Source organism: Chitinophaga sp. H8, from assembly GCF_040567655.1.
In the GTDB taxonomy this organism is placed as follows: domain Bacteria; phylum Bacteroidota; class Bacteroidia; order Chitinophagales; family Chitinophagaceae; genus Chitinophaga; species Chitinophaga defluvii.
This window is the reverse complement of record NZ_JBEXAC010000002.1, coordinates 1-57,671: the sequence shown is the minus strand read 5'-3', so window position 1 is coordinate 57,671 and position 57,671 is coordinate 1. Positions and strand designations below refer to the sequence as shown.

The window sequence follows — 57,671 nt, the reverse complement described above, 5'->3', positions numbered from 1 at the left end:
CCCCGAATTTACCCGATACCGCCACCAGCATAATCATCACAAAAACGACCCATAAGTGCCCTTGTGTAAGTAAGCCAATGTGGGTTCTTAATCCGGTATAGGCAAAAAAGATAGGGAGTAGCAGTAATACACTTACATCTTCCAGTTTATCCGTCAGCAGTTTCCGGATACTGATTTCCTGGGGCATAATTACACCTGCTAAAAAAGCGCCAAACAGGGCGTGAATACCAATAATTTCCGCCAGCCAGGCCGATATCAGCAGGATGAAGAAAACAAGGGATACGGTAGCCTTATGGTGCCCTTTTATAGCCTGGCGCTGTATGGTGCGTTGCAGCCAGGGCCTGATTACATATAACATAGCAGCTACAAATAAAGCCGCCAGTGCGATAGTTACCAGTGCACTTAGTACACTGCCTGCTTTTACAATAGCTACTACCGCCGCCAGCATACACCAGGCGGTAATATCATCGGCTGCTGCACAGGTAATTGCCATAATACCCAATGGCGTACCAGTGAGATGCCTTTCCTGTACAATCCTGGCCAGCACCGGAAAAGCAGTAATGCTCATAGCGATGCCCATGAATAGCGCAAAGGACAGGAAACTGATATTGGCGGGGGCAAATTGTTCGTAGATGAAATAAGCCAGGGATACTCCCAGGAAAAAGGGTACTATAATACTGGCATGGCTGATCATTACTGCATCGTGCGCTTTATGCCTTATTTTGGCGAGGTCCAGTTCCATCCCTACGATAAACATAAAAAAGGCAAGGCCGATCTGGCTAAGGAACTGCAGGCTTTTGGTATCAGCAGGGAAGAGAAAGGCAGAAAAATCAGGGGCTACCCAACCCAAGAGGGAGGGGCCAAGAATAACACCTGCAATGATTTCGCCTACGACTGCCGGTTGTTTTATTTTGCCTGCCAGCATTCCAAAGATGCGTGCCACCAGTACAATTACAATGATTTGTAGGAGCAGCAAACTTAAAGGATGCTGCAGATTGTGTACCAGCTGTGCCCAGGAGCTTTGTTCAGCTCCGGCAATGGCAGCAGGAGAGGAGGCTGTTATGGAGGTACCGGCATCGGTAAGCGGCTTTACAGGTAAATCACTTCCCAGTTTAATGATAAGCCATATTAAACTACCAAATACCCCGATAATAAGTGGATAGAGTAGCAAACGTTTATTCATGACAGCCTGTTTTGTGTCCGAAATATAGGAAGATATTATCGTAAGTGCAGTAAAGGAAAGTGATACAGTGCAGGGGCTTATGTTATATATACCCCACACTGTATCGGGTATCATTAATTTTCTTCTTCAGGCGGGTGTAGTTGTGCACGGAAGTTTTGTGTCAGGTCATACAGTTCCTGGATAGGTACAGGCTTTCTGCTGCTATTGGCGATGTCTTGTCCTTCAGTGGTCCAGAGGAAGGGAACGAAGCTATAAGCAGTGTCGCCATCCAGTGCGGCCACTTCCTTTTCCCATCCCTGCCAGCGCTGATGCTGATAAAATTCGTTCATATCACCGGTGAAGCACCAGTCCAGAAAATCGGAATAGGACACATGCAGGTTTTCCCAATTTAAGGTGTCCGGAGCGAGATAATAAACATGTCCGAGGTCTGTACCCAGATCCCCGCCATTAATAGCAAAGAAGCCACCTAATACATCATCTGCAATCAGTAAAAAACCTGGTGTTTCTCCATCTGCCAAAAAACTTTTTCCTTCATTCCAGTCAGGTATGGATCTTTTCAGCCGGTCATGGCCGGAGCCCAATATTCTGAGCCAGCCATGGTCTACAAGTAAGCCACCTGTTTCAAAGATAATGGCGCCCATAGGAGAGTGGGTGGTCACCTGGGTCTGTAATAATGCGATAGTTGCCTGAGAGGTGGTAACCGGTAGTATTTCTATCTGGTTCATGGAAGCCTGGATCCATTCCTGTACATAAGGCCAGGCAGGGTCGGTTTTGTTGATTAATTCTTCTAATGTGCGCATATGCTGTAAATGTTGAACGGATAATAATTAAAACCGTTGATCAGTTACCGGCAATGCCGCAGTTGCAGGAAGTAGGTAAAGGATCCTGTTTAATGCAAGGGAGTTACCGCTGCATTAAACAGGATATACAAAGTTAAGCGTTTTTAATGGCAGCAATACCTGGTAATATTTTGCCTTCAAAATACTCCAGCATAGCACCACCACCGGTGGATACATAACTTACTTTATCCGCCAGGCCAAATTGGTTGACAGCAGCTACAGAGTCGCCACCGCCTACCAGCGAAAACGCGCCCTGTTCAGTCGCCTTCACGATAGCATCTGCCACCGCTTTGGTACCTCCCTGGAAAGCTTCCATTTCAAAAACTCCCATCGGGCCATTCCACAGGATGGTTTTAGAAGCCATGATCACTTTGCTGAAAAGCACTACGGATTCAGCGCCGATATCCAGTCCCATCCATCCTGCAGGGATATTATCGTTAGATACGAGTTGTGTATTGGCATCCGCTGCAAATTTGTCGGCAGCAATAGAATCTACCGGCAGCAGCAACTGTACGCCTTTGGCCTTGGCTTTACTGAGTAACTCGTTTGCCAGGTCCAGCCGGTCGTTTTCACATAAAGAGCTGCCTATTTCTTTACCCATCGCTTTCAGGAAAGTATAAGCCATACCACCGCCAATGATGATATTATTGGCTTTATCCATCAATGTTTCAATGATGAGGATCTTATCACTCACTTTAGCACCTCCCAGGATGGCAGTAAACGGAGATTGGGAGTTGTGTAATACTTTTTCCGCATTGCTTACTTCTGCTTCCATCAGCAGGCCGAACATACGGTTGGTATCAGAGAAATCCTGCGCAATCACCGCTGTAGAAGCATGGGCACGGTGTGCAGTACCAAAAGCATCATTCACGTATACATCTCCCAGTTTAGCCAGTTGTTTGGCAAAGTCAGCATCCCCTTTTTCTTCTGCTTTATGAAAGCGGAGGTTCTCCAGCAGCAATACTTCTCCCATCTGGAGGTTGGCCGCTGCCTGTTCTGCTGCTGCGCCTACACAATCTTCGGCAAACTTAACAGTAGTGCCGTTCAGGAGGGAAACCAGGTGGGATACAAGGTGTTTTAAGGAATATTTTTCAGTAGGTCCGTCTTTTGGGCGGCCCAGGTGGGACATCAGAATAACAGCGCCACCATCTTTCAGGATCTTTTGGATAGTGGGTACTGCAGCACGCATGCGGGTATCATCCATGATTTCATACTTATCATTCAGGGGAACATTAAAATCTACCCTCACCAATGCTTTAAGACCTTTGAAGTTAAAATCTGAGAACTTGCTCATAATGTGTTGTTTTGTGATAAGAGGAAAGGTTTTTCAACAAAAAAACCGCTGCATCGCCAGCATAAGCATGGCACCGCCAGGATTAACCGGGCATATGGCTGCTTTTGGTGAGCGTTGCTGCGGTAGTACTACCACTGTAATGGTAAAGAAAGGGCTGACTAAAAGGCCTGCATTTGGAAGCAGGAGTCCACGTTACGCCCTGGGGCATAGGTGGTACTTTCCTTTTGGTCAGCCCGGATTATTATTTGCTGATTAAACCGGCAAAATATTTTACCGTGCGAACCAGTTGAGATACATAGCTCATTTCATTATCGTACCAGGCTACTGTTTTAACCAGTTGCTGGTCGCCTACTGTCAATACACGTGTTTGTGTACCATCATACAGGGAGCCATAAGTGATACCGATCACATCTGAGCTTACAATTTCATCTTCGGTATAACCAAAAGATTCGCTGGAAGCAGCTTTCATAGCGGCATTAATTTCTTCTACCGTTACTTTTTTGTTCAGGATGCTGGTCAGTTCAGTTAAGGAACCAGTGATAGTAGGAACGCGTTGTGCGCTACCATCCAGCTTGCCTTTCAGTTCCGGTAATACCAGACCGATTGCTTTAGCAGCACCGGTGCTGTTAGGAACGATGTTGGCAGCAGCTGCACGGGCACGACGCAGGTCACCTTTTGGATGTGGGGCATCCAGGGTATTCTGGTCGTTGGTGTAGGCATGAATAGTAGTCATTAAACCACTGGCAATACCGTAAGTATCCTGTAATACCTTAGCCATTGGAGCCAGACAGTTGGTGGTGCAGGAAGCACAGGAAATAACTGTTTCGCTGCCATCCAGTATTTCATGGTTTACATTGAATACAATTGTTTTCAGGTCGCCGGTGGCAGGAGCAGAAATTACGACTCTTTTTGCACCAGCAGTGAGGTGAGCGGCAGCTTTATCTTTATCGGTAAAGAAACCGGTACATTCAATAACCACATCAATATCATGCTCTTTCCACGGAATTTGTGCCGGATCCCTCTGGGCATATATCTTCACATCTTCACCATTCACATTGATCGCACTGTCCGAATGTTTCACCGCTGCATCAAATCTACCCTGTGCTGAATCATACTTCAGCAAATGCGCCAGCACGGTAGGACTGGTAAGGTCATTAATCGCTACCACGTCAATACCCGGCATGTTGTAAATCTGGCGGTAAACCAAACGGCCGATACGACCAAAACCATTAATACCAATTTTAAGAGTAGTTCCCATTTTACACTGTGATTTGATTATGAAAAAATCGAGTAGCGAATTTACGAGCAATACGGGTATTATGCAATAGAAATTTCTGTTAACGAAATTTTTTTTGCAAATATAAAAAGTCCTATTACCTTTGCAATCCCAAATATGATATCCATTAAGGTTTCATATATGATTTGCCGCGTTGGTCAAGGGGTTAAGACGCCTCCCTTTCACGGAGGATTCACGGGTTCGAATCCCGTACGTGGTACAAGAAATAAATTTGTAAATTTGAGTATTAACTGCAAGATTTACAAAACAAGTTAAGGCAAAGAAGTTTGCCGCGTTGGTCAAGGGGTTAAGACGCCTCCCTTTCACGGAGGAATCACGGGTTCGAATCCCGTACGTGGTACAAAAACGGACCAAGGTTCGAAGAATTAAAGGGTTGCTCATAAAGCGACCCTTTTTTTATTGATTCTCCGCAGGTTATATCTGCTGGTCAACAAAAGCGGTGCTAAGTAACCCCACCCATACCAGCAATATCATATGTCCTCCCTGATTACAGCATGTTTCTGAAAGATGTTACATGTTTCACTTACAAGACAAAATCCATTTCAAAGCTGTAAAAATACTTAGGAGCATGTTTCACCGTTAAGACAACCCCTTGTCTGAACTTGAGCGGAAGCAGGTACTGGGCTGGTAATCGTAGCCATCCGGGCATATTGTAATAGTTAATGTTCAGGAGAGATCCAAGCTGCAGCCCTATGGAAGGAACAAATATCAATGATGTGTTTTCGTTACCATACTGGATACCTCCTTCAGTATATCCATAAACTCCGATGAATTTTTTATCGCTTATCCAGTAATCAAAATTACTCCTGATTCCTACCCTGAACTGCTGGGTTGGCTTTTTGTGAAACTCATCTATGTAAGGCCCCATCTCTCCCCAGCTGTAAACTATTGTGTATCCATTCCAGTTATCCCATACTCCCTTTTTTCCTCCCCTGGAATTAAAAGTATACCGGTTTGAAATTGATCCGGCATTAACCCTTAATTCAAAAGAACGATAATAATTTTCAGTAGAAAAGGAAGGTCCGTTTATCCCTACAACCACTGAATTCCCGACCCTGCTTTTTATAAAATTACGGTAAGGTAAAATCTGAGCTGCTTTTCTCATGGAATCAGTGACCATTGAAGCATTTTCAAATAATGAAGACAGATCAGAATTATAGGGAATGGGAACCAGCTGAAGACATGGAATATGATCTATCAGGTAATTGGCCTGGAGCTTTTTTTCCTCAGGAATGCGTGATAGAAAGCCAGTTGCTGGCTGTGGGGAAGCGCTATTTTCAAAAGCCGTCCACAAATCGGTTAATGACAATCTAACTGCCGCTATTACCCTCACTGATTCCTGAGCGAATCCGGGGTCGCTAAATGTTCCATCTCCGTGAGCTTTCCAGATTTCACCTTTTTTGTTCACGACCACGGTACCATTTGCCGAATAAAAGTCATGTAAGGATTTGTTATTCACTACTGACGACACAACGGTTCTTTTTACTACCAGGTGGCCTGCAGAAAAAGCATCTTCTAAAAAGTGGTCGGCAAAACTGTTAAATAGCAGCGCCAGTTTCAATAAAGCCTTTGCCTGTTCCGGATCGTCTTTAAGTCTTCCGCCTTTAGCAGCCAAATCCATTGCCACCAAATGAAGAGTTACATACATATTGATAGCATTGGTTTTATTCAGTTGGTTAAATGCTGCATTCGCCAATTCTGTGGACTGGCATTGACGGATGAAGTCTTTATCAAAAAAGCGCAACTGATCTTGAAAAGATTTACCATACTGATAAAAATGAGAAAGGTTTTTTACCGCCAGCAGGGCATAACCTAAATCAAGTTTAACCAGCTTACCATCCGGAGCAGCGGTATAGCCCATAGCAATATATTCATTGTGTAGGGCGATGATCTTTTGAAGGAAGGAACTGCTGTCAGAAAGTAATCCGATAAGCGCATAAGGATCACTTACATGATCTCCGCTCAGGCCGTTTAATGCTCCATAAGAAATACGCCGTTGCCGGTCGTTAAGAGACATTGGAAAATCATAAACACCGTTTTCGCTGTTTGCTCTAAAATCCAGTAAAGATTGAAATAGGATGGCATTACCACTTTGTGGAAGTGAAGAGATGAATTTAATAAATGCCTGATCACCTATTGCCTTATGTTCACCATAATTGTACGCTGAAACACTCAGGGGCAAAAAAAAAGCACTGCGTTTAAAAGGTTCATTTTTTTCATTATACACCAGTTAATTTCAACTGCTATTATTATAATCCTAATTACATTTCATCTCCATTAAATGAGGGACTGGCGGTAAAGAGAATATTTCATGTTTTGTGCGCAGCATGGGATACAAGCGATTCTAATTTAATCATCTTTGAATTGTACTTTGCAAAAAAAAACATCATGATTATTTGGGAGGTTGTGTATATTTATAAGTGTTCGTCATTGTACAAGAATACTATGCACAGACAGAATATTCGCAAATAACTTCAATGAACCATGACAAGATTAGATCCCATAATTGCAGTAAAAGATGTTGAAGCCAGTGCAAATTGGTATCAAAGAATATTTGGGTTTACAAACAGTCATGGTGGTGATAATTTTTCAGTTTTAGTTTCTGCCGATAATGAAATTATGCTTTGCCTGCACAAATGGGGAGAGCATAACCATCCAACAATGACAAATCCAACTATAACACCGGGAAATGGGCTATTGCTTTATTTCAGAACAGACAATATGATTAATATCTATCAAAATGCCATTGAAGCAGGCTGTGTAATAGAAGAGGACATTCACTTAAATGAAAACTCTTTGAGAAAAGAATTTTCATTTCGTGACCCTGACGGATATTTTTTGACGGTTACAGAATTTCATAGATATGAAGGGTAACTTTCATGGGCATAAAGGTACTAACGGTACCGCATACTGTATATCGTTCCTGAATCAGGCAATATTAGGAAAGATCCATTTCCGGAATCACGCCTTCTACCACCAGCCGTCCGGCAGTAGCAGCGATGATTGCCTCCACTGAAACACCTGGTGCTCTTTCTATCAGGCGAAACCCGCCTTCGGGCAGCACATCAATCACCGCCATTTCAGTCACAATCTTCCTGACGCAGCGAACTCCGGTAAGCGGCAGTGTGCAGACCGGCAGCAACTTGCTTTCACCATGTTTGTTAGTGTGCTGCATGGCTACAATAATATTCCTGGCGGATGCTACGAGGTCCATTGCGCCTCCCATACCCTTCACCATTTTCCCGGGTATTTTCCAGTTAGCAATATCTCCGTTTTCAGACACTTCCATTGCCCCCAGGATGGTAAGGTCTACCTTTTGTGCCCGTATCATTCCGAAACTCATCGCAGAATCAAATATGGCAGACCCCGGCAATACAGTAACCGTTTGTTTGCCAGCGTTAATAAGGTCAGCATCTTCTGTCCCTTCAAGTGGGAAGGGACCCATACCCAGCAGGCCATTCTCCGATTGGAGCACCACCCGTAAGCCTTCCGGAATATAATTTGCAACGAGCGTTGGTATTCCAATTCCCAGGTTGACATAAGAATTGTCCTTTATTTCTTTTGCTATCCGCCGTGCAATACCATTTTTATCGATCATAAGGCATTATTTATTTCTTGTTGTTCGCTGTTCAATCCTTTTTTCGTACTTCGCTCCCTTAAAAACCCGATGAACATAAATACCTGGAGTATGCACTTCATCCGGATCCAGCTCGCCAGCCTCCACCAGGTGTTCTACTTCCGCGATAGTGATCTTGCCAGCCATCGCCATCAGGGGATTGAAATTTCTGGCTGTTGCACGGAATACAAGATTACCAGCCGTATCACCTTTCCATGCTTTTACGATAGCAAAATCCGCATCAAATGCTTCTTCCAGTAAATACGCTTTTCCTTTGAAAACCCTTACTTCCTTTCCAGCTTCTACCTCTGTACCTACACCAGCGGGTGTGAATACTGCCGGCATCCCATATCCGGCTGCCAGGCAGCGGGTGGCGAGTGTTCCCTGTGGGATCAGTTCTACCTCAAGTTCTCCCGTCAACAGTTGCCTTTCAAACTCCGCGTTCTCACCTACATAGGAAGCGATCATCTTCTTTACCTGCCGGTTGGCCAGTAACATGCCAATGCCAAAACCATCTACCCCAGCGTTATTGGAAATGCAGGTCAACCCCTGCACCTTCTTTTTAATCAGTGCCGCTATGCAATTTTCGGGAATGCCGCAAAGTCCGAAGCCTCCCAGCAGCACCGTGGCACCATCGCAGATGTCTTCAACAGCTGCATCTGCATTCATCACTACTTTATTAATCATCCTGTTTTGATTTAATTCATTACTGGGCAGACCAGCCGCCGTCAAGCGGGAGAGCGGTACCTGTGATTGTTCCTGGTTCGTCTTCCGCCAGCAACATCACCATCGCACATACTGTTTCCATGGGTATAAAGGACTTTACTGCCTGTTTAGCCAGAAAAACTTCGGTCATAACTCGTTCTTCAGACATATTGTGTGCCCTGGCCTGGTCTTGCACCTGTTTTTCCACCAATGGGGTATGCACATATCCAGGACAGATGGCGTTGCAAGTAATGTTGAATGGGGCTCCTTCCAGTGCAAGTGTTTTGGTAAGCCCAACAATTCCGTGTTTGGCGGCCACATAGGCGGACTTAAATGCAGATGCGAATAAACCGTGAATAGATGCAATGTTGATGATACGCCCGAACTGCTGGCTTTTCATCACCGGCCAGACAGCCTTGGCCAGATGAAATGCAGCGGAAAGATTAATAGCGATGATATCATCCCATTTGTCATCAGGAAAGTCTTCCACAGGACTAACATGCTGGATACCTGCGTTATTCACCAGTACATCCACCGAGCCGAAAGTAGCCACACATTGCTGTACCATTTCCCGCAGTGCCTGAGGGGAACGTGCATCGGCACCGGAAAAGAGGTGCCGGATCTGATAGCGTTCTGCAACACCGGCAGCTATTTCCCCGCCGTTTTTCTCTACCCCGTTGAAAAGAATATTATATCCCTTTGCGGCAAAAGCATGGGCAATGCCCAACCCTATTCCGCTGGTGCTGCCTGTGATTAATACTGTTCTTGTACGCATACGCAATAACTGTTAAATGATACCTGTCAGATAGTATAGTAAGATAATGAGGAAAACGGTAGCCGTTTTAATTAATGTCATGACGAAGATATCGATATAAGATTGCTTGTGTGTGAGCCCGGTAATGGCCAGTAAGGTGATCACAGCCCCGTTATGTGGCAGTGTATCCATACCGCCGCTGGCCATAGCAGCCACACGATGCATCACCTCCGGGCTGATACCTGCTTCGGCCGCCTGTTTAATATAGGTATCTCCCATGGTGGCCAGCGCAATGCTCAGGCCTCCAGAAGCAGATCCGGTAATACCCGCCAGGGTTGTAGTGGTAACAGCCTCATTGATCAACGGATCTTTGATTGCCCCTCCCAGGTTGCTATGGACCCTGGCAAATCCTGGCAATGCGGCAATAACGCTGCCAAATCCATATTCGGAGGCCGTGTTCAGGGTAGCCAGCAATGCCCCGCCAACAGACAACTGCACCCCGGATTTAAACTGATGCCGGACCCGATTGAAGCTGGTTGCTAATACAGTAATAATACCTATACCGAGCCCAGCCTCCACTGCCCATACTGCGCTATATTTGGAGATCTCTAATGGTGATACATTAGGAATACCAATGGTGGTAAAGTCGAATGATTCTCCATAGTGTTGTACAATCAGACCAGAGAACACCTTATTGCAGATACCTACGAGTATTAAAGGAAGAATTGCTATGAGCGGATGCGGCATTCCTTCGTCCTGGTGTACAGCAGCATCACTATTGTGTTTTCCATATCCCTCGCCGGCTGCCAGTGCACGTTTTCTCCGGAACTCAAGGTAACACATGCCGGAAACGAATATGAGGATACTTCCGCAAAGGCCGAGCATAGGTGCAGCCCAGGTGTCGGTATGAAAAAAAGTAGTTGGGATGATGTTCTGAATCTGGGGCGTGCCAGGTAGGGCATCCATCGTGAAGGTAAATGCTCCCAGCGCAATAGTGCCGGGAATAAGCCTTTTAGGAATATCAGCCGCCTTGAACAGCTCCACCGCAAAAGGATATAACGCAAAGGCAACTACGAATAGGGAAACGCCTCCATATGTTAGTACTGCACCCACCAGCACAATGGCAAACATTGCCCGCTGTTTGCCGATAATGTTAATAATGGCTATGGCAATAGCCCTGGCCGAACCAGATATTTCGATCAGCTTTCCGAAAATTGCGCCCAGCAGAAATACGGGGAAATACAGTTTGATAAACCCTGCTGTTTTTTCCATAAATATGCCGGAGAAAAAAACGGGTACAAGATCAGGTTCCGTTAACAATACCGCCAGCAATGCCGCTACCGGTGCAAATAATATAACGCTGAACCCCCGATAGGCTACAAACATTAAAAAGAAGAGCGCCAGCAAAATAATCAGAATGTCCATAACGTAGCATTGTAAAGGCTCAACGGTCTTTATCCTGTTTCAGAAAATGTATCAACACGGTTTCCCGTTGTGTATTGATGGCTGTTTGCACGGCATCCGGCCATTCATAATAACCTGCTCCTGATTTGCTGCCCAGCTTTCCTTCCTGCACTAATTGCTCCAGCATGGACGACGTACAACTGGCATTACTCAGTGATGGAAACAGGTAATTACTGATAGCGGCAAAAACATCCAGCCCGCCCATATCGGCCGAAAGCAGCGGCCCGGTTACGGGAAGGCGTCTGCCCAGGCCAAAAGTTACTGCAGCGTCAATATCTTCCTTGCTTGCCACACCTGCTTCCAGTAAGTGCTGTGCTTCCCGGAGTAGGGCGTATTGCAGCCGGTTACCCACAAATCCTGGTATTTCTTTTTTTATGTGGATGGTTTTTTTACCCATTTGTGCCAACAAGGTATTGGTCCTTTTCAGCACTTCCGGGGTGGTTGCCGGCAGGCAGCATAGCTCCACTAAAGGCACCAGATGCGCAGGATTCCAGAAATGGGTAATAATAAAGCGGTCCTGGTGTTGTAAGTGTTCAGCGATCTGTGAAGCACTGAGCCCGGAGGTATTGCTGGCCAGTATGGTATCAGCTGCGCAAAGGTTTTCCAGCTGGCAGAACAACGATTGCTTCAGGGCAAGTGATTCAGGGACTGCTTCAATAACAAATGTGCTGTCTTTCACTACTTCAGTCAATTGCGTACTGAAAAAAATCCTTTCCTGTATTTCCGGCAATGCTGTTGCCGTCAGTACCCCATGTTGTACCAATACATCCAGTTTGGCCGCTATTCCTGCTTTTGCACGGCCAATCTCTGCCTCATCCATCCCCGCCACCTTTACGGAAATACCGGCACAGGCAGCATTGAGCGCAATAGAATGGCCCATAGTGCCGCATCCTATGATCGTCAGTTTTTCCATAATGGGTAGTTTATTCATTTTCCGGTGTTAGTTGCAGCTCCCGTAGGTCAAGGAGCGCACCTTTGGAGAAATCAGCATCCGGCCTGAATACGATTTCCTGCCGGCCTGCTTTCAGTTCAATACGGCCAATAGGTTTTAAGACATATGTTTCCCAGGAACCGGACTTTCCTACCACACCTTTCAAAGACGCCCCACCAGCTGTCAGTACATATGATTTACCAGCTTCCGCATCATCAACAGACCATTCCATCTGTACTGTATAGTTCCCGGCTTTCAATACGTTTACATCCCATACTATCGTGTCTTTGGCAGTAAACCACCCAAACGCCTTCCATTCAGGCATATATTTGATGGCTGGTCCTTTGGCTTTACCCTTTTCTGCCAACAGGCGAATAACATTTTTTTCATCAGGTGATACCGTCTGGTCTGTAATTGCAGTGTCTTCCTGAACCGTTGTGCCGGTATCTTTACTTTTTTCATCTGCCCCCGGAGCTGGCTGCTGACACGAAAAGATCAGGGCGGCAGCAACTGTGGCTAAAAGCGGGCGTAAAAATGTTTTCTTCATCAGCATAAAATTATTGTAAGGGTGTGATATAAATCAGGCGCCATGTTTCATAATAACCGTTACCTAACCATGCACTGCGCTGTTATGAATTTCAAATGGGAATTTTGTTATGGTAAAGAAAAGCAATCCTTTTGGGTTAAAGTATCCTGCTGTTAACCAAGTATGCCTTGCGGTTAACCTTTTTAAGGGATGCCGGAGGCATCCATGACCAGTAAAATCCATTATGCAAAATGGGCAAAAACCTATATCTTCACTGGAAACGTGTATACATCCTGCGAAAGGCATGCTAAAACGGGGGGTAACCTATCAACCAAAGTTTAAGATCTGGTCAACCGCTGTATTTTATGTGAAGTTATAACGGGTAACAAAATACATATCACCATGAGGTTATTGCAAACTGAAATTACGCCGCTAATCAATGACCTGTTTTATATCGATGTGAGAAAGCAGCCTTTTCTTTCTTCCCCCTTTCATGCACAACCTTCCTTTCATGCACATCCGGAACTGGAGCTGGTATTCATTGTAGAAGGATGTGGCAAACGTATTATCAACAATAAAGTAGAGCCATTTGAAGCCGGTGATATGGTATTTGTCGGCTCCTATGTACCACATATATGGCTAAGTGCCCCGGCTTTTTATGAAGCGCATTCGCCGCTGGAATCAAAGGCGATTGTTACTTACCTGAATCCGAAATTATTCGGGGATGCATTCAAATATATCCGGGAGTATGACAGTATCCGGGAAATGATCAATCAGGCATCAAGAGGCATCCGTATTTTGGGAGAAACCAGGAAGGTAATTGCGGAGCAACTCATCAGGCTCTCGACCCAGACCGGGTTTGAAAAAGTAGAGGGATTACTGCGGATACTGCACCTGATCTCTGTTTCCAGTGAAACGTCGTACATCGTGGACAACCATGTGGATCAATTGGAAACCGCAGATTCGGACCGGTTAATTACCGTCATCAAGTATATCAAGGAGCATCTGCACCAGCACATTTCCCTGAAAGAAATTGCGGCGGTGGCTTGCATGAAAAAACAATCTTTTTGCCGGTATTTTAAAAGCCGCACTAAAAAGAGTTTCTCCCATTATCTGGAAGAGCTGCGGATGGAATATGCAAAGAAACTGCTTCTGGAAGATCGCGGAGGGATCACAGACGTTGCGCATGCCTGCGGCTATATCTCTACTTCGCATTTTTGCAAAGTGTTTAAAGATTATAACGGCAAAACCCCTTATCAATACAAGATCAGTATCAATAAAGGGCTTGTCTTAAAACCAGGTACGCTGTATCCGTCCTGGTAGTTTTAATATAGCAGGAAATTACCTGCTTATATCATTGAATAGTTTTACTGCTGCTTTTATCTCCGGCACATTGTTATGCCAGTTGCCTTCTCTTTCGATAATATAGTAACCACTGAATTGCTGTTGTTTCATTTCGTGGCAGATGGCGCGGAAGTCTATCACGCCGGTGCCTAAAGGAACATCCGCAGCATCGGTTTTATCGAAGGTGTCAATGTCTTTGATGTGCAGCGCAATGATGTGCCCTTTTAATTGCCGGAGTGCCGTTACGATGTTAATGCCACTTCGGGCCCAATGTCCCACATCTGCACATACACCCAGTTGTGGCCTGCCTTTCAGTGCTGCCAGTACCGAATCAGGATGCCAGAAACGGCTGCTGCCTCTGGGGTGATTATGCAGCGCAATTTTTATCTGATACTGTGTACCAAGCTTGTTTAATAAGTCAAAATGTTCCGGCTGCGGTTCGGTGGTAATATAGGAGAGACCCAATGCGTGGGCAAACCGGAACGCCTGTTCCCATGCTTCTTTGGTAGTGGGAGCGGGAAGGTATGCCGAACGCATCTGCAACTTTCGCTGCAACAGTTGGTTTTTGAGCCATTGAATACTGTCGTCCGGCATAGCAGGAGAGAAGGTACTTCCCCCCTTTTCCAATAGCTGGCCTCCAAACGCTTCTATATATTTTACACCGGTGCTGTCTGCTTTCAATAACGCTACTTCCAGCGGGAAGAGCCGGAAAGACCAGGCCGCTACACCTGTATGTGCGGATCTTTGCGCATATAATGCGGGACTAAAGCATGCCTGCATCACGAACAGGATAGCGGCAAAAAAAAGACCTCTTTTCATATGAGTAATTAAAAAGGAGATGGACTAACAGTGGCCCACCTGTTGTTCATGATAATAGCCTGACCAGTGATGTGTTTCATCGACCAGCCTCCGGCAGCACTTCTTTGCCTGATACCAGTTGAATAACTGGTCTGGCGGAATAAAGTTAGCGTGGAGGCAGGAGAAAAAATACCTGGCCGTTAACATAATATACAACAACGTTACCCGGGGCTTTTCAAATGCATTAGTTCACCTTTTCTCCCGCCTTTTTTACAATAGGCTTGTCATAGTAAATATATCCACCGAAATGACTTTTGCGGATATATTTATTAAATATTCTTGCCCGGACTATGAAATCTGTTAGAAATATTATATATATTGTCAGAATGAGTTTTTTCAACTGATCTTATTTACAGCACTATTTGTAATCATTTCTAAATTTCACGTTTATGACTACTGATGTTAACAAGAGCGCACTATTTAACGGTAGTTGTTTTGCCCTTATTACTACAGCTTTTACATTTGCCATCAGGGCCGGGATATTGACCCAGCTGGGATCGCAGTTTAATCTGACAGCAGAACAACTCGGATTTATCAATTCCATGTGGTTTTTAGGATTCCCCATCTCTATGATCATAGGTGGATTGGTTTACCACAGTTTTGGTCCTAAGAACATTATGCGGGTGGCTTTTATTGCCCATACATTGGGAATAATACTCACCATCTACGCTGGTGGCTATACGCTGCTGCTTATTTCTACGTTGTTTATAGGTTTCGGAAACGGATGTACGGAAGCAGCCTGTAATCCTATGATTGCAGATACTTATTCCGGTGTGAAAATGAACAAAATGCTCAACCGTTTCCACATGTGGTTCCCCGGTGGAATTGTTATCGGCAGCCTACTCTCCAAATTTATGACGGATGCAGGATTAAGCTGGCAAGTTCAGATGTGGGTGATTATGATTCCCACCATTATTTATGCCGTATTGTTTTACGGTAAAACCTTCCCCACACCTCAGGTAGCGGGAGCTACTTCTATTGTTGAAAATCTGAAGGCGATGGTATCACTGCCGTACATATTCCTGTTCTTCTGTATGGCACTTACTGCGATCAGTGAATTTGGCCCTCAGCAATGGGTAGGACTTGTGATGAGTAACAGTGGCGCCAGCCCGATGCTGATCCTGGCACTGGTTACAGGATTAATGGCGGTAGGTCGGTATTTTGCAGGTCCTGTAGTACAGCAGTTCGGACAAACAGGTGTATTGCTGATCTCTGCTGTTTTTGCCACGATAGGTATTTATCTGTTCAGTGTAGTTACCGGACCACTTGCTTATGTAGCGGCAGTATGTTTTGCTATCGGTGTTTGTTATTTCTGGCCTACCATGGTAGGTGCGGTAGCGCAAAGAGTACCGCTTAGCGGAGCTTTGGGGATGTCGATCATTGGTGGGGTAGGTATGTTTTCCAGTTCCATTTTCCAACCAATTATTGGCAGATGGATTGATCTGGCCAGGGTGGAAAGTGCGCAGAGCGGGCTTACCGGTGCAGAGCTGGAGCTTGTAGCAGGACAGGAAACATTGGCTAAAATGGCTTCCTTCCCGGCAATACTGATTATACTGTTTATCATATTTTTCTTCTGGCAAAAAAAATCAAAAACTGAAACAGCGCTGGCGGCACATTAAGCCGGTAATGAATTGATATAAAAGTAAAGCTCCTGTTTTATTAAAACAGGAGCTTTACTTTTATATAGCGGGTAAGCAATTTTTCAATTATACCAATCCATGCTTTTTACACATTTCCCGGATCAGTTTTAGCCCGTTCTCTGCCATATCCCAGGGTTGCGAAAACTCCCGCCATACACCAATTGCATTGGCGAAATCCGGATCATTACGCGTAAAGCCTTCAATAGTGAGCCAGCCCTGGTAATTAATGCTGGCCAGGGTGGAAAACGTTTCATCCCATGGTACATGCCCGCTTCCGGGAGTACCCCGGTCGTTTTCGCTGATATGTACATGTCCCAGTACCGGTGCTATCCTGGTGATAGCTGCCCCCAGTTTTTTTTCTTCTATGTTGGCATGATGGGTATCAAACATAGCCTTTACATTGGGATGCGCTGTTTTATCTATCAGGTAGGCCAGTTGGTCCATAGTATTACATAAATAACACTCAAATCTGTTGACTGCTTCCGGTGTAAGCAGGATACCAGCCTGAGCAGCATGATCACCCGCCTGCCGCAGTACCTCTGCACTCCACATATATTCCTGCTCAGTAGGCGCACATTTGGAGAATGTGGTAAATGCAGAATGGAACGGACCGCAGATTACTTTGGCCTGCAAATCATAAGCGCGGTCTATCGTCCATTTTATCTTTTCCAGCGCCTGGGCCCGTACGGTGGCAGACGGATCAATCGGATTATAGTCGGCCCCCAGTACAAAAACAGCCGTCGTCTCCAGCCCCAATGTGGCAGTATAATCTCCTATTTGTTTATAGGCTTTTTCATCCGGTGCACCTATCAGAAATTCTACGCCGTCATAGCCGGTTGCACCCAGACGTTCGATGATCGGCTTCAGTTCATCAGAAACAACTGCGGACCAGGCCAGTACATTAAATCCTATTTTATTCATCTTGTTAAAGCGCTTATTGGTTTAAGTATCCGGTTTAATTTATTGTTTTTGTGGCTTCACTATTTCTCCCGGCATAATCAGTGAATTCCAGCCGGCAAGATCTGAGGGTTTTACATTGGCTTTGTAACCATCAAAATTAAAAGTGGTAGGCTTATAGGGACCTACAAAGTCAACATTACTGGTAGGTTGTATCTGCTTTTCCATCCCCATTGTCCAAAAGCAGGCATTCACCAGCATACGGCGAAAGCCTTCATTCAGCAAGTCTTCAGAAGCACCGTGCGTAGTGGCAAATGCCCGGCCGCTTGCACCTGAATCGAGTTTGTAATTCCGGATCCAGGCTACCGGTAATTCTTCTTTTGACGGGTCGGCAGGAGCATCAGGCGTCATGCCGTTCAATACTTGTCCACGCGCCAATACGGTAGAGCCGGTTTGTTCAGGATAGGCATTGTATCCGCCACTTTGTACAAAGATATTTTTCACCCCTGCCATCACCGGATGGTTTTCCTGGCCTTTTTCTATAACGAGCCTGGAGGCTTGTTCATGATTTTTGCCATAATGACCTACCCAGGTTTCGCCCAAAACCATTTCTCCAAAACCATGTTTCCATGATTTCATAGGACCGTCATACTCATAACTGTAATGCCCCCACTTAGGGTTGTCAGGATTATTAAAAGCATGTGTAGCTGTTCTGAGTCCTACTACGGGTTTGCCTTTTTCAAGGTAGTCGTTAATATGCTGCATTTCCTCATCAGCGAAATTGGAAAACCGCGTAAAGATCACCATCAGATCGGCTTTATCCAGCGCTTTCAGGCCCCGGAGGTCTGAGCCTCCCGGCAGGATATTCCTGTTTGAATCAAGTGCAAAAATGACTGTACAGGTAAAGCCGAAGCGATTGGCAAGAATACGGGCTAATGCCGGTAAGGTTTCTTCGGACCGGTATTCATGATCAGACGCGATAAAAACAATATTTTTTCCATGACCTGCACCGTTTTTACCCTTGTAGACAACGCGGTATTCATCGTATTGCTGGCCGCATGCTGCTTGTGTGATAACGAGCATGCATAAAAAAAGAAGTCTTGTTATCAATTTATTCATAGTTACTATTTTTTAACAACTTTAATTACACCACGCATCATTTGTCCATGTCCGGGGAAGGTACATAAAAAGGGAAAATCGCCAGGTTGCGCAGGGGCTTTGAATACAAGCGTTTGTTCCTCATTGTTATTAATCAGTTTGGTAGCATGCAATATGTTTTTATTATCTGGTATGAATGCTTTATCAAACCCTTTGCTTCCCAAATCGATAGCTGCCTGCGCCACCTCATCTGCTGATCCGGGTGATACGATAACGAGGTTGTGCGGCATAAAGTCAACGTTTTTTAACGTCAGTTTAAAAGATTGCCCGGTAGCAATGATGATTTCTTTGGTATCAAAGCGCATTTTTTCCGGGATAGTGGCCACGATAACAGTAGCACCACTTTTTCCGGTAATGTCTACCTGTTTGCCAGCAGGTCCTTCTCCGGCAGCATGAACCGTCTTTGCCGTAACGCCGGTATCACTGGAATGTGCATGCGCAGCATGCGCGACCATGTTTTTTTCCTGGTATTTCCAGAACCATGCTACCCGATCGGCTGCTATCACCGCGTTCTTCACAGGTGATTGCTGTAATTGTGTCAGCAGGGGCTGATTGTACACATTAAGCTGCTGATGCAACCAAAGAATTTCCAGCAATGCATGCGCACCATCTTCTGTATTGGCGCTGAATTGTTTGGTCCATTCCTGGGCTTTGCTGATCACCTCTTTGGAGTCTCTTCCGCTTAGCTCAATCTGTACCAGGTGACGTATTTCATTCACAGGATGCCTGAGCAGATCCAGGAGCTTTTCAACCGGTTCTCCGGCAATGGGAACATGTTCCTGCAAGGGACGGCCCTTTGCTGTAATACGATAGATTCTGCCATGGATGTGATCTCTTTTGGGGTCCCGTATATTATGTTGCATATGACCAATGAGCGGGTTTTGCCAGTCACTGATATACAGGGCGCCATCATCTCCGATAACGCCTGATGTGGGTCTGAAATTTGGATCATCAGAATACAGCATGTTGCCGATCTCTTCTCCCCACACTTTCCCATTGTTATAAGCCAGTTTGTAGCGCTTGATGCCCTGGAAACCGATTACATTATAGATCAGGAAATTGTTTTCATATTCCGGAGGAAAATGTGTGCTGGAAAGTATCTGGTGCCCAGGCACAGGACGAACGGTTTGATTAAGCAGCTTACTTGTCTTAAAATCTTCCGGATTCGGTGTGCCGGAACCGTTATTGTCCAGATATACCTGGTATGCCCTGCCGGTGGTGCCATCGGTAATAAACTGGTATCCCCATTTATCGAAGCTGATACCATGTGCGTTGGGGCTGTTCTCTACTACGAAATCAAACTGATAAGTGCGGGGATTGAACCGGAATAGCCCGGGCTTGTCATTTTCCTGGTTTTTGCCCCAGGGTGTTTCTACGTTGCTCACCATAAACACACCTCGCTGATAATAAATAAATCCATCAGGGCCGAAGAAAAGATTATTGGCACTATGATGGGTATCAGCTGCATCTATGCCTCCCAGGAGTACTGTCCGTACATCCGCTTTACCGTCACCATCGGTATCTTTGAGGAATAAAATATTGGGAGCAGAAACTACGATGACACCATTATTCCAGAACTCGAAACCGGTAGGGTTATGTACTCTTGCAAAGGTGACAGCAGAGTCGGCAACGCCGTCATTGTTGGTATCAGTCAGTACCACCAGGCGGTCCTTCATTTCTTTCAGCGGCTCCCGTTTAGGATAAGTTTCCCAGGCGGCCACCCAGATCCTGCCTTTCGTGTCCCTTTTAACAGTAACGGGATTGGCTATTTCAGGGAATCTTTCTTCAGAAGCAAATAAATTTACTTCCAGGCCTTTCGCGATATGCATTTTACTGATGGCATCCTGGCCACTCAGGTAAATGACGGAGTCCTTGAAGTTGGTTTCCACTTTTAAAGGAGGAGGTACGTTGCTGTCATCGATAGCGGTATCCACTGCCCATGATTCCCAGGCACCCCAGAAAGGTTCTTCTTCATCCGTTAAAGGAAACACGCCTTTTTTTTCCTGCGCGATAGCCCAGATACGCTTATCCCTGTTGGCAGTCATCGTATCCAGCATCTGCAGCTCGCGTTGCAGTGTTGCGTAATTGCCATGTAATTCACTTCTGCCTCCCCAAACATCGTTACCATCCGTTGCCCGGTAGCGATTAAACCAGCAGCCATTTTTGTTCAATACTGCCTGCCGTAACTTAGTAAAGGAAGCCTCTCCGATTTCCGGCACTTTGCCGGTAAGATCCTTTGTGATCAGGCGGGATACTTGCAGATTGCCTTCCTCATTCAGGTGTATCCCGTTGATGGTGAGTGGTTGCTTTGCTTCTTTATACAATTGTTTGGAGCCTTCAAACAGGTCTACAAACACAACCCCTTTTGCTTTAGCCACTTCAGATATCACGCGTGTATATTCCTGCAGCCGCTTGTTATTCTCTTCTCCTGAAGGTAGGTCAGGGTTTTTCAGGTCTTCATGTGCAATCGGAGAGAAAAGGACAATGCGTGGGATATCTTTTCCATTATACTTCTTCTGTTTTGTAGTGTCAATCCATGCCGCCAGTTCTTCACCAAATTTCGCGGGGGTATTATCAAATGATTCATTATACCCAAAAAAAGCAAAGATGACATTTGCCTGAACCCGGGTAAGATGTGTATCCGGATCTCCGTAGTCTTTGTGTGCCCGTGGGCGGTGCTGCACCTGGTCGCCCGTGAATCCCAGATTGCGGAATACCAGTTCGTCTTCCGGATATGACGCCTGGAGATAGGTTTCCAGAAAGCCATTGTACTGCATTCGTTCTGCGAGTGCGTTTCCAACAAAAGCGATCCTGTCGCCTTTATGGAATTCAAATTTCTTTGGTTGGGAACACCCGGTGACAGCCACCAGGAATGAAATACAAATGCCCCAAAGCAGGCTTTGCCCAAAGTTTAGCTGATTAACTTTCATCTGTTTAATGCATTAATAACGTGGTAGATAGCATTTAAGCCGGACAGGAAGCAATTCACTCCCCATCAGCTCAGGTAAAAAGTTAATATATGGTTTAATATTCACAATACTATCCTGTTGCATCCTGTAAAGCAGGAAATTAATACAGGTATTTGGGGAGGGGGTAGTGTTTTAACAAGGAAGGGGAGGTAAATGAATGGGGTATTAATTGGGAGGGTCTTACATCCGGGGTATAAAAAAACTGACTATCAGGCTGCTTTTTGCTGTTTGCCTGATAGCCAGCTATGTTATGCGGAAAATACTTAAAACCGGTAACCGGCAGTCACCGTGAAGGTCCTGTTTTTAACGGTACTTCCCCCTGCATCCTGGATGCTGGTCAGCCCTAGCTGATAACGTGCGGAAATGCCTATGCCGATAGGGAAAAAATACTCCGCTCCGGCAACCCCTGAAAAATCACTGCTCTTGTAATCCTTTTTGGAATCAACCTCATGTTTCTCCCGTTTGCTTTTAAAGGAATCCTGTGCACCTATCAGGTAACTGTATTGGGGCCCTATATAGATGCCTAAGCCTGTATTAGGTATTTTATACTTAACCAGCACTGGCAGCGACAGATAATTGAGGGTGGATTTCAGATCCCAGTTACTGGAATCCAGCGCTCCGGGAAATTGAGAAGAGATAACACCATATGGAACGTTGTATTTGGTACCCTGCTGAGAAAAGGATAGCTCAGGCTGTAAGTACAGTCCCGCAGTTAGTGGGATTTCTGCAGAAACCCCAGCGATCAGCCCCGTTTTAGTATTTCCTTTAATGTTCAGATTTGACATAGATATAGACAAATTGGAGAAATTAGCTCCCGCATGTACCCCCACTTTTACCTTTTGGGCAAAACTAAACACCGCTGGTGTCAGTAAGAGGGCCAGCAACAAAATCTTCTTCATGATAAGTTGTTTGTAATAAAATATTAATGGTTTATAAATTTGACAAATAAAAATATAACATTTTTCATACCGGTATAAGTAGTCTGATAAGTATTTGATATCAGCTTATCAAGTGGCCTTTTTCCCTATCTCGTAAATACTTTTCCCTTTTGGAGTTTGAGGAGGGATACCTCCATCATACTTTTACAAAACAAGAACAAGCTATCGAAAAATTTTATCCTCCCGGGAAGCAGACAGCTTCTTTGGAGGATTATTGAAGTTAAGCATATGGAGCCAGCAAAGAATTGCATTACTACCGCATCCACCTGGAAAAAGAAAAAGGGAAAATCCTGGTTCCGGCGTATCAATGACTGGTTACATTTGTGGTTAGGGCTGGTTTCAGGAATTATTATTGTTATTGTCAGTGTTACAGGCTGCATTTATGTGTTTGAGAAAGAGATTACTGCTGCCACGCAGCCATACCAGTTTGTACCGCCCCAAAAACAACCTTATCTGTTGCCCTCCCAGCTAAAGACGATTGCACTTAAAACCGCTTTTGGAGATAAAGCCAATGATCCGGATAATAAACTGTATGGTATTGAGTATGGCGATAGCGGTAAGGCAGCTATTGTAGCATATATAGATAAAGAGAACGGATATACCATGATCTATCTCAATCCGTATACGGGGGAGGTATTGAAGCAGAAAGTCTTAAATCAGGATTTTTTCCGGATCATATTGATGGGACATTATTATTTGTGGTTGCCTCCTGCTATTGGTCAGCCGGTAGTGGCGTGGTCTATCCTCATTTTTGTGATTATCCTGATTTCAGGACTGGTGATGTGGTGGCCTAAAAGATGGAACAAAGCAACCAAAGATGCCAGCTTCAAAATAAAATGGAAAGCAAATTTTAAACGGGTGAATTACGATCTGCATAATGTGTTAGGGTTTTATGTGCTACTGCTTGCACTGATTATTGCTCTGACGGGATTGGTATGGGGATTTGAATGGTTTGCCAACGGAACTTACCGGATCACTTCCGGAGGAAAAGCATTGGCCGCATTTGAAGTGCCTGTTTCTGATACTACTATTGCAGCTACTGCACCTCCAACGGATAATGTGGACCGGTTATGGCTGCAGGTACAACAGGAGTATAAAAACGAACCTCAGGCGAGTATACAGCTTGGTTTTCCTGATAAGCCGGCAGATCCTATAGAAGTGTATTATAATCCCGAAGTGGGCACCTATTATAAAAGAGAACTGCGTTATTTTGACCGTCATACTTTAAAAGAGTTAAAAGGAGGGGGCGTGTATGGGCAAAAGTATGCAACTGCCTCTACAGCAGATAAGATTTATCGCATGAACTATGATATTCATGTAGGTGCCATTCTGGGACTACCAGGGAAGATTCTTGCCTTTTTTGCCAGCTTTATTTGCGGTAGTTTACCTATTACCGGGTTTTATATCTGGTGGGGTAAAAAGAGAAAAAAGAAAAAGAAAGCAGTAGTGCCGGTTCGTGCAGTACCTGTAAATACAGAAGTAACCCCGGTGCAATGGCACTAAATACCTGTTTTACAGGCAGATGCGTAACAAGGGCCGGGAGTACACTTTTGCCGCAGTGGGAAGTATTTGCCTGGGATAGCGTTTATTAACCCCTATACATGGCTGTGAGGTGTCTTATTATCTCAAAATAATAGCCATCTGCATGCTACATCATACCTTTTGCCATTTTCTTTGGCGCTTTTTTCCTTTTCCCGGATAACATTTATTAAATTTAGTACTGATCTAATTAAATCCTTATGAAATTTGTTATCGCCCTTGCCAGCGCCTTTAGCAGTTGTTTTTTGTATTCCCAGTATAGCCATGGACAGCCCAGCATGGCAATGGAGAAAAAATGGGAAACAGACACCGTTTTTCAAATACCTGAATCCGTATTGTATGATACTAAGCGGGAGGTACTTTATGTATCTAATATTCAGGGCGACCTAAGCGCCAAAGATGGGGGCGGGTTTATTTCAAAACTGTCGCCCGAAGGAAAAGTGCTTCAGTTACAATGGGTAAAAGGGTTGAACTCGCCCAAAGGCCTGGGACTGTTTAAAAAGCAGTTATATGTAGCAGATCTTGATGAAGTAGTAATTATTGATGTTGATAAGGGACGTGTTATACAGCGGGTACCTGTAACAGGAGCAGAGATGTTGAATGATGTGACAGTAGATCAGCAGGGGGTAGTATACATTTCAGATTCCCGTACCAGGAAATTACATCAGCTGAAAGATGGGGTAATTACGACACTGGTAGAAAATCTGAAGGGGCCTAATGGCGTGCTTGCCACTGCTGAAGCATTTTATATTCTTGATGATGGTGCATTGAATCAACTGGAAAAAGATGGCACTGTAAAGAAATTGCTGAATATTAGTAAAGCTCCGGATGGTATTGAGAGAATCAGTGAAGGGGAGTTTGTGATCTCTTGCTGGCCCGGAGAAGTATTTTATGTGAATTTAGCTACGGGCATGGTGCACAAGATGCTGGACACCCAGGCACAAAAGCTCAATGGGGCAGATATCGGCTATAACGCCCGCAAAAGAATAGTATATGTGCCTACCTTTTTTGGCAATAGTGTAGTGGCTTACCAGTTAAAATCATTGCTGAAATAGTAAGCAGAGAGCATGACGTTAATGATGCCGTTGATATGCAATGAGGGGTATGATTTTCCCTAATTCAACCAATTAAATGTGCGGTACTAACCACCTTCAGTTATGGTTATATAGAAACAGGTGCAGGTTATGTGCCCTGCTGCTATTACTATGGCATGCCCCTTTAGTGGCACAGGAGCCTGCTGCTATTTCCTATAGTTTCAGACATCTCAGTATTAAGGATGGGCTGGCTAGTAATCATGTTTCTGCGATTCTGCAGGATCGTAAAGGATTTATTTGGATTGCCAGTACTGCATTGCAGCGGTATGATGGTACCAACCTCGTAACGGTTGCCACTTTTGATAAAGTACCAGGCTCTATTTATTATGATGATATCTGCCTGTGTGAAGACCGCAAAGGACGTATATGGATAGGAGCACCGGATAATATACGGATGTACGATCCTATTACTTCGAAGGTAAAGGTGATAAAAGTAGATATGATGTCGGCCGGCAGCCATGGCGCTTTACAATGCAGCCATATTATTGAAGATCATAATGGCGTTATCTGGGCCACCTCACAGGAAGGGCTGCTATATTTTGATGAAAAAACATTCCAGTTCAAACGGGCAGAAATGATTCCTGAGGCAAACAGGGTACAAATGCATGATGCCATAGTAGAAGATCCCGAAGGTAATCTGTGGATCAGTGGCAGACCGGGGATCTTTATACTGGACAAACAACGGAAAAACTTCTATACCGCTGTTAATAATCCTGAAAAACTATCGGTATTAACTTCCAATACGGGCACCAGCTTCAAAAAATTCTATATAGACAGGAACGGCTTGCTCTGGATGCTGGGACATGGGGGAGGTGTATACCGGTATAACTTTAACAGCAAAAAGTTGGATCTCTACCTGTTTCAGGCACCGGTGGCAAAACGGGAAAAAGCAGGTGCGCCCTATCTGAATGCCGCCTTGTTTGATATTACCAGTGATATGGATGGTAATATCTGGGTAGCTACTGAACTGGATGGTATCTACCGCTTTGATAGCCAGAAAAACCGCTTTACAGTTAATATCCGGGCAGGTAACAATGATGCCCAGGGATTACATTATGACTATGAAGCCAATTGCTTTTTAAACGACCGGGATGGTCATCTCTGGATAGGAACGGACCGGGGAACAAACATCCTGAGTTTGCATAACCACTCTTTCCGCATTTTTGACAACAGGACGAGCTTTGCAAATACCAATGAACGATTGCCGGAAGCTGAAGTGACCGGCATGTTCCAGTCAAAAAAAGGAGATGTTTATGTGGGTTACTGGGGAAAGGGATTAAGCCGCCTTAATGCATCGCTGGAGCTGAAACAACAATATACCTATGGTACCAGTATTCCGGCCTTATCATTACCCGAAGAACGCGGACAGGTATGGTGTTTTGCAGAACTGAAAAACGGTAAAGTGCTGGTGGGGCAGGAGAATGGCTTTCTGTCTGTACTGGATCCCAACACCGGTCAGTTTACAGAACACCTGCACCCTGCGGTGTTCCAGAATCAAACCATTATGCATATGATGGTGGAAAGTGATACCGCTGTCTGGGTAGGGCTTTATAAAAACGGATTAGCCAGATGGAACCCCCAAAAAAATACCTTCTATGCGATACCGCAATTAATTAACCGGATTAATCGTACTACTGCTGTAATGGATATGGTGCCCCAGAATGACTCACTGATATGGCTGGCCACCACCACTGCCGGACTGGTACTCTTAAATCGTAATACCTGTGAGGTAATGCCGCAGGACTATTTTAAGTACGGACATCTTACCGTCAGCAATATTACCTGCCTCTATAAGTATAATGATACTACTTTGCTGGCTGGAACAGATCACGGCCTTTGGGTTTATAATACTTTGAGGAAAACAAGCCAGCCTTTAAAAGTAAATGGAGATGTTTTTGAAGAATGGGTACTCAGTATTGAGAAAGATACCAATGATAAAGTCTGGTTTACTACACAAAATGGCTTTTACCGCTTTAGCCGGAAACTCTTTAGCCTCGAAACTTTTGTGCAGGCAGATGATATTATTGACAACAACCGGAAGGTAAGACGGCATATCCTGAAATTACAGGATGGCAAACTGATGGTAGGTGCTTCCGATCATTTTCTGGCTTTTGATCCTGCCGAATTACGGGTAGCGCCTCCTCCTCCGGATGTAACTATTATTGCACTCAAAGCAATGGATAGCACCGTACTGATTGAAGCAGAGGAAAGAGCCCATCAGCCGGTGGTACTTTCCGCCAAACAAAATTTTATCAGTATTGAGTTTAAAAGCCTGCAGTATCATCATGAGAAAATCCGTTATTATTATCAGCTCACGGGTGTAGATGAGAACTGGGTAAGCGCTGAAAAGCTGTTGGTAGCTAAATACACTAATCTGGCTCCGGGTAATTACATTTTTAAAGTGCGTGCCGTAAATACATCCGGTACTTTTTCCAGCCGGATCACCCAAATGCCTATATCTATTACTCCCGCTTTCTGGCAAACACGGTGGTTCAAAATACTGGGCCTGCTGCTGATCGCCGCCCTCGTATATGTATACTTTAAAGTACGCATCTATAACATTAAGAAAGAGGCCAGAAAAAGAAATGCTATCCAGCAGCAGATTGCACAACTGGAAATGAAAGCACTGCGTGCACAGATGAATCCGCATTTTATCTTTAATGCACTTAATTCTATCCAGACATTTGTGATGAAAAGTGAAACAGAGCAGGCATTGGCTTATTTAAGCCGGTTTGCCAGATTGATCAGAGATGTACTGGACAATTCACAGCTGAATAATATCACCATTGCACGGGAGGTGAAGATGCTGGAAAACTATATGGAACTGGAAAAGCTGCGTTTCTCCGAACAGTTTGAATACAGCATTACTATCGATCCTGTGTTGGATATTGATTTCCTGGATATCCCTACCATGATTATACAGCCCTTCGTGGAAAATGCGATCTGGCATGGCTTGCTCCATAAAAAGGAAAAAGGAAAACTCGTCATTGCTTTTGCCAGGGTCAATGACCGGATTCTCTGTACTGTTACGGATAATGGCATAGGAAGGGAAAGGTCGGCAGCCGTAAAACAACTTAATCCACAGCAAATGCATCATTCCCGTGGATTACAAATTACCCGCGACAGACTCTCTTTATATAACAGCCGTTTTAATGTGGAAGCCTCTTTTGAAATAGAGGATATCAAAGATGAAGCCGGCAACCCGCTGGGTACAAGGGTAAATTTATGGTTCCCGCTGGTAGAAGAATAAAAAAATCCGTTGCACATATGCTATATATGTACAACGGACCAGGATGGTTACCTGTTTTATGCCAGGCCTGTTTCGTAATGTCTTTCCGGAATTTCAATATCAAGAAAACCTTTTTTGATCAGCCAGTTACGGAAGATGGACTGCACTTCATATTCCCCATGCACCAGGAATAATTTTTTCACCTCCTTGGGATCCTGACATGCCAGCCATTGGCTCAGATCTTCGTAGTCGCCGTGAGCGCTCATGGAACGTATGATACCTACCTCCGCATTTACTTCAAAGCGGGTACCAAAAATGGAAACCTCTTTGGCTCCCCGCATCAGCCTGCCACCTAATGATTCCGGTTCACAATAGCCTACAATTAAAATGGTGTTGCGTGCATTCTCAATATTATTGGCAATATGGTGTTTTACTCTTCCGGCTTCAGCCATACCCGATGCAGAAATGATTACACAGGGTTCTTTCCGGTAGTTGAGTAATTTAGATTCATCCACAGATTTTACATAACGTAGTCCTGGAAAATCAAATGGGTCATCATCTGTTTGCAGGACTTTAGCTACCGCTTTATTAAAGCATTCCGGGTGTGCTTTTGTCACTGCGGTAGCTTCCATGGAAAGCGGGCTGTCCACAAACATATCTACCTTAGGAAGTGTACCATTTTCATAGGCAGTGTTCAGTGCATATAATAATTCCTGTGTTCTACCTACACTAAAGGCAGGTATAATGAGTTTACCTTTTTTCTGTAAGCAGGTTTCCCGAATATGACGCAACAGCTCCGCATCTGCCGGAGCGGCATCCGTATGGAGGGTGCTGCCATAGGTAGATTCCAGTAAAATATAATCTGCCTGGGGAAAGGTATCCGGAGATTTTAAGATGGCATCACTAAAACGGCCAATATCTCCGCTGAAACTGATCTGTTCTGTTTTACCATTCTCCGTAATCCGGAGATGTACGGCTGCGGCGCCAATAATATGTCCCGCATCGGTAAACATTAATTCTATGTCCGGATCAATCCGGTGCCACTGCTGATATCCCATTGGTTTTAATGAACCAATCGCTTTTTTTGCATCTTCTATTCTGTACAATGGCTCTATATATGGGCGGCCATCCTGCGCACGTTTTTTATTGGTAAACTTCACATCATCTTCCTGTATTTCTGCGGAGTCTAACAACAGTATTTCTGCCATATCGCGGGTAGCAGGTGTGCAATAGATAGTACCGGCATAACCTTGTTTTACCAGCCGGGGGATTAATCCGCTGTGATCGATATGTGCGTGCGACAACACCATATAGGTGATGGCGGTTGGTTCAAAACCAAAGTCCCGGTTCAGCGCATCCGTTTCTTTTCCCATTCCCTGGAACATCCCACAGTCCAGTAATATTTTTTTCCCATTCTTTAAAGTAATCAGATGTTTAGAGCCGGTTACAGTTTGTGCCGCGCCATGAAATGCTATCTTCATAAGAGTGAATTTTCTTTTAACTGATATTACAGGAGCTTGTTTTAGCTTTTACTTTTAAAGGACCATGTGATCCGGAAACTTGCAATTAATGTGCCGTCTTTATTTTTTCCTTCACTATTGACCGTAACGGTAACCGGCTCTTCCTGGCTCAGGGCCTGTTCTATCGCGGCATGTATTGCTTCTCCTTCCTTGCAGGTAAACCAGGTGATGCCCACCGCTTTTTTTACAAACCCGGCTTCCATTCCGGTAACTAACATGGATATACGTTTGGGAGCATTGTTGATATACATCATTGCCAGCAGCCCGGTACTCATTTCTGCTGCCATTGATAAACAGGCAAAGTAAGTAGACCGGAATGGGTTTTGTGATAACCATTTATAAGGTACAGTAATAGTACACCCTTCGGGATACAAACTGATCACCTTTATGCCCGAAAGCCATGCGCTGGGCAACTTCCACAAAAGATACAGGGGGAACTTTAACGGGTGCTGTACAAATCTGATAAACCTGTTTAGCGATTGCCGGGATATTACCGGTACTGTTGTGGAAGTATTGCCGTTCATAGCCGTGTTATTCTTTAATGTAATTGACCGGATCCAGTGCTGCGGGTGACCATTGTTTATAGAGCTCAAGCAGCTTTTGTTTGTCGTAGGAATCCGCCGATTCGAGGAGGCCTGTATTTTGTGTGTGCAGGCGATTACCTTTGGCATCCAGTATCACCAGCACCGGAAATCCAAAACGCTGTGGAAAGCCCAGCGATTTAAGTATGGGCAGGTTTTTATTTTCCTTGCTGTAATTGAGGTGATAGACAATATAACTCTTATCCTGGGCTTCCTTTAGTGCAGGATCATCATTCACAAATTTATAGAGTCTTTTACACCATATACACCAGTTACCACCTATTTGCAACAGTACGTGTTTTTTCTCAAGAGCCGCCTGTTTTACCGCAGCAGCAATATCTGCCTGCGCATTGGCATCAGGATTATAGATGTGTTCAAGATCATGGGTTTGCGCCTGCACAACCGGTATAGCGAAGGAGCAACTCAACAGCAGCAAAAAAACATACTTCATCATTGTTATTACGTTTATTGATAAAGGTTAGCATTTATCTCCAATGGTATCAATGCAGGTAAAGCGTAACCGTGATATTAAATTTAGGTAAATGTGGGCATATATTATGCAATGATTATGTTAAAGCCAGTTGCTGTACATATGTCTGGATAGCGGTCTGGGCATTTACATGCGGCGTATCTTTGCTGGTATCCGGTAAATGCTCCATATTGGCATCCAGTGTTGCCGCATTGGTATTGTCTGCCAGCTGCAGCGCAATAATGTCCTTCAATTGCTGGCGCAATGCGGCATCATAAACCGGAAAGCATACTTCAACACGCCGGTGCAGATTGCGGTCCATCCAGTCGGCCGATCCGGAATACACTTCTTCTGCGCCATTATTATGAAAGATGAACACCCTTGCATGCTCCAGGTACCGGTCTACTATCCGGATAATACGGATATTGCTGCTGAAAGGCTGTCCGGGGATCAGACAGCAGATACCGCGTATGATCAGTTGTATTTGTACGCCTGCTTCGCTGGCAGCATATAATTTTGCAATCATATGCTTTTCCTGGAGGTTGTTTAGTTTGATGGTAATATGTGCCGGCCGGCCAGCGCGGGCATGTGCTATTTCCCTGTCAATGCAGGCTATAAAGCGGTCTACCAGGTTGAATTGTGCTACCAGCAGATGATGGAATTTCAGAAAACGGTAGGCTGCCGGCTGTTCCCTGCTTTGCAGGTACAGGAAGAGCAGTTCCATTTCCTGGGTAATGCCCGTATGCGCCGTGAGCAATACATGGTCTGTATAAAACCGGGCAGTACTTTCATTAAAATTACCGGTGGCCATAAGACCGGTATAATCCCATTGAAGCCCCCGTTGCCGTTTTACCAATGCTATCTTGGCATGTACCTTTAGTCCGGGAATGCTGTAAATGATCTTTACACCTGCAGCCTTCATTTGCTTGGCCCATTTCATGTTGTTCTCTTCATCAAACCGGGCTTTCAGTTCTACAAATACCGTTACCTGTTTGCCGTTTTGTGCGGCACTCATCAGGGCCTGTACTATTTGTGAGCCGGCAGCTACCCGGTAAAGGGTAATGTATATTTCCTTTACCTGAGGGTCAATGGCTGCTTCGTTAAAGTAGCGCAGAATATAATCATAGCACTGGTAAGGCAGATGTATTAAAAGATCCTGCTGCTGTATCAGGTCAAGGATGTGTGCTGCCTGCTCAATCTGCGGGATGATACCAGGGGTACTCTTTTTATACGTCAGATCGGGGGAGGGCACCGGCATAGGCAGTTGCGCCAGGTCTTTCAGGTTATGGTACCTGCCGCCTGCGACCATTTCATCCGGTAAGATATTGAAATATCCTGCCAGTAGCTTTTGCATCAGCACAGGCATAACACCATCATATAAAAAGCGGGTAGGTATCCCAAGTTCTCTTTTTTTAATAAAGATCTCTATCTGCTCCAGGATATCCCCCTTAAATTCATCCATGTCTGTTTCAGCATTACGGGTAATTTTAATACTGTGACAGGCATTTACCTGGTACCCAGGGAAAATATAGGCCAGGTTTTCCCGGATCACATCATCCAATACGATCAGATGGTGAACGCCATCGATAGCAGGTAGTGTGGAGAACCTTGGCAGTTGTGCACTGGGGATATTCACTAACGCATATTCCTGTGTATCCGGAGCGGTAGCTGCACTCAGGGATACTGCCAGATAGAGTGCATTGTTTTCCAGGAATACGCTGTCAGGTTTTCGTTCTTTTAGCCAGATCGGCCGTAAATAACCAAGTACCCGTGTCAGGAAATAAGCCCTGATGTCTGCCTGATGAACAGGAGAGATGGCTTCTTTATAATACAGATGCACCTGTTGTGCTTCCAGTGCGGGCAGCAGCTGACCGGTAAATACCTGTCCAAAAACCTCCTGCTGCCGGCTGATTTCCTGCTGTACCAGCGGAAGGGTTTGTAAGGTAACCGTTTCATCTCCTGTAAGTACAGGTTTGCTTTCCATTAACCGGTGAATGGCTAATATCGCGGGCATGCGCACCCGGAAAAACTCATCCAGGTTAGAAGAAAAAATAGACAAAAAACGGATCCGTTCATATAATGGAACAGTGCTTTGCTGTGCCATACATAACACCCGGTAATTAAATGACAACCAGCTCAGATCACGATTATATAATGGTAATGCCACGAAGAATAATATTAATCAATAACCCTTTACAGGAAAAAAGATGGCGGCAGTCATAAATGCAAGAACAGATATGATCAGCCCAAACATAAAAATGTTGTAGGAAATGCGCAGCAGTTTGTATTTCCGGCCCAGCACTACACCCAGGTGATACACGTCCTTGGTCATACTACCATACAGGTAGTCGGGATTGTTCATCATTTGTTTCATCCCCCAGTCATAATCCTGCAACGACATTTTATAGAAGTTGCCGAAGAAAAGAAGGTTGGCTTTTTCTTTATGGATATCATCCTTGGTAAACACACCACTGGTAATATTAGGCCGGGTGGCGAGAATAGCAAAGATGATAGTGGTAACACTGGTAAATAAAAAAATGAACGAAGGGATCACCATGTTGGGATAGTCTTCCAATCGCCGTACCAGTACACTCAGGATCACTGAAATGATAATGGAATTTACAGAGATCATAATATTGGCCTTGCTATCAGCCATGGAGCTCAGGCGGATATGATTGGTGGATGTAATGCGGAACATGGTTTCCACCCCACGCCCCAGTTTCTTTTCTTTAAGAGGTTTGTCTTTCCCTGCCTCTTTCCCCGAAACCTTAGGGACATTACTCCCGCCGTTTTCCGGTGCAGGGATACCACGCATAATTGGTACAACGGTATTGTCTGTCGGTTGGCCGGAGGAGCTTACGCCAGCCAGCGCTGCATCTGCTGCCTGTTCCTTTTCTGTTGCCGCTTCCTGTTTTTTCTCCAGTTTGCTTTTCAGCTTGCGGAGATTTTCTTCTTTTTGTTGTTTATAGCGGGTCTGGCAGTATTCCGTAAAGTAATGATGCTGTTCTAAAAAAACGATGGTAGTTGTTGTCCAGGCTATACCACTGATCTTTTTATTACCTACCATTTCTACTTCCTGTTTTAGCAGTTTATTCCTCACTTTAAAATCTTCCCTTCCCAGGTGGGAGAGGTCTGCATCGCAAACAATCTGTTCTGGCAGGCTTTGTGGGGATTGCGGCATTTTAGTAGCCAGGATGCAACGCTTCACCATCTCCTGTATAGGAACCGTTACCTCCTGTTGCTGTAAAAAGCTAACGGCTTCGGCCGCACCGTTTTCTTCATGCCGGTCGGCGGTACCCAGCAGATAACCCAGATCATGAAACCAGGCCGCTACAAACACCGCTACCAGTTCATCTTCCGGCAAACGGTAATGTGCACATATCTGCTCGGCAGACTGGACCACCTGTTTCGTATGTACCAGGTTATGATAAACCAGCTGCGGGTGCGGATGTTCCTGATATTGTTGTGTAACGTACTGCCGGGCAGCTTCTATGATGAGTGCTTTTTGCATGGAGAATGGTTATAAACATAGTTGCAATACAGCAAGTTACTGCTTTTTTGAGTTACTTTTACGTACAAAAGCTACCTGTATGCACCTGCGATTCCCAATTATCTTACTGGCTGTTTTTCTATCCTGCAATGCATATACTGACCGCGATCAGAAAAATTACGCATCTCCCAAAGGATATAGTCTGGATACTCCTGTAAAATTCCGGGTACGTGAATCTTTACGGGAAATTTCCGGTATTGTATTGAACCCGGACGAGCAGCATATTGTTGCTATTAATGATGAAGATGGAAAAGTGTTTCTGGTGGATGTACATGCAGATCAGCCATATCCTACCTGGAAGTTTGCCAAAGGAGGGGATTATGAAGATATTGCCTATACGGGGAAAGAATGGATGGTACTAAAAAGCAACGGGATGCTGTACCAGGTTCATGGGCTCTTTACAGACAGTACTTCTTCTACGCACTTCCGTTTTCCGGAACCGGGTAAGCGGGAGTTTGAATCGGCTTACTTTGATCCGCAACGCAATAGTGTGGTGATCATTTGTAAAAACTGCGAAGAGGATAAAAAACAGGGTACCACCACCGCTTACCAGTTTGATATGGGAACGATGGTATATCATTCCGAGCCGGTATTTAAACTGGATGTAAAAGCAATAGCAAAGCTCGCAGGAGTACCACTCAAGAACTTCAAGCCTTCGGCAGCTGCTATTCATCCTGTAGAAAAGCGCCTGTATATTGTGGCTTCTGTGAATAGCCTGCTGGTCATTACAGATTTGCAAGGGAAAGTACAGGAGGCTTATAATCTGAAGCGTACGCTGTTCCCGCAACCGGAAGGAATTTCATTTGCACCTAACGGCGACATGTATATTTCCAATGAAGGAGGTGAAACACTGGCCAATATTCTTAAATTTAGCTACCACGCAAAATGAGTAAAGTAATGAAAGGGTTCATCGCTGCATGTACACTTATCTGGATATGCTGCAGTGGTAATATGGCACAGGCACAAACTCCGAAGGTAGTGCAACGTATCATCCTCATCGGAGATGCGGGTGAACTGCATGCTGATGGAAAGAACCCTGTCATTGATGCCGTACGCAAGGCTTATAATTTACAGGAGGGGAAAAACACCATCCTCTTCCTGGGTGATAATGTATACCCCAAAGGCTTGCCGGATCCCACTGTTCCTGAGTATGAAAAGGCACGTGAAATACTGGATTATCAGGCCAACCTCCTGCGTGGTACCAATGCCAACGGTATCTTTATTCCCGGTAACCACGATTGGGAGAAAAGTAAGCCCAACGGATGGAAAACAATCCGCAATCAACAGGAGTATATCGATTCGCTTCAGTTGCCTAATGTACAGTTTCTGCCAAAGGAAGGCTGTCCGGGCCCTATCGCTGTGCCACTGGATGATAATATCACCCTGATCATTATGGACAGCGAATGGTGGGTATTCCCTTATGCCAAACCAGGTGCGGAATCTGATTGCGACTGTAAGAATAAAGAAGAGGTGGTGGCGGCAATAGCTGACCTGGTAAGCAGGAACCGGAACAAACTGATCATTTTTGCTACCCACCACCCATTCCGCAGTTATGGTATTCACGGTGGCTATTATACGATCAAACAACATATTTTTCCCCTCACAGACCTTAAACGGAATTTATATGTGCCACTACCTGTGATAGGGTCTATTTATCCTATTGCGAGAGGTGTGTTTGGCACACCGGAAGATTTGCCTCATCCACTCTATCAGCAGATGGTAAAGGAGGTGGAAGATGTTTTAAAAGAAAACGGGCCCGCTATCTTCGTTTCGGGACATGATCATTCCCTGCAGTTTATCCAGGATGACAATAATCACTATATCGTAAGTGGTAGTGGCTCCAAAGATACCCGTGTAAAGAAAGGCGCTAAATCTTTATTTGCCAGCCAGCTCAACGGATTTACCGTACTGGAGGAAATGGAAGACAGTACTGTGCGGGTGCAGTTTTTTGCTGGAGATAATTTACAGCAACCATTATTCAGTAAAAACTTGTTGAGGATACCGGATCTGGTACGCCAGCAGAACACAGGATTTGCCAGTGCGGGCTCCCTGCCGGCCTATGTGAAGACGAGGCCGGATTCGCAGTATAACCGTGTAGGTCATTTTCACCGGTTTTTACTGGGGGATAATTACCGGAGCGTATGGGATGCCCCGGTTAACTTTCCGGTACTGGACCTGCAAAAGGAAAAGGGAGGTTTTAAAATCCTGCAACGGGGTGGAGGACAACAAACCCGTTCGCTCCGGCTGGCAGATAGTACCGGTAAAGAGTATGCCTTGCGCTCTCTCAAAAAATATCCGGAAGCAGCCGTACCGGAGGCCCTGAGAGAAACGATTGCGAAAGACGTGGTACAGGACCAGATCTCTGCTTCCATCCCTTATGGTGCATTGGTGGTGGCGTCACTGGCAGATGCTGCGGGGGTGCCGCATGCTGATGTGTCTTTTGTATACCTGCCTAAAGATACTTCCCTCGGGATCTATGCGCGCGACTTTGGCAATGATGTATATCTGCTGGAAGACAGAGAGCCGGTGGTGGGCAAAAATAATAAGACCTACAACACGCTTAAAATGCTGAAACGCATCCAGGCAGATAATGACGAACAGGTACACCAACCCTCTGTATTAAATGCCCGCTTGCTGGACCTCTTTGTGATGGACTGGGACCGGCATGATGATCAATGGCGCTGGTACATGGTGGAAAAGAAAAAGAAAAGAACTTATTATCCCATTCCAAGGGACAGAGATCAGGCATTTTTTATCAATGGCGGTCTTATTCCCCATCTTGCTTCCAGGCGTTGGTTGATGCCGAAAATTCAGGGCTTCAGCGAAAAAATCCGGGATGTTAACGGCTTTAATTTCAATGGCCGTTATTTTGACCGTTCCTTTTTAAATGGCCTTGATGCAGCCGAGTGGAAAAAACAATCAGAGGCGTTTCTGCAACGTATGACCGACAGTGTACTGGAAGCAGCAGTGGGCAAACTTCCTGATACCGTATATGCGCTCACGGGCCGGCATATGCTGGAAACCCTGAAAACCAGAAGGGGGATCCTCGAAAAAAATGCCCTGAAATATTATCGTTTTATCTCCCGGGGAGTAGATGTACCGGGTACCCAGAAAAAGGAACTGTTTGCTATTGAAAGAATGCCGGATGGACAACTGGGCGTAAACATTTTTAAGATCAGCAAAAAGGGAGAAATAGAACAAAACCTGTATTCCCGCGTATTTGACCCGGCAGTAACTAAAGAAGTCAACCTATACAGCCTGGGTGGAGGCGACCGTTTTGAGATCAAAGGAGATCATCCCAACAGGATACGGGTAAGATTGATTGGAGGCAATGAGCCAGATACTTACATAGACAGCGTTACACAGCGTGCTGGCAAAAGAATCGGGATTTATGACCTGAAAAATGGGAAAGATACTTTCCTGCTGGGAGCAAATGAAAAATTCAGGTTATCCGGTGATCCTGCCAATATTGCCTATAACCGCGAAGCATTTAAGTATAATAAGCTGATGCCAATGCTGGCGGGTGGTTATAACCGTGACGACGGCGTATTATTGGGACTTGCTTTACAATATACCCACCAGGGGTTTCGTAAAGAACCTTTTGGTGCAAAACATACTTTCAGCGCCAGCCATGCACTGGCTACGCGCGCTTATAATTTCAAATATGAAGGCGAACTTACTGATGTGATCGGCAAAGCAGATCTCCTCCTGTTTGCACGGGCGCGGGCACCTCACAATACCACCAATTTTTTTGGATACGGCAACGAAACGGTATTTGATAAATCCGGGGGGCAAACCATCAGTTATTACCGCGCACGTTATAATTTGTATACCGCAGAGGCATTGCTGAAAACAAAATTGAGCAATCATGTGAACATCGGATACGGGCCTCACCTGCACTATTATGCATTGGATAAGGATGAGAACAATAACCGGTTTATTACCAACTTCCCGCTGAATAAGCTGGATTCTGCAGGTGTATTTAAGGATAAGTATTATGCCGGTGCAAAAGTGGCACTGCAGATAGATACCCGTAATAATACCCTGGTACCTTCCAGGGGAATACTATGGACTACTTCACTGATGGGTAGCCGGGGACTGGTAACTGATGGTAAACAATACCTGCAGTTGCAAACGGATCTTAGCATGTATATGAGTTTCCGTATCCCTGCCAACCTGGTGATCGTTAGCCGTTTTGGAGGAGGGGTTAACTGGGGCGACTATGAATTTTTCCAGGCGGTTACATTAGGAGGCACACAGAATTTACGTGGTTATCGTAATTACCGTTTCTCAGGTAGCAGTGCAGTATATAACAACACAGAGATCCGCCTGAAGTTGTTTGATTTTACTACGTATGTACTGCCTGGCTCGGTGGGATTAATTGCCTTTAATGATATCGGAAGAGTATGGCAGCAGGGAGAAACCTCCCATGTGTGGCATGATGGATTTGGGGGCGGACTTTATTTCTCTCCGGTTAATATGTTGGTGATCACCGCAGCCATTGGCCATTCCAAAGAGGAAACAATGCCGTACTTTACCTTTGGCTTTAAGTTTTAATGATAGGGAAGTTAGCAGAAAACAGCTCCTGCTGTTTTCTGCTAACGATATGCTTACTTTGCAATACGCACGCCTTCTACAGCAGGCACCACTGCTTCTTCCAGGTTGACATGCACCCTTAATGCTTTTAATCCGCTAACGCCCTGTAATTCTTCCAGGTCAAGTATTTCAAGCCCTGGTTTCAGGATCTTTTTATCCTGCAGGAAAGCGATATACTTTCTGTACTCTTCCATTTCGCGGCCGTAAGAAAATACAATGGCAATAGTGCCCGGTTGTGTAAGCCTTTCACTGCTGCCTTTTATGTGTACCTTATCAATACGTTTCTTAATGATTTCGTACCGGATATTATAAGCCCCTTCCACATCAAACCGGCGTTCGTCATTCCGGAAACTGATGGTAATAGGGGAGCTGTGCATGAGCAGTAACTGGGTGGTTTTAAGTGGTACTTTCAACTCTGGTGCCAGCTGATGTGTGATCCTCGCAATCTGCGCCATAGAAGTTAATTGCCACAACCGTAAGTTGCGCAGGTACAGCAGGTCAAATTTCTTTTCGTATGCAATAGACTGCCCGATATAGATCGTATATTCTATACCGTCAGTACGGTATTTTTCGAAGTAGCAGGGAAAAGATTGTTGTATACTGTGCCGCTCTTTTTCCAGGTACTGGCTGATAACATTATTCACTTTTGCGAGGCTTTCTTCATATTCCCGCCGGTGATTGTATACATGCCCTTCCGTTTTATCTACCCTGGAGAAGTACTGGTTCAGCACAGGCTTCAGAGAAGCATTGCTTTCATACAGGTGTTGTAATACCGGTGCAATTTCATAATCTACGAATTCATTCACCTTCAGATCTTCTCCTGCCTGCAGGTTGGTGCTGATCGCATTTAACAGGCTGTCGTTTTTATATTGTAATTCTTCCAGCAGGGGTAAATGAATCGCTTTACTTACCTGGTCCAGTGTTTTCTTTACCAGTTGCAATTGCTCCAGCAGATCTTCGCGGATAGCATTGCCCTGTTGTATGGACGAGTTACGGATATCAATTGCACCATACAGGGGATACACTTCATCAAAAGTAATATTGCCGATGTCTTTGCGCTCGTGTTCCGGGGTAGACAGATATTGCCAGGCAGCATCTGTAAATTTCCATTCTACAGAAGGCTGCAATGCCGTGAACTGTTCTTTTATAACCCGGTTGATACGCCCGTTCAGTAAAGCAATACTGCGGTTCAGGAGCAATACCAGCAATGGGTAAGCAGCCTGCAACCGGCTTATTGTTTCCTGTGTGAAATCATTCTCTTTGGGCGATGCCAGTTCCAGTACGCCTAATAGCTCATGCTGATGCAGGATAGGGCAAAGAATAAAGCTCCTGATACCTTTGTGAGGCAGGTGTTTCAGGAAGGGGTAAGACTGTATAGTGGTTTCGTTTACATCGGGTACCACTAAAGGATGAGGATGTTGGGTAGCATAATCCAGCAGTTGCTGAAAAAGCAGGCGTTGCTGCTTTCTGTTGCCCATAATACCTAATATGGTATCGGTATAGCAGAACTGTTCCTCCAGCACACTGGTGCCGTTTATTTTTGGGAAAGGCACGAGGTGTGCAGTAGTGCCTCTCTTATCCAGTAATGTAGGGAAGATCGTATCCAGCAATTCGTAGCTGCCGCCCTCATTATCCTGGTCCATATTCAGTACCAGGTCTTTCATGTGGTTTAGCACTTCTTCCTGGGTGACGTCTTCTACAGTCCATATCACAAAGCCTTCCAGGCGGAAAAGGGACAAAGGCAGGACATCCATCAATACTTCTACCGGGAGCTGCCGGGCACAAAATTCTGCATAATCGAAAGGAGGTAATTCCCCGTTTAGTTTAATATCTACAAACCGGGTATCAATATTCAGTTTGATATACTTTTTCAGTCCGCTTTCAGGAATATCCACCGGATGAATAATGTCATTGAGATAGGTTACCGGGAAATTGTACACCTTTTCTATGATCAGTTTATATAGCCTGGTCAGTTTATCGTGTTTTACTTTTTCCAGGGAAGTTTCTTCCGGGGTGGCTACCAGCAGCTGGTCGGTCCCTTTGGCAAAAAGTTGTTTCAGGCGGTCGGAGTAATAGAACAGCTCCAGCCGGGCAGGTACGCCCAGGCCATAGATATCCTTCTCCGGATCGCTGGTTACGGGGAAAATAGCCGCAATCACCAGATCGAGGTATTCCTGGTATTTAGACAGGTCTTCCGTACAGGCAATAGGCTGCATCGTGGCCGGATTGGCCTCGAACTTTTCAATGATGTATTTATAAAATGTGGCACGTATATCCGTTGTGCTTTCCGCCCTTTCCTTTAACGACTCGATAAAGGGGCCAAAAGAAAGGTGGCTTTCCAGCAGCGGTTCTATACTGTTAACGCCTTGTTTTGCACATAAAGCTTTCATAAAAAATACCTGTAAAAATCTACCATTCAGCTTATTAAGCTAGTTAAAAAAAATAATACTATTTATTTATTAATAACAGGTGGAACAGTGCAGGAGTGACAGATAAACAATTTGGGCTTAGGAGTGACTGCAAAGATACCTGTTTTCTATGGATAATTAATATTTACAAAAAAAGTAGGTAATCTGTTCATTGGCATCATCAAAGGAAATGATCTCCTTCTCTTTGCGGGCAAACATATAGGCGCACAGGCCAAAATCGCCTGCACAGCAAAAAGTATGAAAAAGGAGCAATCCCAGGGCAATGAATTTGCCGGTAAGGGGTAAGAGTAGTATGGCGATGATACAGCCGGAGGAGATAATGATGAAAGGGGCCAGTGCAATACGTCTGAACTGGATATAAGTCACCGTAAAAAGATGGGCTACCGCATAAAACATGAGGTATTTAGGAATAAAGCCATAACGGACATCACGGGCGCCATAATACTTAAACATACAGCCATGAATAAATTCATGCAGGGGGATGATCAGGAAGGTAGACAGTACGCCGGTGAAAAAGTAGGCCAGGTAATCACTGAGGGAAGTTTGACCGGTGGAGATGAGGTAACTGCCGGCAGCTATTACAAACAGGGTAATACCTGCCAGCAGTGTGATATAACATTTTATAAAAATATTCCTGAAAGCGAACCCCTCCCGTACTACTGCTGCCAGGCCCAGAAAAGAAAACTTCTCCGTGAGCAGGTATCCCTTTTGTTCGAGGGATTCCTGTATAGCATTGGCAGCGTTCATGGGGTATCAGTTTTGTTAAAAGGTCAGTTCTATCTGGTTCTTCAGCAAGTCGTCCAGCGTATCCCTTTTCCGGATCAGCATCGGCTTACCATCTTTTACCAGTACTTCCGCAGGTTTTAAGCGGGAGTTAAAGTTGGACGACATCTCAAAGCCATAGGCACCGGCATTATAAAACACCAGGTAATCCCCTTCTCTTACTTCATTGATTTTACGGTCCCAGCCAAAGGTATCCGTTTCGCAGATATTGCCTACTACGGTATAGATTCTTTCCGTTCCCTTAGGATTGGAGATATTGCGTATCAGGTGGAAAGCTTCGTAAAACATAGGCCGGATCAGGTGGTTGAAGCCTGAATTCACTCCTACAAATACGTTGGCGGTAGTTTGTTTGATCACATTCGCCTTTACTACAAAGTAACCGCATTGGCTTACCAGGAATTTTCCGGGTTCAAACCACAGCTGTAACGGGCGGGGATAAGTTTTGCTGAAATGATTGAAGGCGTCAGACAGTTTTTTACCCAGCAGATCGATATCGGTTTCCGGATCACCTTGCTGGTAAGCTACTTTAAAGCCGCTTCCCAGGTCAATAGATTCCAGATCGGGGAAGTGCTGTGTCATTTCAAACATAATCTCCACACCGCGCAGGAATACGTCTACATCCTTGATTTCAGAGCCGGTATGCATATGCAGGCCCGTTACTTTCAGCTTGGTAGATTGTACAATCCGCTCAATATGACGTAGCTGGTGAATGGAGATACCAAATTTGCTGTCAATATGCCCGGTAGATATTTTAAAATTACCCCCCGCCATGATATGCGGATTTAACCGGATGCAAATAGGGTAGCTGTCGCCAAATTTATTACCAAACTGCTCCAGGATAGACAGGTTGTCGATATTGATGATCACCCCCAGTTCCTTGGCTGCAATGATTTCCTGCAGATCCACACAGTTAGGGGTAAATATGATGTTCTTAGGGTCAAAGCCAGCCTTCAGCCCCAGCTGTACTTCCTGTATGGATACTGTATCCAGCCCGCAACCAATGGAATTTACATACTTGAGGATGTTGATATTGGTGAGCGACTTACAGGCATAGAAAAAACGGGTATTCGCCTTTTGAAAAGCCTTTTGCAGCTTTTCATATTGGATTTTTATTTTCTCTGCGTGGTATATGTATACCGGCGTACCGAATTCATCTGCTACTTTAACCAGAAAATCGGCAGGAAGTACATCGTTTAGTTTGGGCATCTAGTTATAATTTCAAAGCTTTGAGAGGTGCGAATTTACTAAGCAAATGTGAGAAAGCATAATAAATGAGGAGCTATTAGCTGTTAGCCATTAGCTTTTAGCTAAGTCAGGTCACCTGACACGATCGCCGACAACCGCTAGTATTTCTGGCTTGTACTTCAAAGCGCTTCATTCCTACCAATAAATGGCCACCTCCGGTGCCTGCGGCTAGTAGCTCATAGCTCTTCACCTCCAGCGCTAAATAGCTATCCACGTGGCTAAAAGCTAACAGCTAATAGCTTTTGGCTTATTCCTCCCCCTCCATAAACCCATCCAGGTCGCGGCGTTCTTTTTTGGTGGGGCGGCCGATTTTGCTGGGGCGTTTGCCGGTATAAAAGCTGACAGCCACCCGTTGGCTAAAGTCTTTATCTTCCTCCGGGGTCAGGTCTGCATAGTATTTAATAGCCTCGCTGTAGGCCTGGCGATTGGCCAGCAAGCCGGTTACTTCGATCTGCCACCTGCGGGCCTCGGTTTTAATATCGTATTTATCGCCCAGGGACACTGGCTTGGCCGGTTTCACGGCGGTGCCATTCAGTTTTACTTTACCACTCTCGCAGGCTGCAGAAGCCAGCGACCTCGTTTTAAAGATACGTATGGCCCAAAGGTATTTGTCTACACGGAGTTTTTCTGATGTTGCCATTTTCAAACAGATCTTTTCAAAATTACACCTACAATTTTACGGAATTACCCGGAATAGCGCTCAAATTAAAAGCAAAGCCCTGTTTACCGTACCGATTTGGTAGCCGTAAAACCCGTTTCCCCATGAAACCAGCGGGCCGCCTGCCCGGTGAGCCATAAATAATAATCTGAGGGAAGGCCCGCCTCAATACCTACAAATTTTTTATCACCATGCAGGGGTAGCTTTCCTGCTACTGCACATTTATAGATGGCGGTGCCTTCATCTATTTCGTCAAACATGGCTACATACAAAGCCTGGGCACCGGCTTGTCTGGCGCCCGCTACCTGCTGCCATAAAAATTCCCCTTTCAGTCGTGGGATGGCATCATAAACAGCGGGATTATGCTTTAGGTTGCCCCAGCTGAAACCGGGAAAAACCAGGGGTACATAGTCTACGTTATTGGCTTTGCTCCAGGCAATATCTCCCGCTAATACTGCTGATACAGCAGCATAGTTATCCGGGTGATAGCGGCCTACTGCCCAGGGCATGATGATATCCGATTTTTTAAGGAGCGTATGCAGGGCAGGGGCATTTTCGGTATCGTTTTTAAGCGATCTCCAGTAATAAGGTACGCCCAGCATAACAGCTACCTTGTTGGTAGGGCCTTTTAGTTTATCTACCAGCTGGTCCACATCCGCAATGGTATATTTCCGGTGATCATTAAAGCCTACTCCCCAGATACTCACCAGGGGTTTCTTATGATGCCGCAGGTAAGTAGGATTTTCCTTGTTGTCAAACAGCCGGAATAATGTCTGCAATTCCTCCCAGTCCTGTTCCAGGTAAGCCACATCTGCGCTGGAGCAACCGCTGAGATCGTACATGATACAAATGGCCCTTTTATATTTCTTCGCAGCCTTTAATGCATTTTCCAATACTTTATTAAAATGCCGTTTGCCCTTGGGGTTGGTGGCTTTGATCTCTCCTACAAACCGTTGCATAAACACGCCGTCGATCCCGTAATCCTGCATCCATTTAAAATGGAGGTCTACACTTTCTTCGTCATAAGGACTGTATAAATAAGCAGGGGTACCATCTGCAAATTGAAAGGGAGACCTGTACTTTTTAGTGTAATCAGTAATGTCCGGCCAGAAGTCAACAGCAGCACAACCAGGTAAAAAGCCTCCGCAATGCCCGTTCTGATAATGGTACCAGCCTCTTTCTGACGCATCTCCCTGGGCGGCAAACCATCCCTGATAGCCAGCCATTACCAGGTTTTTGTAAGCGGTATACAAACAACCTGTTTCATCATAGACAGCTTCGCGAGGTGCCTGAGGTGAGGATTGTGCTATGGCGGGTTTATTTAAAGAACTCCATACCACCAGCAGGGCCAGCATGGCAGTTAATCGTGACATCTTTTTCATCTGGTTCATTTATGAAGACGGGATAGTGTGCCAGGGTAAAATACAAATTACAGGAAAAAGTAGCCGCAAAAAAAGGCCGGCTAAAGGTGTCATCACCTTTAGCCGGCCTTACTTATAATAAAAACAGTTGTATTTACTTTTTGCTCATCTCTGCAAAATACTGGTGGAAATAAGGGATGGTTTCGATACCCTTGTAATAGTTTTCCAGGCCATATTTTTCATTAGGAGAATGCAGGTTATCACTATCCAGTCCAAAGCCCATGAGAATGGTTTTTAAGCCCAGCTCTTTTTCAAAGAGTGCTACGATAGGAATACTGCCACCGCCACGTACGGGAATAGGCGCTTTCCCAAAGGTAGCCTGGATAGCCTGGCTGGCAGCCTTAAATGCTACATGATCAATAGGCGTTACATAAGGGCTGCCACCATGGTGTGCCGTTACTTTTACCTGTACGCAGGCAGGTGCTATCTTTTCAAAATGCGCTTTAAACAGTTCGGAGATCTGGATCCAGTCCTGATTTGGTACCAGGCGCATAGAGATCTTGGCCGCAGCTTTGGAAGGCAATACGGTTTTAGAGCCTTCGCCGGTGTAACCACCCCAGATACCGTTTACTTCCAGGGTAGGACGGATACCGGTTCTTTCGATAGTAGTATAACCTTTTTCGCCCCACAGTTCATTTACGCCCAGGTCTTTCTTATAGGCCGCCTCATCAAAAGGAGCCTGGTTTAAAGCGGCTCTTTCTGTGGCATCCAGTGCTGCTACCTGATCATAAAATCCGGGGATGGTAATATGGTTGTTGGCATCATGCAGGGACGCGATCATCTGGCACAGGATGGTAGCGGGGTTAGCTACGGCGCCACCATATACACCACTGTGTAAGTCGCGGTTAGGACCGGTTACTTCCACTTCCATATATGCCAGGCCACGTAAGCCGGTATCTATAGATGGGTTTTCCATGCTCAGCATGGAAGTATCTGAAATCAGTACTACATCTGCTTTCAGGCGTTCCTTGTTTTCTTTCAGGAAAATGCCAAGATTGGCAGAACCTACTTCCTCTTCCCCTTCGATCATAAATTTGATGTTGCAGGGCAGCGTGTTGGTTTGCATCATGATTTCAAAAGCTTTCACGTGCATGTAAAACTGGCCTTTATCGTCTGCACTGCCTCTGGCGTAGATGTTACCTTCTTTGATCACCGGTTCAAAAGGACCGCTGTGCCACAGGTCCAGCGGATCAGGCGGTTGTACATCATAGTGACCATATACCAGTACGGTAGGTAAGGCGGCGTCAATGATCTTTTCGCCATATACAATAGGATGACCGGCAGTGGGGCATACTTCCACTTTATCTGCTCCGGCTTCGATCAAACGCTGCTTTACTGCTGCTGCACATGTTTTGGTGTCTTCGTTATGACGGGTATCTGCACTTACGGAAGGTATACGTAATAATGCTAATAATTCGTCCAGGAATCTGTTTTGGTGTTGCGCCTGGTAATCTTTCCAAACTTGCATATTTCTAGAATATTGAGTTCACAATGAGGTGCAATTTACGGGAATTAGAGGAGTAGCCTTCCAAGAGGAGGATAAAATTTGCCAGGGAGAAGCACAGGGATTGCTGTAAATAAGCGATGGTGGCTGATAAGGGAAGCTACCAGCATATCAGGAGGGGAGGATGCACGGTAGCTGTTACATAGCGTTATCAGCAGAAAATCAGGAAATCAGCTTTTGCCGCAGTAAAAATTCAAGCTTTTCATTGACATCGAGCAGTTTTGCGGTCAGTTCTTTATTTTCCTTACGGAGAGAATATACTTCAAAGGCTTTGTCAATATTATGTTTCAGTTCTTCCTCATTCCAGGGTTTGGAAAAATATTTATATACCTGTCCTTTGTTGATCGCATCTATTACCGCGTTGATATCTGCATAGCCGGTCAGCAGCATACGGATAGGTTCCGGGTACCTGTCCAGGATGGACTCAAAAAATTCAATGCCTGTCATCTTAGGCATGCGCTGATCAGAGATGATGATATGAAATTCGTGTTCCAGTAACAGCTTTTCAGCCTCTTCTGCAGAGTTGGCGGTGAATACCGTGTAAAGTCTTCTGAAAGAAGCTTTAAATGCATTCAGGTTATGTACTTCATCATCAATATACAGGATGTGAATATGTGGTGCACTCATTTAAAGCAGACTTAAAAAACAAGTTAATAAAAATAAGTGAGTTAGAAACAATGGAATGCATGACTATACAGAAAGCTTTTCATCCACATGTATAAGGTATATTGGCTTGCGCTGATATTCCCTGGCTTTGCTACCTGAAATATTGGTACAAAGTTACATATAAACCTGGCTTATTTGCGTCAAAAATTTCAACAGGGCTGATTTTTTTTCCCCAGGGGCCTCCGGGCGTAGCTGGCAGGAATGTTTTGCGTTTTGCGTAAATTCGTGTAGGTTTGGATAGTTACACGCTCATAACAACAAGTTATCTCCGGCGAAACTACAGGTACCGCCACTAAAAAGTGCAGCGGTATGCCTCGTACGGTAACCCCGGCCTAAAAAATTTAAAAAAAAATCAGATGAAAAAAGGAATTATTGTAATCGTCGTGTTAGTGCTGTTAGGGATGTTCGGTTGTGGGAAGTATAATGGGTTAGTGAAGCAGGATGAAAATGTGAAGAATAAATGGGGAGCCGTACAAAGCCAGTATCAGCGCCGTTCAGATCTGATCCCTAACCTGGTAAGCACCGTAAAGGGGGCAGCAGATTTTGAAAAGACCACCCTTACGGAAGTAATGGAAGCCCGTGCAAAAGCTACACAGGTAACCATTGATGCCGACAATCTGACACCTGAAAAGATTCAGCAATTTCAGCAGGCACAGGGGCAATTAGGTGCCGCTTTAGGCCGTTTGTTGGCTGTTTCTGAAAATTATCCAACCCTGCAGGCCAATCAGAACTTCCGCGATCTGCAGGCACAGCTGGAAGGAACGGAAAACAGGATCACCGTAGCCCGCAACGACTTTAACAATGCCGTAAATGAATACAACAGTACGGTAAGGGTGTTCCCCGGCAATCTGGTGGCAGGTATTGCCGGATTTAAGCAAAAAGGCTACTTCCAGGCACAACCAGGTTCAGAGAATGCACCTAAAGTACAGTTCTAAAAAATATACCTGTACCGGGCAGCTCATCAGCGCTGCCCGGTATTAATCCAACTTTATGTCCATCTTTCCGTTCAAGAGAAAAGAGATCTTTACTGAAACCGAAAAAAGCCGGCTGGTAGATGCTATCCGCGTAGCTGAACGGCTCACTTCCGGTGAAATCAGACTGTTTGTAGAAAGCAGGTGCACCTACGTAGATCCAATGGATAGAGCCAGGGAAGCTTTTCTGTCATTGGGGATGGAAAAAACCAAACAACGGAACGGCGTACTGGTATACATCGCTGTAAAAGATCATCAGTTTGCTATCCTGGGCGACCAGGGTATTCATGATAAGGTAGGGGATGACTTCTGGCAGGCAGAAGCTACCACACTTCGTCATCACCTGTCCGGCAACAAAATGATTGAAGGTATTGAAACCTGCATCCGGGAAATAGGAGAATCTTTACAACTTCATTTCCCTTATGAAGCTGGTGATGATACCAATGAGCTTCCGGATGATATTGTCTTTGGGCGATAAGGTAAAGTGCCGGAACAATGAGGGGCAGATACGGGGAGCAACGCTGTGCCGGAACAGTTTTTTAAATGACTTTTAGCTATAGATAAATGAAGGTATTTCGCTGGTTATTGATGGGGATGTTTTTGGTAACAGGATTGTTGACGCAAGCGCAGCAAATTCCGGCCAGACCCTCCCCCCCGCACTTGGTGAATGATTTTGCAGGCGTATTGGTACGGTCAGAGATCGATGCACTGGAAAATAAGCTGGTAGCTTACAGCGACAGTACCTCCAATCAAATAGCCATCGTTACCCTGAAAACAGTAGGGGATTATGATATCAGTGAAGTAGCTATTAAAATACTCCGTGACTGGGGCATCGGTGTTAAAGGCCGGAACAATGGCCTGCTGATACTGGTAGCAGTAGAAGACCGGAAGATACGGATTGAAACAGGCTATGGGCTGGAAGGGGCCATTCCTGATGCCATCGCCAACCGTATTATTGATGAGGTGATTACCCCGCAGTTCCGGCAGGAACATTATTATCAGGGTCTTGATCAGGCAGTAGATGTTATTCAGAAAGCCGCGGCAGGCGAGTACCAGGGAATTCCCCGTAAACAGGGAGATGGTATGAGCAGCTTTACCGTTTTTATTATCATCATGGCGATCGTGATCCTTATTTCTATCATGGGCCGGGGAGGTAATGGCGGAGACCGTGGCGGACGGGGCACCACTTTCAGCCGCAGGGGCGCCGGCTGGCTATTTCCGATTGGAGGCCTGGGTGGCTTCGGCGGAGGATCCGGTGGCGGTTTTGGCGGCGGTGGTGGTGGTTTCGGAGGCTTTGGCGGCGGATCAGGCGGCGGCGGTGGCGCCAGCGGCAGCTGGTAAGATACCGATCAGATTGTCTTTATTGATGAATGTTCAAGCCCAGCAACTATGGCATATCTGCACATTTTAAATGGCGATGCTACCCTTACCTCTTTCCGGCAGAGTGGCGTGCCCGGAGATGTAGTGATATGCCGGGAGATGATGTGCGAAGGAAAAGTAAAAGCTACAAAAGACCCCGCTGTTTTTTTTGAATCCCGTGCCAAACACCTGGAATACCAATACGGTATCGACAAACAAACCTATTATACCAATGTAGTTGAGGAGCTGGAAAAGCTCAAAACAGCCGGCGAATATGAAGCAATCATCCTCTGGTTTGAATTCGACCTGTTCTGTCAGGTCAATATGCTGTTTGTGCTTTATTACCTGCAATCTTTAACCAGCCGGCTACCCCCTGTCAGCATTGTGGCGATAGATGACCATGCGGAAATCCCTGACTTTAAAGGAATGGGGATGTTGGCGCCCCGGCACTTTCCACCCTTATTTGAGCAACGTGTGTTACTGCAGCCGGAAGACCTGGAGCTGGCAGCTACTACCTGGAACGCTTACTGCCAACCGGCTCCTTTGGACCTCGAAGTACTGAGTAACAATACCTCCGCCAGTCTGCCCTTTCTGGGGAAAGCGATGAAGGCACACCTCAAAAGATTACCTTCCGTAGATAACGGCCTGAATAGCATAGAACATTTTTTTCTGCAAAGGCTACTGCTAGGCAAATACCGGTGGTATGATTTGTACGCGCAGTTCTGGAAAGAGATGAAAATATATGGTCTGGGCGATTTCCAACTGGACATTTATGTGCAGCGTATGCGCCGCGCCGGAGTGATTGAACAAAATGATCAGCAGCTGTCTATCACCAGCCTGGGCCGGGAAGTCCTGGGCAATGAAGAAAATTACATCGATTATGTATCCCTCCAGCACCGCTGGCTGGGAGGTATCCGGCTGATCAATAGCCCCTGGCGTTGGGATACCGCCATCAAAAGAGTAGTAGCCATCACCCTCGCCAAATAATAGTATCCTCTCTTAAAAGCCTGGTTTAACACGATGTAAAGTCTGCTTTCCCCAACCCTTTAGGAATTGATATCCTATAGATGTTTCACTTCTTTTTAGAGTGGAACAATAGTGGGATATCAGTGGGACAATAGTGGAACAACAGTGGAACATCCCTAAGGAAACATAGGGTCATGGCGGGTTTATCTCTAAATATGGATAGAAGTAGCTGTAAATGAGTTAGTTAACAGTTATAGGGGTTTGCAGGACTGTATGGTATAAAAAAAACCGTTTCCAATGCAGGAAACGGTTTTGTGAAGTATTTATTAAGCGGTAAGGCTGGCCTTACTCTGTATCTTTAATAGTGCTCATAATGCTTTGGGCCACTTTCAATAAATGATCCGCCTGTTTGTTAAATTCATCTCTGGCGGTACCATTGGCGCTACCTGCGTCGGCTTGTTTCTTTTTGGCAATGGCCTGCATGATATTGGCGATGTACCTGTTTACCTGGCTGTTATTCAGCTGTTCGGTCATCTCTTTAATACGGTCTACCCCCTGAATAACGGTAGCGGTCGTATTTACACCGGCCAGCATGTCCATATACTGGATAGCCGGTTCAATTTTATCCTGTCCACCAGCTGCATCAAATTTTTTAACGAAGAAAGGTACATCTGCTTCATCGCCTTTTTCTGCAAAGATGTTGGCAATAGCAGCGGTAAGTCCTCCTTTCGCCTCATCCGCCATTTGTTTGGCAATTGCATATGCTTTATCAGGCTGTAATGCTGCCAGTCCCTGTAATGCAGCGCCGGCAGCGGCATAAGATTTTTCCTTGCTGGCAGCGCTTTCCAGTAAAGGAGCATAGGCATCATCTTTCAGATCGCCCAATTGTTTCAGGGCAGCTGCACGCACGGGGCCATCTTCATCCTTTTGGGCAATGTTGATCAGGGTAGGGAGTACTGCTGCCTTGACAGTGGAATTATCCAGCTTTAAGCCCGTAATGACAAGTTCCCGCAAGCCATGATATTTATCTTTTAAAGCCGCCTTTAATACATCCAGTGCAGCAGTATTGGTGGTTTGTTGTTTCAGGCAGGCCTCTATAGCTTCCCGGCGGTCCATATACTGGGGAGCATGTGAGTACTGGTAAATGTAAGTGCTGATATCCCGGCGATCGGTTTTTTTAGCCAGCAGCACTTTGTCGCCATCCACATTCACAAAATCAGGTTTGGTAGCATAGGAAAAAGTGAAGGTATCTACCTGGTTGGCAGCCATTACCTGATGTCTTTCCTTTTTTCCGCCGGCATAGATATCTATTGCCATCGGGAGTTGCCATATCTTGTTGTCGGTGGGTTGCTGTTTCAGGATCACGCTTACTGTTTTGGCGGCATCGTCATATACATAACTGATGTCCAGTATCGGGAATCCCTGTCCAAAATACCATTGGTTGAAAAACCAGTTCAGGTCCTGGCCGGTTACCTCTTCTGCGGCAAGGCGGAAATGATGGGCCTCTGTAGCTTTGTAGGCATTATTTTTCAGGTACCGGTTCATGGATTTAAAGAAGGCATCGTCCCCGATGTAGTTGCGCAGCATATTTAAAATCCGTCCTCCTTTCTGGTAGGTGACCTGGTCAAACATTTCTTCCTTATCCCGGTAGTGAAAACGTACCAGTGGCTTATCCCCGGCATATTCTACCATGCTCAGGTAAGATTTTACAGCAGAGAGGCTATGTTCGTCCGCAGCGTCTTTGCCGTATTTATGTTCCAGCCAGAGGTATTCACTGTAGTCGGCAAAAGATTCGTTTACCGTCAGATTGCTCCAGGACTCGGCAGTGGCCAGGTCGCCAAACCAGTGGTGAAACAGTTCATGCGCAATGACTGCTTCATTATAGTTGTTGTTATCCAGCAGTTCCCGGTCGGTTTTTTGCATAAACTCTCCATGCAGGGTAGCGGTGGTATTTTCCATCGCACCGGATACATAATCGCGTCCTACTACCTGTGAATATTTCACCCAGGGGTAATCATAATCCAGGATTTTGGAATAGAAGGTGAGCATCTCCGGGGTATTACCGAAGATGTTCCGCGCATATTTTTCAAAAGGTTTTTCCACATAGTAGTTTACCTCTTTGCCACGCCACTGGTCTTTCACGATGGCGTAGTCGCCCACTGCCATCATAAACAGGTAAGGAGAATGAGGCTGGTCCATTTTCCAGGTATCGGTACGGGTCCCGTCTGCATTGGCTTTCTGGCTTACCAGCTTACCATTGGAAAGTGTCACATATTTCTTTTCTACCGTCATGCTGATTTCCTGGGTACATTTCTGATTGGTTTTATCGATAGTAGGAAACCATACGGAGGAAGCTTCTGTTTCACCCTGTGTCCATATCTGTATGGGTTTGTTCGGGTTTTTGCCATCCGGATTAATAAAATACAGTCCTTTGGCATCGGTGATAGCCTTGCTACCCTGTGTTTTTAATTCGTTGGGTTTGGCAGTATAGGCAATGTAGATCGTATATGCACTTGTTCTTTCATACGTTTTGTCCAGTTGTATCCGCAGTTGCATACCATCATACTGGTATTTGAGCGGGGTATTTTTGCCGGCTTTTACCAGGGCCACTTCCCCGATGTCCATGCCTTTTGCATCCAGTGTGAGCGAGTCTGTAGGGTAGAAGTAAGGCTTCAGGGTAATCCATGCTTTACCGTAAAGATATTGTTTGGCATAGTCAAAACGTACGTCCAGCTTGGTATGTACCAGATCATTTATTTTGGTAGCAGACGCACGGTAAATTTTCATGGCGGGATCTTCGGGGGTACCACCTGCAGATTGTGCCATGGCAGGAGCATAAAGCCCCAGCCCGGTCATTCCCCCTAATAGCAGTCTCAGCAGCGGTTTTTTCAAGAGTTGATTCATGTATGTCTTATTTTAAACAAATGTAATGGCTAAGCCGGTTGTACCAAATTCAAATTTAAACAAATGAGCCAAATACGGGGTAAGTGGTTAAAATTGCTATTTTTGTTACGCTTACAGTAGCAAAGAATCATATGATTAAAGCAATAGTGAATGGTAAATCATCGTTTACCGTAAATCAGGGCGAACAGTTAATATGCAATGATAAAGTAGTAGATTGGTCTGGTGTGCAGCTGCCCAACGGAGATTTCAGCATTATTATGGATGGCCGTAGTTATACCGCCCAGGTGCTGAAACTGGATAAAGAAACGAAAACTGTCCAGCTGCAGATTGCGCAGCAGGTATATGAAGTAGCTATTGAAGAGCCGATTGACCAGCTGCTGGCTTCTATGGGGATTAAGGACGCATTGGTCAAAAAGATCAATGATATTAAAGCGCCTATGCCAGGACTGGTACTAAAGGTATTGGTTACGCCTGGTCAGGCCATCAAAAAGGGAGACCCCGTATTGATCCTCGAAGCCATGAAAATGGAAAATGTGTTTAAGTCGGCTACCGATGCTGTGGTGAAGGAGATAAAGGTGAAAGAACGTACAGCGGTGGAAAAAGGTGAGGTGCTGATCGTGCTGGAATAATATTTGCAATAGGATAGATATACCAATTAATAGTATGCGTCTAAGTTATAGAAATTTATTATATGTGCTGGTCGGTTTACTGCTGAGCGGGAGGCTGATGGCACAGGATCCCCATTACTTCGTTTATATACAAAGTGAAAAGAGTCAGCCATTCTATATTAAGTATAAAGGCCAGGTGCTTAGTTCATCCGACAAAGGCTATCTTATTTTATCAGAGATACCGCCAGGCACTACGCAGGTAACAGTGGGCTTCCCAAAAAATGAAGCACCGGAACAGCTGTTTTATTTGAAAATGTCCAGGAATGACCAGGGATATTTGCTGAAGAAGGGCAGCGATGATGCGTATGCTTTATATGATCTGCAGACATTTGGAGTGGTTAAGTCGGGCGACCGGCGGGCGATGGAGCCATCAGCAGCTCCGGATGAGGGCAGTAAGCTATCCAGTGAGGAGCAGGCGGATCTTGCCCGCCGGGAAATGTTGACGGCTATGCATAAGGATTTGCAGGACTCCCTGGGAGGGAAAGCAGAGATCACTACAGATGTAAAACCTCCTGTTAAGAAAACGAACTCGTTTGCCTCTGCCCTGGATAAAGTTGTAAAAAATGACCGGCCGGAGGAAATTCCATTGGAGGAGCCTGTTAAAGCAGCACCAGCAGGAGAAAAGGTTACCCAGAAAACGGATAAGGAGCCATTGACAGAAGAAGAACAGGCTTTATTGAAGGAAGTAATGGCAGAAGAACAGAAAACCGCCGCGGCCAGTGAGGCTGTTGAAACAGCAGGAACACAGCCGGAAGCGGTACCTGTTACACCAGAGCCGGAAAAGAAAAGCCCTAAGAAGAAAAAGAAAGCATCGGAGCCGGACTTTATAGAATTTACAGATGACAAAGGAGCGCCCGTAGCTACAGATGCTGCAGGAGCGGTAGTTTCTTCAGCGGCAGGTGCAGCAGTAGGGGCGCCGGTAGAAATTGATGAGCCGGGTGCTAAACGTAAAAAGAAACAACGCAGGATAACAGACCGGCTGGATGATACAGAAAGACCCAATAATATCATTACAGATACCAGCGGATATGGAGTGGCCATGCATGAGGAAGAACCCCGCAGCAACCGTAAAAAACGTAAGCAGGATGCAGAAGAGGTAGCGGTTACAGGTACGCCGGACAGCAATACAGGTACACCAGCTATTGAGGAGGAGCCTGCCGGAAAGAAAAAATCATCATTGAAAATGATCAATTCCGATTGTGGCAATATCATGGATGATGGTACTTTCCGCAAAATGCTGAAGAAAGTAGTATCTGCTAAAGATGATGAGGGGATGATTGATGCGTTCCGGCGCCAGACACGTAACTATTGTGTGGAAACATCGCAGGTAAGAACCATTGTACAGCTGTTGTCGGCAGAAGAGTATAAGTATAAGTTACTGGATATGGCTTATGCTAAAACATATGATTCTGAAAAGTATGGCTCACTGGAAAATCTGCTGAGCGACAATTACTATAAAGGACGGTTTAAAGCAATGTTGAAAAAATAAGCCCTTTTACCATCGCATCATAATATGGAAGCGGTTGTCCCTTATCGGGGGCAACCGCTTTTTTTTGGAGATGACTGCCTGCTGCTTTGTTACAGGAGAGGGGTAATCGGAAGAGGTGGGGTGGAAGAAATCCGGAATACGGCAAGGTTTTGCGGGGGCAGCGTCCCGCTGTGTCTGTAGGCATACTATGGGCTGTTTTTATTACTTTCGCGCAGTTATGAGCAGGTATTTTATAGAAGTAGGGTATAAGGGCACGCAATACAGTGGCTTTCAGGTGCAGGAAAATTCGCATACGGTACAGGCAGAAATAGACCGGGCATTGCGAATATTGTTCCGGGAGCCGGTGGTATCTACGGGATCCAGCCGTACAGATGCGGGGGTGCATGCCGCGCAGAACTTTCTGCATTTTGATACGCAGCTGCCTTTGCATCCGCAGTTTGTATATAAGATCAATGCGATCCTGCCGGATGATATTGTATTGAAAGGAGTATATGAAGTACCTGAAGATGCACATAGCCGGTTTTCTGCATTGGGCCGTGCCTATGAATATACCTTATATACGCATAAGGATCCTTTTATGCAGGACCGGGGTTACTTCTTTCCTTACCGTATAGATCTGTCGCTGCTGGAGCAGGCAGCAGCCATTGTAAAAGAGTACCATGACTTTACCTCTTTCTCTAAACGGAATACGCAGGTACGTACTTTTTTATGCGCGATAGCCACCTCTTACTGGAGCAGTGATAGCGGACGTTTAGTCTACAACGTTAGCGCTAACCGTTTTCTGCGGGGTATGGTGCGCGGGCTGGTAGGAACCATGCTGAGAGTGGGGAGGGGCCGGCTTTCGCTGGAGCAGTTCAGGGAGGTGATTGAGAGCCGGAACTGTGCAAAAGCAGATTTTGCTGTACCGCCGCAGGGATTATTCCTGATGAAGGTGAGCTATCCGGAGGGGTTATTACACAAGATAGCGCAGCCCCGTTAAAAAAGATATCCGCTGTAAGCCTTTGCTACAAAGGGTTTTTAAAATTGCCACCTTTGTTTCCTGAAAAAAGATTTGGAAGTAAGGAAAAAGGTCCTACCTTTGCGCTCCGCTTCGATAGAAAGCACACAATAAAAAAGCTCTTTACACAACTGGATTCTGCCATTTTTTGATACGCTGAAAAGCACGATTGTAAAGGGTTTGAGAATTTGTTCATCTCCTGCAGTCTTCAAAAAAACAAAAAGAAAAATTTGGTAGAATTAAAAAGTTTCCTACCTTTGCAACCCCAACGATAACGGGGCAACGAAAAAGAGGAAAGCGAACAGTGAAATACTTCAGGCAAAAAGGTTGAAGATAAGATGAAACGGAAGCAACAAGATGTTGCTAAAAGCTAATAGCTAAAGGCTAACAGCTCAACAACAAAAAAGGTGTGACTTCGGGTCTGTGATTCATAATCAACACATCATCAAAGCTAACAGCTAAAAGCCAAAAGCTAACAGCTAGTTAGAAATGTTCTTTGAAAGTTTGGAAGCAACAGCAACTGTTTCGATGCAAATCGGAACAAAACACAGGTAATGTATAGCGAAAAACATTAATTGAAACGTCTAATATACTTGAGAAAGTTATTAGTCAGTATCAGA

At 45.2% G+C, this 57,671-nt stretch carries 44 protein-coding genes and 2 tRNA genes (1 of these 46 running past the window's edge); 17 read left to right on the top strand and 29 right to left on the bottom strand.

Annotated elements, in window-relative coordinates:
• The 4 genes from ABR189_RS13955 to gap all read right to left on the bottom strand — a co-directional run.
• A protein-coding gene (locus tag ABR189_RS13955; protein WP_354661129.1) for a cation:proton antiporter crosses the window boundary here: on the bottom strand, positions 1-1,183 show its 5' portion. 251 nt of this gene lie to the left of the window's left edge; 1,183 of the gene's 1,434 nt are visible here — the first part of the coding sequence; its start codon is at positions 1,181-1,183; the stop codon falls past the left edge of the window.
• Positions 1,184-1,296: 113 nt separating this feature from the next.
• Complete coding sequence (locus ABR189_RS13950) at positions 1,297-1,983, bottom strand: DUF2625 domain-containing protein (RefSeq protein ID WP_354661128.1); 687 nt, start codon at positions 1,981-1,983, stop codon at positions 1,297-1,299.
• A gap of 133 nt (positions 1,984-2,116) precedes the next feature.
• A complete protein-coding gene (locus ABR189_RS13945; protein ID WP_354661127.1) occupies positions 2,117-3,316 on the bottom strand; it encodes a phosphoglycerate kinase in 1,200 nt (399 codons plus the stop codon).
• Between the two features lie 241 nt (positions 3,317-3,557).
• Positions 3,558-4,574, bottom strand: a complete 1,017-nt coding sequence (gap, locus tag ABR189_RS13940) for a type I glyceraldehyde-3-phosphate dehydrogenase (RefSeq protein ID WP_354661126.1) — start codon at positions 4,572-4,574, stop codon at positions 3,558-3,560.
• Positions 4,575-4,740: 166 nt separating this feature from the next.
• Here gap and ABR189_RS13935 point away from each other — a divergent pair.
• Both ABR189_RS13935 and ABR189_RS13930 read left to right on the top strand, forming a co-directional pair.
• A tRNA-Glu gene (locus ABR189_RS13935) sits at positions 4,741-4,812 on the top strand.
• A 69-nt stretch (positions 4,813-4,881) separates the two neighbouring features.
• Positions 4,882-4,953 (top strand) — tRNA-Glu (locus ABR189_RS13930).
• 183 nt (positions 4,954-5,136) lie between these two features.
• On the opposite strand, the gene ABR189_RS13925 is transcribed toward ABR189_RS13930, so the two are convergent.
• Positions 5,137-6,795 (bottom strand): hypothetical protein, encoded by a 1,659-nt coding sequence (locus tag ABR189_RS13925; protein ID WP_354661125.1) that lies wholly within the window; start codon positions 6,793-6,795, stop codon positions 5,137-5,139.
• Between the two features lie 302 nt (positions 6,796-7,097).
• Here ABR189_RS13925 and ABR189_RS13920 point away from each other — a divergent pair, with 302 nt between their 5' ends.
• Positions 7,098-7,487 carry a VOC family protein gene (locus ABR189_RS13920; RefSeq protein WP_354661124.1) on the top strand — a complete coding sequence of 130 codons (390 nt, stop codon included), beginning with the start codon at positions 7,098-7,100 and terminating at the stop codon, positions 7,485-7,487.
• A gap of 64 nt (positions 7,488-7,551) precedes the next feature.
• Here the strand turns inward: ABR189_RS13920 and ABR189_RS13915 are convergent, their stop codons facing one another.
• Genes ABR189_RS13915 through ABR189_RS13890 form a run of 6 tightly spaced genes read right to left on the bottom strand, consistent with a single transcriptional unit; the run spans position 7,552 to position 12,630 of the window.
• The gene (locus tag ABR189_RS13915) at positions 7,552-8,211 is read right to left on the bottom strand and encodes a 3-oxoacid CoA-transferase subunit B (RefSeq protein WP_354661123.1); all 660 of its coding nucleotides are present in this window, start codon (positions 8,209-8,211) and stop codon (positions 7,552-7,554) included.
• A gap of 6 nt (positions 8,212-8,217) precedes the next feature.
• Positions 8,218-8,916 (bottom strand): CoA transferase subunit A, encoded by a 699-nt coding sequence (locus ABR189_RS13910; RefSeq protein ID WP_354661122.1) that lies wholly within the window; start codon positions 8,914-8,916, stop codon positions 8,218-8,220.
• Positions 8,917-8,935: 19 nt separating this feature from the next.
• On the bottom strand, positions 8,936-9,709 hold the full coding sequence (locus ABR189_RS13905; protein WP_354661121.1) for a 3-hydroxybutyrate dehydrogenase: 774 nt from the start codon (positions 9,707-9,709) through the stop codon (positions 8,936-8,938).
• Positions 9,710-9,721: 12 nt separating this feature from the next.
• A complete protein-coding gene (locus ABR189_RS13900; RefSeq protein WP_354661120.1) occupies positions 9,722-11,113 on the bottom strand; it encodes a GntP family permease in 1,392 nt (463 codons plus the stop codon).
• Positions 11,114-11,132: 19 nt separating this feature from the next.
• Positions 11,133-12,083, bottom strand: a complete 951-nt coding sequence (locus ABR189_RS13895; protein ID WP_354661119.1) for a 3-hydroxyacyl-CoA dehydrogenase family protein — start codon at positions 12,081-12,083, stop codon at positions 11,133-11,135.
• Entirely contained in the window at positions 12,076-12,630 is a 555-nt protein-coding gene (locus ABR189_RS13890; RefSeq protein ID WP_354661118.1) for a carbohydrate-binding protein, read from the bottom strand. Before ABR189_RS13890 ends, ABR189_RS13895 begins: the two co-directional genes overlap by 8 nt.
• A 381-nt stretch (positions 12,631-13,011) precedes the next feature.
• Here ABR189_RS13890 and ABR189_RS13885 point away from each other — a divergent pair, with 381 nt between their 5' ends.
• On the top strand, positions 13,012-13,932 hold the full coding sequence (locus ABR189_RS13885; RefSeq protein ID WP_354661117.1) for a helix-turn-helix domain-containing protein: 921 nt from the start codon (positions 13,012-13,014) through the stop codon (positions 13,930-13,932).
• Between the two features lie 18 nt (positions 13,933-13,950).
• On the opposite strand, the gene ABR189_RS13880 is transcribed toward ABR189_RS13885, so the two are convergent.
• Positions 13,951-14,772 (bottom strand): sugar phosphate isomerase/epimerase family protein, encoded by an 822-nt coding sequence (locus ABR189_RS13880; RefSeq protein ID WP_354661116.1) that lies wholly within the window; start codon positions 14,770-14,772, stop codon positions 13,951-13,953.
• 428 nt (positions 14,773-15,200) lie between these two features.
• Here ABR189_RS13880 and ABR189_RS13875 point away from each other — a divergent pair, with 428 nt between their 5' ends.
• Complete coding sequence (locus ABR189_RS13875) at positions 15,201-16,430, top strand: MFS transporter (protein WP_354661115.1); 1,230 nt, start codon at positions 15,201-15,203, stop codon at positions 16,428-16,430.
• 87 nt (positions 16,431-16,517) lie between these two features.
• Here the strand turns inward: ABR189_RS13875 and ABR189_RS13870 are convergent, their stop codons facing one another.
• The 4 genes from ABR189_RS13870 to ABR189_RS13855 all read right to left on the bottom strand — a co-directional run bounded on the left by ABR189_RS13870 (position 16,518) and on the right by ABR189_RS13855 (position 22,374).
• Positions 16,518-17,372 carry a sugar phosphate isomerase/epimerase family protein gene (locus tag ABR189_RS13870; protein ID WP_354661114.1) on the bottom strand — a complete coding sequence of 285 codons (855 nt, stop codon included), beginning with the start codon at positions 17,370-17,372 and terminating at the stop codon, positions 16,518-16,520.
• 39 nt (positions 17,373-17,411) lie between these two features.
• Positions 17,412-18,467, bottom strand: a complete 1,056-nt coding sequence (locus tag ABR189_RS13865) for a ThuA domain-containing protein (RefSeq protein WP_354661113.1) — start codon at positions 18,465-18,467, stop codon at positions 17,412-17,414.
• A 5-nt stretch (positions 18,468-18,472) separates the two neighbouring features.
• Complete coding sequence (locus tag ABR189_RS13860; protein ID WP_354661112.1) at positions 18,473-21,436, bottom strand: PVC-type heme-binding CxxCH protein; 2,964 nt, start codon at positions 21,434-21,436, stop codon at positions 18,473-18,475.
• A gap of 302 nt (positions 21,437-21,738) precedes the next feature.
• Positions 21,739-22,374 (bottom strand): porin family protein, encoded by a 636-nt coding sequence (locus ABR189_RS13855; protein ID WP_354661111.1) that lies wholly within the window; start codon positions 22,372-22,374, stop codon positions 21,739-21,741.
• A gap of 267 nt (positions 22,375-22,641) precedes the next feature.
• Here ABR189_RS13855 and ABR189_RS13850 point away from each other — a divergent pair, with 267 nt between their 5' ends.
• The 3 genes from ABR189_RS13850 (at position 22,642) to ABR189_RS13840 (ending at position 28,296) form a co-directional block, all read left to right on the top strand.
• Complete coding sequence (locus ABR189_RS13850; RefSeq protein ID WP_354661110.1) at positions 22,642-23,916, top strand: PepSY-associated TM helix domain-containing protein; 1,275 nt, start codon at positions 22,642-22,644, stop codon at positions 23,914-23,916.
• A 236-nt stretch (positions 23,917-24,152) separates the two neighbouring features.
• Positions 24,153-25,007, top strand: a complete 855-nt coding sequence (locus tag ABR189_RS13845) for an SMP-30/gluconolactonase/LRE family protein (protein ID WP_354661109.1) — start codon at positions 24,153-24,155, stop codon at positions 25,005-25,007.
• Between the two features lie 76 nt (positions 25,008-25,083).
• A complete protein-coding gene (locus tag ABR189_RS13840) occupies positions 25,084-28,296 on the top strand; it encodes a two-component regulator propeller domain-containing protein (protein WP_354661108.1) in 3,213 nt (1,070 codons plus the stop codon).
• A gap of 56 nt (positions 28,297-28,352) precedes the next feature.
• On the opposite strand, the gene ABR189_RS13835 is transcribed toward ABR189_RS13840, so the two are convergent.
• The 5 genes from ABR189_RS13835 to ABR189_RS13815 form a co-directional block, all read right to left on the bottom strand.
• On the bottom strand, positions 28,353-29,756 hold the full coding sequence (locus tag ABR189_RS13835; RefSeq protein ID WP_354661107.1) for an MBL fold metallo-hydrolase RNA specificity domain-containing protein: 1,404 nt from the start codon (positions 29,754-29,756) through the stop codon (positions 28,353-28,355).
• Positions 29,757-29,797: 41 nt separating this feature from the next.
• Positions 29,798-30,319, bottom strand: a complete 522-nt coding sequence (locus ABR189_RS13830) for a DUF4442 domain-containing protein (RefSeq protein WP_354661106.1) — start codon at positions 30,317-30,319, stop codon at positions 29,798-29,800.
• A 7-nt stretch (positions 30,320-30,326) separates the two neighbouring features.
• A complete protein-coding gene (locus ABR189_RS13825; protein WP_354661105.1) occupies positions 30,327-30,830 on the bottom strand; it encodes a thioredoxin family protein in 504 nt (167 codons plus the stop codon).
• Positions 30,831-30,942: 112 nt separating this feature from the next.
• Entirely contained in the window at positions 30,943-33,012 is a 2,070-nt protein-coding gene (ppk1, locus tag ABR189_RS13820; protein WP_354661104.1) for a polyphosphate kinase 1, read from the bottom strand.
• Positions 33,013-33,027: 15 nt separating this feature from the next.
• On the bottom strand, positions 33,028-34,356 hold the full coding sequence (locus ABR189_RS13815; RefSeq protein ID WP_354661103.1) for a Pycsar system effector family protein: 1,329 nt from the start codon (positions 34,354-34,356) through the stop codon (positions 33,028-33,030).
• A gap of 79 nt (positions 34,357-34,435) precedes the next feature.
• Here ABR189_RS13815 and ABR189_RS13810 point away from each other — a divergent pair, with 79 nt between their 5' ends.
• The gene (locus ABR189_RS13810; RefSeq protein ID WP_354661102.1) at positions 34,436-35,284 is read left to right on the top strand and encodes a hypothetical protein; all 849 of its coding nucleotides are present in this window, start codon (positions 34,436-34,438) and stop codon (positions 35,282-35,284) included.
• Positions 35,285-35,292: 8 nt separating this feature from the next.
• Positions 35,293-38,952, top strand: coding sequence for a BamA/TamA family outer membrane protein (locus ABR189_RS13805; RefSeq protein ID WP_354661101.1), 3,660 nt, complete (start codon positions 35,293-35,295; stop codon positions 38,950-38,952).
• Between the two features lie 53 nt (positions 38,953-39,005).
• Here the strand turns inward: ABR189_RS13805 and ABR189_RS13800 are convergent, their stop codons facing one another.
• The 7 genes from ABR189_RS13800 to ABR189_RS13770 all read right to left on the bottom strand — a co-directional run bounded on the left by ABR189_RS13800 (position 39,006) and on the right by ABR189_RS13770 (position 47,658).
• The gene (locus ABR189_RS13800) at positions 39,006-41,381 is read right to left on the bottom strand and encodes a GAF domain-containing protein (protein WP_354661100.1); all 2,376 of its coding nucleotides are present in this window, start codon (positions 41,379-41,381) and stop codon (positions 39,006-39,008) included.
• A gap of 156 nt (positions 41,382-41,537) precedes the next feature.
• A complete protein-coding gene (locus ABR189_RS13795) occupies positions 41,538-42,167 on the bottom strand; it encodes a DUF3267 domain-containing protein (protein ID WP_354661099.1) in 630 nt (209 codons plus the stop codon).
• Between the two features lie 15 nt (positions 42,168-42,182).
• Positions 42,183-43,409 carry a diaminopimelate decarboxylase gene (lysA, locus tag ABR189_RS13790; protein ID WP_354661098.1) on the bottom strand — a complete coding sequence of 409 codons (1,227 nt, stop codon included), beginning with the start codon at positions 43,407-43,409 and terminating at the stop codon, positions 42,183-42,185.
• A 286-nt stretch (positions 43,410-43,695) separates the two neighbouring features.
• On the bottom strand, positions 43,696-44,088 hold the full coding sequence (locus ABR189_RS13785) for an RNA-binding S4 domain-containing protein (protein WP_354661097.1): 393 nt from the start codon (positions 44,086-44,088) through the stop codon (positions 43,696-43,698).
• Between the two features lie 83 nt (positions 44,089-44,171).
• Positions 44,172-45,488: a glycoside hydrolase family 99 protein gene (locus tag ABR189_RS13780; protein ID WP_354661096.1), complete on the bottom strand. Its 1,317-nt coding sequence runs from the start codon at positions 45,486-45,488 to the stop codon at positions 44,172-44,174.
• 133 nt (positions 45,489-45,621) lie between these two features.
• Positions 45,622-46,995: a dipeptidase gene (locus tag ABR189_RS13775; RefSeq protein WP_354661095.1), complete on the bottom strand. Its 1,374-nt coding sequence runs from the start codon at positions 46,993-46,995 to the stop codon at positions 45,622-45,624.
• 198 nt (positions 46,996-47,193) lie between these two features.
• Entirely contained in the window at positions 47,194-47,658 is a 465-nt protein-coding gene (locus ABR189_RS13770) for a response regulator (RefSeq protein ID WP_354661094.1), read from the bottom strand.
• A gap of 395 nt (positions 47,659-48,053) precedes the next feature.
• On the opposite strand from ABR189_RS13770, the gene ABR189_RS13765 reads away from it, so the two are divergent.
• The 4 genes from ABR189_RS13765 (at position 48,054) to ABR189_RS13750 (ending at position 51,014) form a co-directional block, all read left to right on the top strand.
• A complete protein-coding gene (locus ABR189_RS13765) occupies positions 48,054-48,632 on the top strand; it encodes a LemA family protein (RefSeq protein WP_354661093.1) in 579 nt (192 codons plus the stop codon).
• A gap of 55 nt (positions 48,633-48,687) precedes the next feature.
• Positions 48,688-49,146 (top strand): TPM domain-containing protein, encoded by a 459-nt coding sequence (locus tag ABR189_RS13760; protein WP_354661092.1) that lies wholly within the window; start codon positions 48,688-48,690, stop codon positions 49,144-49,146.
• An 86-nt stretch (positions 49,147-49,232) separates the two neighbouring features.
• Entirely contained in the window at positions 49,233-50,009 is a 777-nt protein-coding gene (locus ABR189_RS13755) for a TPM domain-containing protein (RefSeq protein WP_354661091.1), read from the top strand.
• A 48-nt stretch (positions 50,010-50,057) separates the two neighbouring features.
• A complete protein-coding gene (locus ABR189_RS13750) occupies positions 50,058-51,014 on the top strand; it encodes a DUF1835 domain-containing protein (RefSeq protein ID WP_354661090.1) in 957 nt (318 codons plus the stop codon).
• A gap of 324 nt (positions 51,015-51,338) precedes the next feature.
• On the opposite strand, the gene ABR189_RS13745 is transcribed toward ABR189_RS13750, so the two are convergent.
• Positions 51,339-53,897: a M1 family aminopeptidase gene (locus ABR189_RS13745; protein ID WP_354661089.1), complete on the bottom strand. Its 2,559-nt coding sequence runs from the start codon at positions 53,895-53,897 to the stop codon at positions 51,339-51,341.
• 131 nt (positions 53,898-54,028) lie between these two features.
• On the opposite strand from ABR189_RS13745, the gene ABR189_RS13740 reads away from it, so the two are divergent.
• From ABR189_RS13740 to truA, 3 genes are all read left to right on the top strand, one after another.
• Entirely contained in the window at positions 54,029-54,526 is a 498-nt protein-coding gene (locus ABR189_RS13740) for a biotin/lipoyl-containing protein (protein ID WP_354661088.1), read from the top strand.
• 34 nt (positions 54,527-54,560) lie between these two features.
• Positions 54,561-56,054: a DUF4476 domain-containing protein gene (locus ABR189_RS13735; RefSeq protein ID WP_354661087.1), complete on the top strand. Its 1,494-nt coding sequence runs from the start codon at positions 54,561-54,563 to the stop codon at positions 56,052-56,054.
• Between the two features lie 217 nt (positions 56,055-56,271).
• The gene (truA, locus tag ABR189_RS13730) at positions 56,272-57,033 is read left to right on the top strand and encodes a tRNA pseudouridine(38-40) synthase TruA (protein WP_354661086.1); all 762 of its coding nucleotides are present in this window, start codon (positions 56,272-56,274) and stop codon (positions 57,031-57,033) included.
• The last annotated feature ends 638 nt before the right edge of the window (positions 57,034-57,671 follow it).

What these genes read in the sequence shown, in the direction of transcription:
- ABR189_RS13950 (WP_354661128.1), bottom strand. Translation starts at nt 1,983, where the DNA reads ATGCGCACATTAGAAGAATTAATCAACAAAACCGACCCTGCCTGGCCT.
- ABR189_RS13945 (WP_354661127.1), bottom strand. Translation starts at nt 3,316, where the DNA reads ATGAGCAAGTTCTCAGATTTTAACTTCAAAGGTCTTAAAGCATTGGTG.
- gap (WP_354661126.1), bottom strand. Translation starts at nt 4,574, where the DNA reads ATGGGAACTACTCTTAAAATTGGTATTAATGGTTTTGGTCGTATCGGC.
- ABR189_RS13920 (WP_354661124.1), top strand. Translation starts at nt 7,098, where the DNA reads ATGACAAGATTAGATCCCATAATTGCAGTAAAAGATGTTGAAGCCAGT.
- ABR189_RS13915 (WP_354661123.1), bottom strand. Translation starts at nt 8,211, where the DNA reads ATGATCGATAAAAATGGTATTGCACGGCGGATAGCAAAAGAAATAAAG.
- ABR189_RS13910 (WP_354661122.1), bottom strand. Translation starts at nt 8,916, where the DNA reads ATGATTAATAAAGTAGTGATGAATGCAGATGCAGCTGTTGAAGACATC.
- ABR189_RS13905 (WP_354661121.1), bottom strand. Translation starts at nt 9,709, where the DNA reads ATGCGTACAAGAACAGTATTAATCACAGGCAGCACCAGCGGAATAGGG.
- ABR189_RS13900 (WP_354661120.1), bottom strand. Translation starts at nt 11,113, where the DNA reads ATGGACATTCTGATTATTTTGCTGGCGCTCTTCTTTTTAATGTTTGTA.
- ABR189_RS13895 (WP_354661119.1), bottom strand. Translation starts at nt 12,083, where the DNA reads ATGAATAAACTACCCATTATGGAAAAACTGACGATCATAGGATGCGGC.
- ABR189_RS13890 (WP_354661118.1), bottom strand. Translation starts at nt 12,630, where the DNA reads ATGAAGAAAACATTTTTACGCCCGCTTTTAGCCACAGTTGCTGCCGCC.
- ABR189_RS13885 (WP_354661117.1), top strand. Translation starts at nt 13,012, where the DNA reads ATGAGGTTATTGCAAACTGAAATTACGCCGCTAATCAATGACCTGTTT.
- ABR189_RS13880 (WP_354661116.1), bottom strand. Translation starts at nt 14,772, where the DNA reads ATGAAAAGAGGTCTTTTTTTTGCCGCTATCCTGTTCGTGATGCAGGCA.
- ABR189_RS13875 (WP_354661115.1), top strand. Translation starts at nt 15,201, where the DNA reads ATGACTACTGATGTTAACAAGAGCGCACTATTTAACGGTAGTTGTTTT.
- ABR189_RS13870 (WP_354661114.1), bottom strand. Translation starts at nt 17,372, where the DNA reads ATGAATAAAATAGGATTTAATGTACTGGCCTGGTCCGCAGTTGTTTCT.
- ABR189_RS13865 (WP_354661113.1), bottom strand. Translation starts at nt 18,467, where the DNA reads ATGAATAAATTGATAACAAGACTTCTTTTTTTATGCATGCTCGTTATC.
- ABR189_RS13860 (WP_354661112.1), bottom strand. Translation starts at nt 21,436, where the DNA reads ATGAAAGTTAATCAGCTAAACTTTGGGCAAAGCCTGCTTTGGGGCATT.
- ABR189_RS13855 (WP_354661111.1), bottom strand. Translation starts at nt 22,374, where the DNA reads ATGAAGAAGATTTTGTTGCTGGCCCTCTTACTGACACCAGCGGTGTTT.
- ABR189_RS13850 (WP_354661110.1), top strand. Translation starts at nt 22,642, where the DNA reads ATGGAGCCAGCAAAGAATTGCATTACTACCGCATCCACCTGGAAAAAG.
- ABR189_RS13845 (WP_354661109.1), top strand. Translation starts at nt 24,153, where the DNA reads ATGAAATTTGTTATCGCCCTTGCCAGCGCCTTTAGCAGTTGTTTTTTG.
- ABR189_RS13840 (WP_354661108.1), top strand. Translation starts at nt 25,084, where the DNA reads ATGTGCGGTACTAACCACCTTCAGTTATGGTTATATAGAAACAGGTGC.
- ABR189_RS13835 (WP_354661107.1), bottom strand. Translation starts at nt 29,756, where the DNA reads ATGAAGATAGCATTTCATGGCGCGGCACAAACTGTAACCGGCTCTAAA.
- ABR189_RS13830 (WP_354661106.1), bottom strand. Translation starts at nt 30,319, where the DNA reads ATGAACGGCAATACTTCCACAACAGTACCGGTAATATCCCGGCAATCG.
- ABR189_RS13825 (WP_354661105.1), bottom strand. Translation starts at nt 30,830, where the DNA reads ATGATGAAGTATGTTTTTTTGCTGCTGTTGAGTTGCTCCTTCGCTATA.
- ABR189_RS13815 (WP_354661103.1), bottom strand. Translation starts at nt 34,356, where the DNA reads ATGCAAAAAGCACTCATCATAGAAGCTGCCCGGCAGTACGTTACACAA.
- ABR189_RS13810 (WP_354661102.1), top strand. Translation starts at nt 34,436, where the DNA reads ATGCACCTGCGATTCCCAATTATCTTACTGGCTGTTTTTCTATCCTGC.
- ABR189_RS13805 (WP_354661101.1), top strand. Translation starts at nt 35,293, where the DNA reads ATGAAAGGGTTCATCGCTGCATGTACACTTATCTGGATATGCTGCAGT.
- ABR189_RS13800 (WP_354661100.1), bottom strand. Translation starts at nt 41,381, where the DNA reads ATGAAAGCTTTATGTGCAAAACAAGGCGTTAACAGTATAGAACCGCTG.
- ABR189_RS13795 (WP_354661099.1), bottom strand. Translation starts at nt 42,167, where the DNA reads ATGAACGCTGCCAATGCTATACAGGAATCCCTCGAACAAAAGGGATAC.
- lysA (WP_354661098.1), bottom strand. Translation starts at nt 43,409, where the DNA reads ATGCCCAAACTAAACGATGTACTTCCTGCCGATTTTCTGGTTAAAGTA.
- ABR189_RS13785 (WP_354661097.1), bottom strand. Translation starts at nt 44,088, where the DNA reads ATGGCAACATCAGAAAAACTCCGTGTAGACAAATACCTTTGGGCCATA.
- ABR189_RS13780 (WP_354661096.1), bottom strand. Translation starts at nt 45,488, where the DNA reads ATGAAAAAGATGTCACGATTAACTGCCATGCTGGCCCTGCTGGTGGTA.
- ABR189_RS13775 (WP_354661095.1), bottom strand. Translation starts at nt 46,995, where the DNA reads ATGCAAGTTTGGAAAGATTACCAGGCGCAACACCAAAACAGATTCCTG.
- ABR189_RS13770 (WP_354661094.1), bottom strand. Translation starts at nt 47,658, where the DNA reads ATGAGTGCACCACATATTCACATCCTGTATATTGATGATGAAGTACAT.
- ABR189_RS13765 (WP_354661093.1), top strand. Translation starts at nt 48,054, where the DNA reads ATGAAAAAAGGAATTATTGTAATCGTCGTGTTAGTGCTGTTAGGGATG.
- ABR189_RS13760 (WP_354661092.1), top strand. Translation starts at nt 48,688, where the DNA reads ATGTCCATCTTTCCGTTCAAGAGAAAAGAGATCTTTACTGAAACCGAA.
- ABR189_RS13755 (WP_354661091.1), top strand. Translation starts at nt 49,233, where the DNA reads ATGAAGGTATTTCGCTGGTTATTGATGGGGATGTTTTTGGTAACAGGA.
- ABR189_RS13750 (WP_354661090.1), top strand. Translation starts at nt 50,058, where the DNA reads ATGGCATATCTGCACATTTTAAATGGCGATGCTACCCTTACCTCTTTC.
- ABR189_RS13745 (WP_354661089.1), bottom strand. Translation starts at nt 53,897, where the DNA reads ATGAATCAACTCTTGAAAAAACCGCTGCTGAGACTGCTATTAGGGGGA.
- ABR189_RS13740 (WP_354661088.1), top strand. Translation starts at nt 54,029, where the DNA reads ATGATTAAAGCAATAGTGAATGGTAAATCATCGTTTACCGTAAATCAG.
- ABR189_RS13735 (WP_354661087.1), top strand. Translation starts at nt 54,561, where the DNA reads ATGCGTCTAAGTTATAGAAATTTATTATATGTGCTGGTCGGTTTACTG.
- truA (WP_354661086.1), top strand. Translation starts at nt 56,272, where the DNA reads ATGAGCAGGTATTTTATAGAAGTAGGGTATAAGGGCACGCAATACAGT.